Origin of the sequence: Pseudomonas sp. MWU16-30316, from assembly GCF_020515645.1 — a bacterium.
Lineage (GTDB): Bacteria > Pseudomonadota > Gammaproteobacteria > Pseudomonadales > Pseudomonadaceae > Aquipseudomonas > Aquipseudomonas cerasi.
In genome coordinates this window covers 749,730-807,400 of sequence record NZ_JAIZAZ010000003.1, presented here as the reverse complement: position 1 = coordinate 807,400, position 57,671 = coordinate 749,730, and the positions used below count along the sequence as shown (strand labels likewise).

Here is a 57,671-nt window from a genome sequence, read left to right as displayed (position 1 = left end):
CGCGTCTCCCGCCGCATGCCCGTGGGTATCGTTGATGAGCTTGAATTTATCCAGGTCGATCAGAAAAACCGCAGTGTGTGTCGCTGGCTGCCGTAAGCGTGCAACCAGTTGCTCGTGAAACACACGCCGATTGAGCAAGCCGGACAAAGGATCGTGGCGGGCCAGAGATTCGCTGAGCGCCTGTGACTCGAGCAAATCGTTGTAGCTGCTATGGAGCCGTTGCATCAGGCGTTTCAGAAGAATGAACGGTATAACCATCGATAACACTGCAAAGCCTGTCGAGGTCAATACAAAACGCCAACGCTCGGCGTTTTCGAAGTCCTGGTCGTAGGGTAAGCCCATTGCGACCATGGCGACGGATTCAAGTTCGAATTCCCACGCGATGGCCAACAGAAAAATAGAGAACACGTAAAACCACAACAAGGTGTAAAGGTACTTACGAACCATGTGTGGGCTGCGCAGGAAAGTCATAGTAACGATGCTCGAAATGACGGCGGGTGCAACGGTTATAAGCAGGGTATCGGTAGCCGGCTATCAGTCTTGAGGCAGTAGCACAGTGATTCCGATAGTGGGCGCCTTGCGCGAGTGCTGTCCCATCGATTTAATAAAACACACTCATTTAAAACTTTTATACGCAGGTGGCTCTGCACAGATCAGTACACTTCCTTTCCTGTTTAACTGCGCAGTGAGTGACTCAGGGCAGCACACCTTTAGTGTCCCCTGAGTCGACCCGACTGTTCACACTTAACTGGAGCGCTGGTCCACAAACCGGCTGACTGCCCGCACTACCGTGTTGGCGCCTTGCTGGATTTCCTGGATCACACGGTCTGCGTCGTTGGCCAATACCAGCGCCTCGGAAGCCTGTTCGGTGCTGCGCACAATGACGCCTACCGCGTCTGAAGCCAGGCTTTGGTTGGTCTTCACGACGTTTACGATTTCTTCCGCGGCTTTTGTCGTGCGGGAGGCCAGCTGGCGCACCTCATCGGCTACTACGGCAAACCCCCTGCCCTGTTCGCCAGCCCTGGCGGCTTCAATCGCTGCGTTCAGCGCGAGCAAGTTGGTTTGTTCGGCAATGCCGCTGATGGTTTTAATGATTGTCCCAATCACCTGACTTTGCGAATCCAGTGCTTCGATACCTCGTGTAGCCTCTGCCATCGAAATGGTCAGCTGGCCGAGCATATGCAGCGTGTCCTTGATGACTTTTCGGCCTTGCTGCGCGCTGCTGTCAGTATCGATAGATGTTTGATAAGCCATTTCCGATGCTTCGGCGACGGCCTTCTCGCGCTCGACCTGTTCAGTGATGACCGTCGCGAACTTGGCAATTTTATAGAGTTTGCCGTTGGCGTCGGTAATCGGGTTGTAAGACGCCTCCAGCCATACATCACGACCACCTTTGTCAACTCGACGAAAACGATCGACGATAAACTCACCTCGGCGCAGTCTTTCCCAGAACTGGGTATACGCGTCAGAAGCGGATTCTTCAGGCAGGCAGAAAATCTTGTGATGTTTGCCCTTTATCTGATTGAGTTCGTAACCCATCGCCTTCAGAAAATTGTCATTGGCGCCTATGACAATGCCATCGAGGGTGAAATCGATAACGGCGGTGGAGCGCTGCAGTGCGTTGACCAGGGCCTCGTTCTCACGCGAGGCTTCAATGGTTCGCGTCAGAACACTCGAGTACAGGGTGATCTGCTCGACGCCGCCGGTTTCATTTTTATAAGGAACGACAATGGTTCTCAGCCACACCCTCGATCCGGCCTTGCTGACTAGGCGCAACGTGCCGCTGAAATGCTTGCCGTCGCGAATCGCGGTCAACGCGCGTTTCTGGTGAACGTCACCGCTCAGTTCCGGCGGGCTCAGTTCAGACAGGTTGCGTCCGACAAGCTCTGCTTGGGCGTAGCTCATCTCCGTCTCGAACAACGCGTTGACGGTCTGTACCTTGCCCGTGCCATCCAGAACGACGGCGACTGTCTCCAGATTGAGGATTTGCCCTGCTTGCTCAAGCATGGCGAGGCGGCGCTCCAATGCCTTATTGGTATTTTTCAAATGAGAATTGAACATTGCGGCTATCCGGGACAGTTTGGGTTTGCAATCTGCATCGGTCATCGAACCGCAATCTTGAGCAGTGCCGGCGAACTTAATACGTAAATGGCCTGCCTATTGTCTGATTGTTGATATTAGGATCCAAATATTAAACATATTGTCATTGCCGACTTCTGATTTCCGGCTGCTGCCCCTTAAGTCTGTCGAGCAACTCCGCCCGTCTTTTTCTGTCCGCACTCTCCTTGCCAAGCAACTCGGGTAACAGTTCGTTCGCCTGTTGCGGACTCAGGATAAACACCCCGTCATCATCCCCGACTGCGATATCCCCCGGCTTTACATCCACGCCGCCTACATTGATCAGCCCATTGAGCTCGCCGCTTTCCCCGAGACTGCGCGTCGTCATTGCGCTGACTCCCCGGCTGAACACGGGCAGACGATGTTCGCGCAAGGCGGCGACGTCGGTAACCGTACCCGAGATGATGACGCCGGCAAGCCCCTTGATGAGCGCGGCCAGGGTGCGCAGGTCGCCCCAGCAGGCACAATGCTCGTCGCCGACGCATTCAATCACCAGCACATCCCCGGGCAGGCTGTTCAGCAAAGCGTCGCGCAGGATGCTGCCGTCGGGCAGCTGCAGTTTGACCGTGACAACGTTGCCGACCAGTCTGGCACCCTCGAACAGCGGTCTGATCCCACGCAGGTAACCCACGTCGGTCAGATGGCCAATGGTTGACGCGGCAACATCACGGTATTGCTCTATGACCGCGTCGCTGAGCTGTTGCTGGCGGTGGGCGATCTGCTTGTTCATCGACATTTTTTGGGCCTCAGTAACGGGCAGGTCGAGCAATACTCGACAGGGTTGCTGGCGTCATAATAGAAGCAGCAGGTACGCCGAAAACGGACGCTTTTGCCTTCGCCTTCGAGCACAATCGGTGGACGGCGGAAGTGTTTGAGCGGGTTGTAGGTCAGGCCGAACAGTGCCGGATCGGCCTGACGCAGCAGCCAGTCGAAATCGGCTTCACAGCGCTGCCGGATCACCAGGTCCTCAACCGTGTCCATGCGCTTGTCGTACAGCGAATAGACACGTACTGCGGTGTTTTCCCACAAAATGCGTCGGGAAATGCCAGTGACACGGTTGAAGGTTTCCCACAGTGGCTGAAGCAGGTCGCGGAACAGGGTGGCGACGAGCACATCACGCCACGCCTCGCGAGCCCCCGGTGCGTAACCCACAGGCGTTGTATCGAGCAAGGGCATTGAAGAGGTCCAAAGGCCGTTATCGTGCGCGTATTCAACCACGCTATTGTCCAGCGACAGGGCCAGGCCCTTGTCGTAGACCGACATCGCGTACAGACAGGCACCGGTGCTGAGGAAGGAAAAGCGCTTGGCCAGCAATGACGCGGTGATTGCCTGGGTCGGAGAACCGATCACCGGCCCCAGCACGCCGAGCAATTGCTCGCAGACGGCGTCGTCCAGCAGCGCTCGGGCCGGGAGTGAGCGCGGATCGTGTTCACCTGCCGGCCTGAGCCGCAGCGCCCCGGACAGCAACGACCATTCGGACTCGCTGAACGCCTGCGCCAGACTCATTGCGGCAGTTCCCGGCCAAAGGGAATGCACAGCGGCGTACCAAAGAATGGATCGGCGATGATTCGGCAGTTGAGGCCGAAGACCTGCTTGACCAGCGCCTCGCTGAGGATGTCCGCCGGACGTCCCTGGGCAAAGGCGCTGCGTTCGTGGACAGCGACCATGTGATCGGCGTAACGGCAGGCCAGATTCAGGTCATGCAGTACCATCACGATGGTCTTGCCTTCTTGCCGATTCAGGTCGCGCAAGAGGTCCAGCACTTCGATCTGATGAGCCAGATCGAGAAAGGTCGTCGGTTCGTCCAGCAATACAATGTCGGTATCCTGCGCCAGGGTCATGGCGATCCATGCGCGCTGACGCTGACCACCTGACAGGGCATCGACAGGTCTGTCGGCCAGTTCCTGCATGCCGGTCTGCGCCAGAGCCCGTGCGACCATGGCTTCATCCTCGGCGGACCATTGCTGCATCCAGTTCTGATAGGGATAACGCCCCAACGCCACCAATTGCCGTACGCTGATGCCTTCCGGTGCGCTGGGCATCTGCGGCAGAATCGCCAGTTCACGCGCGACAGTCGCAGTGGACTTCTGGTGAATGTCGGCACCGTTGAGTACGACGGTGCCTTGCTGGGGTTTGAGCAGGCGCGCCAGGGATTTGAGCAAGGTGCTTTTGCCGCAACCGTTACTGCCGATCAGCACGGTCACCTGGCCTGCGGGTAGCTGCAGATCAAGGCTGTCGATGATCACCTGCCGCTGGTAACTCAGGGTCAGGTCGTGGGTTGCGATTGACGCCATCCGTAATTCCTTAATGCCGCTGGTTGATCAATAGGTACAGAAAAAACGGTGTGCCCAGCACCGCGACAAAAATCCCTGCGGGCAGATCCAGCGGCAGAAACAGCGTGCGCCCGGCCAGATCGGCAAGCATCACCAGATTGGCACCGATCAGCGCCGCCATCAGCGCCTGACCGACGAACCCCGGCGGCATCAGGCGTTTGGCGATATGAGGCGCTATCAGCCCGACAAAGGCAATCGCCCCGCCCCAGGCGACCGCCAGGCCGGCCAGCGCCACGCTCACCAGCAGCAAACCGGCACGCAACCATTGCACGCGCACGCCGATGCCCTGGGCCAGCGCGTCATCCAGTTGTTGCATGCGCACCTGACGGGCGAGCAGCGCCAGCAGCGGCAACGTCAACAATAGCCAGCCGGCCAGCGCGCGGGGCTCCGGCCAACTGGCACCATACACGCTCCCGGTCAGCCAGACATAAGCCGACAAGGTGGTGGTCAACGGGCTGAACACCAGAATGAACGTGGTGACCGCAGCCAGCAAAGCCGACACCCCTACCCCGATCAATACCATGCGCAAGGGTGAAGCGCCCTGATTCCAGGCCAGCAGATAAATGACCAGTGCCGCGAGGCCTGCGCCAGAGATCGCCGCCAGGGGCAGAAACTGCGCACCCAGTGCAGCCGAGAAGAATGACAGGTACAACACGGCTGCGGCGCTGGCGCCGCTGGTGATGCCTAACAGATCCGGTGAGGCCAGCGGGTTGCGAATGATGCTTTGCAGGATCAGCCCGGACACCGCCAGGGCCGCACCGACCAGTGCGGCCAGGGCGAGCCGGGGCATGCGCAGTTGTTCAACGATGAACACCAGGCTGGCGTCCGCCTGGCCGGTAAAAACACGCAGCAGGGTCGTGGGCGACAGGTTGATCTTGCCCACGGCCAGCGAGATCAAGGCAACCAGCAGCGTCAGCGCCAGACCCGTAAGCAAACGCGTCAACACTGTCAGGCTGAACTGCCGGGAAAAGCTCCGGTAGCGCACGGTGACATGCTTATCCATAGCGCGCCCCCCGCCGAACCAGCGCAATGAAAAACGGCGCACCAAACAGCGCAGTCATTACACCCACCGGCACTTCCTGAGGGACAATCACCACTCGTGCCAGGGTGTCGGCCAGCAACAACAGCGTCGCGCCCAGCAACGCACAGCCGGGCAGCAGCCAGCGATGGTCGATGGACAGCGTCTTGCGCACCATGTGCGGCACCAGCAGACCGATGAAGCCGATACTGCCCGCCAGCGCCACGGCGCTGCCTGCCAGGGCAATGATCACCACGCTCATCATCAGGCGAATCAGCCCCGTACGCTGTCCCAAAGCCGTCGCGATGGATTCCCCGGTGTTGAGCACGTTGACCTGCCCCGCCAGCACCAGTGCGCCGACAAGCCCCATGACCACGCAGAAGAGCAGCGGCGCAGCGGTGCTCAGTTCGCGCTCCGACAAGGAGCCAGCCAACCAGAACAGCACGGTATCCAGACCGTCCTGATTGACCACCAGCAAGGCCTGACTGAATGCGGTAAACAAGGCAGTGATCGCTGCGCCAGCCAATACGATGCGCAATGGATTGAGGCTGCCCTGCCCCCGGTTGCCGATGACCCAGACGATCGTGCCCGCCACCGCAGCGCCGATGAACGCGCACCACAGCCATTGGCTCATGGACGACAGTGAAAGCAGCGACGAACAGGCGATGATGGCAAACGTCGCGCCGGCATTGATGCCGAACAGGCCAGGCGATGCCAGCGGATTGCGCGTCAGCGCCTGCATCAGCGCCCCGGCAACCGCCAGACTAGAGCCCACTGCGACGGCCATCAGGGTGCGTGTCAGCCGTGTGTCGAGCAGCACGTGCTCGATAGCGCTCAGCGCATCGGGCTGCCAGGCACTTCGCACAATGGCAGCGGGCGATATCCAGGTGGCCCCGGTGGCCAGACTCAGCCCCATGCACGCTACCAGTACCAACAGCCCCAGGCCCAGTTTTACCGCAGCCGTCATGAGGCGCTATCCGCCAGCGCCACGCGAGCGATTTCATCAAGCATGCGGTTGGCGCCCAGAATGCCGCCGGACAGACTCCAGGCGACGGCATCCACGCGCCATACCTGAACGTCGCGTACTGCCCGCAACTGTTGCCAGAACGGGTTCTGTACCAGCTTGTCGTAAGTGTGTTGCGCGGCGGTGCTGTCCGCGCGCTGAAAGACGAAGAACAGGTCGGCATCGACCACAGGCAAACTCTCTTTACTGCTGAGTTTAAGGGACACGCCCGTGGCTTGGCGGGCCGCGGGCGTCCAGGCAAAGCCCAGTTCACTGAGCACCGAGCCAGCAAAGCTGGCCGGCAGATAGCTACGGATATGGTCTTCGCGAATGTCGAGCACCGACACGGTGATTGGCCAGCGTCCGGTGAACTTCGCCTGCAACTGGCCACGCAGCGCTGCCACACGCTGTTGCCATTGCCCGAGCAGCGCGATGGCCAGTTGTTGACGCTGCAGGGCCGCACCCATCATCGCCAGGGTGCGCTTGAATTCGAACACCTCTTCAAGCATCAGTACCGTACTGATCTGTTCCAGCAACGGTGCAATGCGCTGATGACGAAAGCGTGAGGCGACGATCAGGTCCGGCTTGAGCAGCACGATATCTTCAAGGCTCGGCTGGGTTTCCAGACCCACATGCGGTACCGCCGCCAGCGCCGGGCGCAGGTAGCGATACATCGGTTTTTCGCTCCACGAATCCACCACGCCGCAAGGCGTCACGCCCAGAGCCACGGCAGTATCGGACGCCCCCTGAAACAGGGTGACAACGCGTAGCGGCGCTGCCCGGGCAATGCCAGGCAGCGCCAGTAACCCCAGCGAAAGGCGCAACACTGTGCGCCGCGAAGGATGCGGGGTTCGGTCAGGTTGCACGGCGCAACCTGTGGAACGGGTTGACCACTTCGCCCTTGCCGAACGGCATGCTGCCCGGACCGCCCGCGCGCTCGATCATGGGTGTTAGCAGAAGTTTCTGCGGCCAGTTGGGGGCTTCGAACAGTTGTTGCCTGATCATGCCACGCGCCTCGTCGTCAAATTCGATGGTTGTGATCAGATTATCCAGAACATCACGCAATACGGTCCACAGCGCAGTGACAGGCACGTCATACACCTGCGCCAGCGTATCCATGATTGCCCGCACGTTTACCTGAATACCCAGTGTCTGCAGCCAGAACAGCAAGTCCTCGGGACGGTCATGATAAAGCGTATTGGCATGACCTTTCTTGATGCGATACTCCGGGTCGTGCATGCCGTTGCGCTCCAGCCAGGGCACGAAAATACGCAACGAGTCGTGGTCACGCAACAGCAGCCCTTGCGCCTGTCCGGCTTTCCAGACCATGACCGCGTTCTGGCCATGCACTTCGCCGAGCATCCCCAGGCGGAACATGCGCAGGTTGATGTCGAAGAAACTGTGGCTCAACTCGCGAAACAGTGTCAGTACCGAAGCCTGATTGCGCGGCAGGTCGCGATAGTCCATCCACTCGTCGAAGAAATGCCGATTGCTCCCCGGTAGCGGTGTGCCCAGTGCCGCCATGGGCAGCAGGCGGCACTCCGGATCATCGAGCAAGGCGGCCGGATAGCCGCGCACCATCGCCGAAAGATGCCGAGGCCCTTCGTCGAACAACGTGGCTTGCGGCGGCATGAATGCCCACCATTTGCGCTCGTCGCACAAGTGCAGCGAACGGCCCAGGGTTTGATCCTTGTCGACCACCTGGCGCAGCAGTTTTTCGCTCAGCCCGCCGTTGATCATTTTGACCGCTGGCAGGTAACGCGAAGCGCCGAGCGAATAAATTGCCATGGGCAGCTTCAGGTAGTCAGCGCTGTTGAAGCACGGTGTCATCGAACGCAGCGACGAAGTGGCGTGGACCTGCGCCTGATTGAAGTCAAGCCGCTGGCAATCGCCCTTGGCGAACGCATCGCCCAGCTGGGCCTGCAGAACATGCTCGAACTGCCACGGGTGAACCGGCAGCGCAACATGGCTGCCGGCAATGCCACGCGTCTGCATCTCCTGGTCAAGCTCCGCTTGCAGGTGCTCGGGCAGCAGATAGCGGGCCGGAAACGATGCGTTCAAGTCCTCTACGCCGTCGCCGCATTGCAGCAAGGTCTTGTCGACCGCCACCCAGTTCAGCGCTACCGGCCGGGCGAACTCGGCCTGATAGTGTAAGTATTCCTGTTCATTCAAGCCTTGTTTGGCCTTGGCCAGCGGGTGATACGGGCGATCACGCAGCGACGCCCACTGCTCCATGGTCCTGAAGAAGGTTGCGCCGTCCTGAGCCATCAGGTTCTGCTCGTCGACCTTGTGGTCCAGCGACAGCGCGGTCTGCCAGACACTGATACGCAATACCTCGAGAAACAGCGCGATACCCTTTTCGTTGTCCTGGCGCTCGCTGTCCTGAAGCAGCGTTGCCTTGCCGGCGAACACCCACTTCATGAAGTCTTCCGGCGACAACTGCGTCCAGCGCTCGTCCTGTCGCCCCAGTACCGGCGTACCGGGTACTTTTTCCCATTGCTGGGTAATACCGGCGCGCAACGCGATGCTGATAAAGCGCTGCTCCGAATCATCGCAGCACCATTCCCAGATTTGCTGCGCACTGCCCTGCTCCACCAGTTGCGGAGCCTGTGGATGGCGCAGTTGCCATTGGCTGCTGTCCTGCAGGCGCAATGGCTCGCGACCAAAGAAATCTTCAGCCAGCAGGCAATCGACCAAATCCTGCATGACCAGGTCAGCGGCGAGTGAAGTGAAGTTCATGGTTTATTTTCCTTCTGCTGAATGTTGAGCCAGGCGGGCCTGAAGCGCGCGAAAGGCAATGCCGCGCTCATCCCCGAGGACAAAGGTGTTGACCCCGCGAGCCTGCCAGCGGGCAGCGTCACCGGGTTGACGAGGGATCGCGCAATAAGCGATGCCCGCCGCGTCGGCGGCTTGCCAGGTTGCAAGCAGCGCGTTTTGTACATCTGGTTGATCGATCTGCCAGGGCATGCCCAGTGACTGCGACAGGTCTGCCGCGCCTTCAAGAATCATGTCCAGCCCCGGCACGCTGGCGATCTCGGCGGCACGTCGCACGCCTTCGGCGCTTTCGATCATCGCCACCACCATGATCTGTTGATTGGCGGCCTCCACGTACTGCGCCAGGCTGTGCTTGCCGAAAGAGCCGGGACGTCCGGCATTGAGGCTGCGACGACCCAGCGGGTAGTACTTGCAGGCGGCAATCGCATCTGCCAATTGCTCAGGGCTCTCGATCATCGGCAAGACGATGCCCTGCGCGCCGCCATCGAGCAGGCGCAGCAGGGTTTTCGGGTTGAAATCGGCGACCCGCACCAATGGTGTAAGGCCGTAGCTCTCTGCCACACGGATCATGTTTTCCACGGTTTCCGGGTTGATCAGGACGTGCTCCATGTCGATGATCACGAAGTCGAACCCGGCTTCAGCGATCAACTCGATGGCGGCCGGGGCCGGAATCGAACTGATCACCCCGTGTGCCGGCTGTCCGTCCGCAACTCTGCTTTTGAGCGCATTGGTCCTCAGCATCATTGCGGCCTGTAGGTATGCAGTGGGTTAGGTACCGAGCGGAAGCGGCGCTCGCCATCTCCCAACAGGCGGCGCTTGGTCAGCTCTTCGACTTCGTACGAGGGCGCAAACACGTCAAACAGCCCGAAACGGTCGCGGTGCTGCGGGTGAGCCTGCTGATAGTCAAGAATGACGTCGGCGGTCATCTGCCAGAACAGTGCTTCGTCCAGCTGGTATTGCTGGCGCAGGAAAATCGCCATTTCGGCCAGGCAGATGAAGAAGAAACAATCGCAGGAAAAGTCGCGCACCGCGTTGACGTCGTCGGTAATGATGAACGAGTTGCGGTTGAGCTTTGCGTGGCTGGCGGGCAGCGGCACTAGCTCCGGGCACAGTTCGGGACGCCCGAGGTGCTCAGGTGAATAACGCACGCCGTCATGGAAGTCCTTGAGGGCGATGCGCTGCGGCCAGCCCTGCTTGACGATCAGCACGATGTTCTGGCCGTGGGACTCCATGCCGATGCCTTCGGCATAGAGCATGTGAATGATCGGCGGCACCGTGACCTGCAGCAGTTGCCGGGTCCATTCCTTGAGCCCGTACTGGCTGACCCATGCGTCTATGAAAGGCGTCTGCTGGCCATCACCGTAACGATTTTCCACATGGCTGAGGCCGTTGAATGGCACCGCCTGCTCGTCGTCCCGGAGGTATTGATGCAGGCTTTCCCGCCAAATCGCACCCAGCGTGCCGTAGGTCTGCGCCGAACGTGATTCCGGCAGATGGCGGTAATCGAAACTCACCCCCGCCACCTCACCGAGAATCACGAAATCCAGCGCGCGAGCGGTGCTGTCGGTTGCGATCAACTGGTGCAGCCAATCGGTGATGATCGGGCCGTTCAACACCGTGTGACGCGCCAGAATCCGCGTGCTGGAGGTATTAGTCATGCTCATCGCCAGCTTGACGTATGGGCGCTGTGGCTGACTGGCGTTGGCCAGCGTGCGAATCGACTGCTGAGCCTTGTAGCGATCGGTCGAGGTGCCCAGATAAATCAGCTCGCCGCTGGCCAGTTCCGGGTAGAAAGTCGACACCGTGACGTTGTCCCACTGCCACGGATGCACCGGCATCAGTTGATAGTCGTCGATGGACTTGCCCTGCGCAGCCAGTTCTCGAGTTATTTCCTGCCAGCGTTGTGTACCCAGCTCCTGACGGATGAACGCCTGAAAATCCATGCTCCGCGAGTGGCCGACCGAGGCGCTGGACTTCGCCACGGCCAGCCAGACCACCGCGAAAGGCGTGGCAAATTCTGGCCCGTAGTGGCGGTTGTCAGCCAGGGAAAAGCCGATCCGCGACTTGTAGCACGGGTGATAGCTGTGGGCATCCATGAAGTGCTGCTCCAGCGCATCGACATCCAGCTGATGCGCAGGCCTGGCGGGCTGATACCCCTGATTACGGGCCTGCAGGTCCTTGAGCTGGGTCTGTTCGATTTCCTGGATGAAGCGCGTCAGGTGCGGGCTGTCCTTGAACGGGCTCAGCAGCTCGGTCAACGCCAGATGCAGATCCGGCACGCTGCGTTCGCCGGTACTGTCCACCCGCTCAAGCGTGGCGTGATCGAGGCGGATCAGCTCGAAGCTGGTGCTCAGCAGACCGTCGCAGTGGTATTCCACACCGCCACTGACGGCCACGGCAAAACGATGCCGATGATCATCCAGCGGCTCACAGCGGTAAGGCAGCGCCGCCTCGTACAGCAGGGTTTGCAGCAACTGGCCGATCACGCGGCGTTGCACTTGCTGATAGCGCTCGGCGCTGACGTGGGCCAGCCAGGCACCCGTACCCGTCGTTGTATTTGTCGTTGTCGAAGCGGCGTTACGTTGCAGCGGTAAAGGGGTAGCCATGTTCATACCTCGAACGAAAAATTATCGGGATTCGACCGCGTCGGGCTGGGCCTCGGCGCGCTCGTCGTTAAGGGGGAAACGCCAGGCACAGGGCAGTGCCAGCAGGATCAGCAGGCCGGTGGCGATGAACACTTCACTGATGGCCGAGGGCGTGGCGGCCGGTCCCGCGGTGTTGAAGCGGAACTCCAGCCACAGCGACGCAATGACGATGGCCAGCGACGCGACCAGACGGCGGGAAATGTTGTTCATCGCGGCGCCCTGAGTGACCATCGGCTCGGGCAAGGCATTGAGCCCCGCCGTGGTCACCGGCATGTAGGAGAGCCCGAGACCGGCGCCACGAATCATCATCAGCACGAACACCACGCCGATTGCGGCATCGGCCTTGAGTATGCCCAGCGCCAAGGTCGAAACGCCGGTCAACAGCAGGCCGACGGCGACGACGGTGCGCGGGCCATGGCGGTCCAGTGCCTTGCCGCCCCACTGCCCGAACAGGCTCGCGAAGCTGGCGGTACACAGCAGCGCCAGGCCGGTCCAGATCGGGTTGTAGCCCAGCACGCTCTGCACCAGCAGCGGCAACAGCACCAGACACTCGAACATGCCGACCGATTGCACCACGGCGATGATCACGCTCAGACGATAACCGCGCAGGTTGAACAGGCGCAGATTCAGCAGCGGTGCCTGGCGACTCAACTCGACGCGGACGAACGCCAGCAGACAAGCCACCGCGACCAGCACCATGGCCTGATTGACTGGGTCGAGCAGCGCCTGAGCATGGTGCATGCGGCTGATGGCGATCATCAGCAAGCCAATGCCCGACGCCACCAGCAGGTAGCCGATCAGGTCGAACGGCTTGCGCTCGGCAGGCTCGGAGTCCGGCAGCACGCCGACGCCCAGCAACAGTGCCAGCAGACCAATGGGCACATTCATCAGGAACAGTGAGCGCCAGCTGAACCACTCCAGCATCAGGCTGCCACACAGCGGACCAAGCGCCGGTGCGAGCATTACTGCTGCGCTCCAGAGCCCGGTCACTCTGCCCCGTTCGTGCTTTTCATACACCGAGAAGATGATCGCCAGCGACAACGGGATCATCAGCCCGCTGGCAATGCCCTGTACCACCCGTGCGGTGATCACCAGTGCGATGGAGTCGGCCAGCGCGCCCAACAGCGAACCGCCGATGAACAGCGCCACACCCCACAGATACAGGCGTTTGCGTCCGATGCGCTGACTGAGGAAGCTGGTCAGCGGCATGGTCATGCCCATGCTGGTCATGAACCCGGCGACAATCCAGGTGGCCAGCAGAGGGCCGATCCTGAACGCATCCATAAAGGTCGGCAGCGCCGGGTTAAGCGAACTGTTGCTCAGGCTGACCGTCAGCGTACCGAGCAGCACGTTGAACACCACCCAGCGGCGTGGGACGTTGAAACTCATTGGCGAACCCGTTCACCGTTGCGCACGAAGTGCTGTGACGGTCGTGGATGGCAGAGAAAGTCGGCGTGGGAGATGTTGTAGCCATAGGCTCCCGCCAGCGGCAGGACCAACAGGTCACCAATGTTCACACCTTTGAGTGGCTGGCGACGGCTCAGCACATCCTTGGGCGTGCACAGCTGCCCGACAATGGTGTAAGCCTGCTCTGACGACTCAGTGCTCTGCGGTGCATTCGGCAGGTGGATCACCGGATGGTCATGGCTTTGCGCGACCGGCAGGCGAAACTGGTGAGTACCGCCTCGACAGACCAGAAAATGCTCGCCGTGGCTGGTTTTGCTGTCCAGCACCTCAATGGCGTAATAGCCGCAATAGGCACTGATGAAGCGTCCCGGCTCGAAGCGCAGGATCGGCGCGTCGTGCTGCTCGCCCAGGCGTTTTTCCAGATAACGGCACAGCCGCTGCCAGTCGAACTGCTGACTGTTGAGGTAATCGACGCCAATACCGCCGCCGACGTTGAAATGGGTGAGCTGGCTCGGATCACGGGCCAGAGCCTTCCATTCCTGCCAGCGCTGCAGGTAGAAATCGAGCAGCTGCTCATGACGTTCAACCGACATCTGATGCGACATGGCGTGTACGTGGAAGCCCTTGAGCGTCAGGTGACTGGCGTTGTCCACGCGTCTGACCGCCTCGGCCAGATCGGCTTCGTCAATCCCGAACGGTGTCGCGGTCCCGGCCATCGCCAGCCTGCTCGATTGCGCAGCGGGCAGTTGCGGGTTGATGCGCAGGAACACCGGCTGCACGCGCCCCGCTTGTTCTGCGAGCTGTTGCAGACGCGCGATTTCGTTGAGACTCTCCAGGTGGATGGCTTCAACCTTGTTCAGCAACGCCGAACGCAGATCGGAATCAAGTTTGCCCGGGCCCGAGAACACGTAGGGCTTGCGTGTCGGACAGGCCATCACCCGCTCGATCTCGCCCCCAGAGGAAATTTCAAAGCCACTGACCAGCGGGGCCAGGGTTTCCAGCATCAGCGCTTCGCTGTTGGCCTTGATCGCGTAATACAGCTCGACACCGGCGGGCAGCGCCGCCATGACTTCACTGACATGCTGCTGCAGCGCGTCCAGATCGTAGACAAAGGCCGCCAGCGGATCGGTTTCCAGCGCCCGAGCCTCCTTGATGGCCGCCAGTACGGTTTCCGGCACCTTATGCATAACGTGCCTCCGTGGCCCACGGCGACGCAAGACGCACATAGTTGGCTTCGCGGTCGGCCTTGGCAGCGAGCCGGACCTTGAGGTTGGTCTTGCAGGCAATCGACTGGCCTGCGATCAGCGCGTCCAGCTCGGGCGCAGGCAGCACCAGTTCGTCACGGATACGCTGCAATTGCCGCTCGACGCGCTGCCACATCAGTGGTGCCAGGTGCGGGCGCTCCCAGCTCAAGGCCAGCACGGCTTCGGACAGGTTGTTGATCAGCAGGCAATAGGTAATGCGGTTCCAGCCCTGTTCGCGGCTGTAGAGCAGCGACTGGCGAATTCTCGGGTGCAACCCCACCTGAATCGCCTTGATGCCCAGCTCTTCGGTCAGCTTGACGCCTTCAAAGTCGCGCAACAGCAGCTGTTGCGGGCGTCCGTTGTCGTGAATCAGCACCGCATTCTGCAAGTGCGGCTCCATCACGATGCCGTGATTGAAGAACAACGCCATGACCGGGTTCAGCAGCAAGGCCTGGTACTCATCGAACCAGTCCAGCAGATGCTGGTCCTCAAGCTCCCCGCCATTGAAACGCTGGAGGAAGTCGTGCACCAGTGGGCGTGAACGCAGATCACGAGCGAACAGTGTGCCCGCCATCACGCTGCTGTCGGCGCCGGAGCGGCGGCAGAAGTTTTCCCGCAGAATGGCGCCGGTCTGCTCGCGGAACCAGTGACCGTCAGCCTCGCTCGCACCTTTGGGCGCCCAGCTCATCGAACCGGGTTCGGCGACTGTGGACAGCCCACCGAGGGTTTCCGGACGAGTCTGCTGCAGGCGCTGAAACAGTTCGTCGATGATCAGCGTGCTCTCCAGTTCATACCATGCGTTTTTCCTCACACAGTTGGTGATGCGCACATTCAGCGAACCCTTGATGAAGTAGTCGTGCCCCTCGATGTACCAAGTGCGCATCGACGCCGTCGGGCTGGCCAGCAGCCCACTGGCACCCAGGTCCGAGATATCCCCCAGCTCAAGCAGCCTTTGCACGCGGCGGTCCTGCATGAACAGTTGCGCCTGTACCGGATGCATGCAGATCAGCGCATGCCCGGGCCGGGCCCGCGATTGGTCCGCGAAGCCTGACATCACCTCGGCTTCGCTCAAGCCATTGGAGGTGATTCGTAGCCCTTCCAGCGGCACTTCGAACAGATGCAGCGCGGTCTGCGCCTGAAACTCCGGGGCGTAGGTCTCCTGCGCCAGATGCTCAGGCCACAGGCGTGCCTTGGGTGCCGGATGGTTGGGGTGGCCGAACCACAAACCCTGCTCACTGGCCAGATAGCCGCTGAGCGGTGCCGGATGCTGACCGGTCATGTTGTGCGCAACGATGGCAGCAGTCAGGTGCTGGCTTTGCAGGACCTGATCCAGCAGTTCGTCATTGCTGGCACGGGTCATGTGCTCACAGGCGGTCAGCAGTTGCCGGGCGAATTCGGCGAACGCCAGGCAGCGCCAGGTGCCCTGCCCCTGACGAGCGTAGACATCGGAAAGGTAGCGATGGCTGCCCAGGTGGTCGCGGCGGTCCACCAGAACAAAGAACTGCTGCTGATTGGGCAGGCTGATGGTGAGCGGAATGCCCTTCCATTGCCCGCCATCGACGAAACTGCCTGGCGCTATGCCTTGCATGCCTTCAGGCCAGGTGTAATGCAGGCACTCTTCCGGCAGTGCGAATTCCTTGATCAGGCAATTGAGTAACGCGCGAGTGGTTGCCAACTCGCTCACCATGTTTGATAAGACGGTGCGATCGGTATTAGTCATGTCTGCTCCACAGTCGCCTTTACGCTGACCGTTCAAATGACGTCGCAACAAACGTTGATTTATCGCTTGCGGCACAACAATCGAGCTGTCGAGGGGCGATAAGTTCGCCCAGCCAAACGTTGTGTGCGGTGTTGTTTCAATCGTGATATCAGTGTCACGATGATGGGCTGTTTATGCCTTGCTTATTACAAACTTTTATTTACGTAGCTGGGACAGTGCCGCCTTGAGCGCTTGTTCAAAACGCTGGATCACCAAGTGGCATTGCTCTTCGGTAATGATCAACGGCGGCAATAAGCGAATGACATTGCCATTGCGACCACCGCGTTCAAGTAACAACCCCTGTTTGAAACAATGCTGCTGAATGGCGACAGCCAGGTCCGGGTCCATCGGCAGGCTGCCGAGGCGGTCAGCCGCTTTGCGCTCATCGACAATCTCGATGCCCAGCATCAGGCCGCGGCCGCGCACATTGCCGATCGCCGGATAGCGTTGTTGCAACAGACCGAGCTGTTCCTTGAGCCAGTCGCCACGTTTTGCGGCCTGGCCAGCGAGGTTCTGTCGCTGCAGCACTTCAAGGGTCGCCAGGCCGGTGGCCATGGCCATCTGGTTGCCACGAAAGGTGCCGGCATGATTGCCCGGAGACCAGGCGTCGAACTCGCGTTTGAAACCCAGCACTGCCAACGGCAGACCGCCGCCGACCGCCTTGGACATGACGATGACGTCGGGTTCGATCCCGGCGTGTTCGAAGGCAAACATCTTGCCGGTACGGCCAAAACCGGCCTGCACTTCATCCAGAATCAGCAGAATGCCATGCTTGCGGGTGACTTCGCGAATCTGGCGCAGCCATGCCGCAGGTGCCGGATTGACACCGCCCTCGCCCTGCACCGCTTCCAGAATTACCGCGGCCGGGAGCGACACACCACTTTCCACGTCTTCGATGAACTGGGTGAAGTAATAACTCAGTGCTTCAGTGCCGGCCTCGCCGCCAATGCCCAGCGGGCAACGGTATTCGTGGGGATACGGCAGGAACTGCACACCGGGCATCAGGTTAGCGACAGCGTTTTTTGGCGCCGTGTTGCCGGTCAGCGCCAGGGCGCCGTGGGTCATGCCATGGTAGGCGCCGGAAAAGCTGATGATGTTATGACGGCCGGTGGCGGTCTTGGCCAGTTTGATTGCGGCTTCGACGGCGTCAGCCCCGGACGGACCACAGAATTGCAGGCAGTAATCACGCCCCTGTCCTGGCAGCAAACTCAGCAGCGTTTCGCTGAAGGCGTCCTTGACCGCAGTGGTCAGGTCAAGGGTGTGCATCGGCATGCCCGAGGTCAGGAAGCTGTCGAGACTGGCCATGATAGCTTCGTGATTGTGTCCCAGTGCCAGTGTTCCGGCGCCGGCCAGGCAGTCCAGATACGTGGTGCCTTCGACATCCGTGACCCATACACCATGTGCCTTGGCTATCGCCAATGGCAACTTGCGCGGGTAACTCCTTACATTCGATTCAAACTTGCTCTGCCTGTCCAGATAGTTGGCATTGGTTTTCTGCGACGTCGTAGAGTGCAATAAGCCATTATTCAACATCTGTAAGTCCTCGCTGGATTTCTGGATGCAAATTATTATCATTTACCCAAAAGTGCAACCCATTATTTCGAAAACAAAGATGAAATTTAAATGAACGCTTCTGCGCGCCTGACAATGAATAAGGCACGCAGTTATACCGACAGAATTAATCGGTATAACTCAATGTGCCACTATTGAAAGTGGCCATTTGTTATTCTGGCATATGACCAAGCAGTCTATTTAAATAACAGACTGTGGTGTCGCCGTGTTGAGGTTTATTATTTAATACTGCACACAGGTTATCCCTCGATGAGGACTGCCGGTCGTTCGCTATACACGTGAGCCCTTCCCTGGGCGTCGCGTATCCACTCAGAAACCGATGGTGGCCGACAACAGATAGGTGCGCGGTGTCGACAGGGTCAGCCCCGGCTCGCTGTCATCCGACGCGCCGGCCGAGCTCCAGTAGTACTTGTTCATCACGTTCTCGACGTTGGCCCGCAGTGTGATGTCCTTCTGATCGACCTTGAAAGCATACCGCGCACCGACGTCGAAACGCTCCGATGAGTCGATGCTTTTGCTGTTGGCCTGATCCAGATACTGCGAACCGGTGTAGATGCCCCGTCCGGTCAGGGTCAGACCGTTTACGCCCGGAACGTCCCACTCGGCCCCCAGATTGACGTTGTACTTGGGGGTGGCCGGTGCGCGGTTGCCGTCGAATGTGCCATTGACGGTGTTGGTCAGTTCGCTGTCGATGTACATCACCCCGCCCAGCAGACGGAAGCCCTTCATCGGCTCACCGAACATGGTCAGCTCGACACCGTCGTTACGGCGCTTGCCGTTCGGGCCGAACACACGGGAGGTGGTATTGGTCTCGTAGGCCGGTTGTTTGATACGGAATACGCTGGCGGTGAAGGCGTATGACCCCAGGTCATATTTGGCGCCGACCTCGACCTGACGACTGACGAACGGCGGGAAGATCTGGTCTTCGTTCACCGAGGTCGACGGAGCGATCTTGCCCTGGCTCAGGCCTTCCATGTAGTTGGCGTACACCGAAAAGTCGTCGGTCACCTTGTACAGGATGCCGCCTGATGGTGAGACCTTTTCCTCATCGTAGGCGGTGTCGCCTTTCACGCCATCGGTCCAGTCATCAACCTTGACACGCTGCCAGCGGGCGCCGAGTGTCAGCAGCAGACGGTCCTCGAAAAACCCTAGTGTGTCAGTCAGCGCCACACCGCTGAAACGGTTCTCGGTGTAAACCTTGGAGTCGGCCCGCGTGGGATTCGAGGGTGTCGGCGTGTCGACCGGGTTGTAAAGATTGCTCGGCGCTGCCGCATAGCGTGCACCACCGTTTTCAAAGTCCATATAGAAATAGCTGGCAGCCAGGTTGACCTCGTGGCTGACCGGCCCGGTAGTGAACCAGCTGCGCGCGCCGGCAGTGGCTGTGCGCACATTTTCGTCACGGGTGAAATCGCGTGGTTGAACGCTGAAGTCGCCTGCATCGTTGGTGACCGATACCGCATGGCGCAGGAAGTCATGGTTACTTTTGCGCGCGCCGACACCGCCGTAGAGCATCACCGAGTCGCTGAGGTCATATTCGGCATTCACTGCGCCGAACGTATCCTTGGTGCGCGCCTTGCTCCAGGACTGCGCATAGTTGTCACGCACATCGTTGGCGTTGGGCACCTTCGCGTTGGCACCGACCTGCACGCGTTCCTGCGGAGCATCGGTGTCGCGTTCGGTGTGCCCGATGTCCGTCGACAGACGCAGGCGATCACCACGGAAATCCAGGCCCAAAACGGCCATGTCGCGATCGACGCTCTGGTGATCCCATTCAGTGTCGCCGGACTGCTTCACGCCGTTGAAACGAATCCCAAACTTGTCGTCTTCGCCAAACCGACGGGCTACATCGACTGCAGCACCCACCTGCCCCTTGGAGGCATAGCTGGTGGTGAGTTCGGTGATCGGTTTATCCGTCGCGCGCTTGGGGACCACGTTGATCCCGCCGCCGACACTGCCTCGCGGCGAAATGCCGTTGATCAACTGGCTCGGTCCCTTGAGGATATCCACCCGTTCGGCCATTTCCATGTCGATCGTGTAAGTGGGCAGAATGCCGTACAGGCCGTTGTAGGAAACGTCGCTGTTGAACAGGCTGAAGCCGCGAATCGTGAACTGCTCGTAACGCCCGCCTGCGGGGTTGGTGGCACGCACTGACGGGTCACTGGCGATCAGGTCGCCCAAGGTTCGAGCCTGCTGGTTTTTCACCGCGTCTTTGGTGTAGGTGGTCATGCTGAACGGCGTTTCCATGAAGTCGCGCGAACCCAGCATGCCTTGCGAGCCTTTGCGTGCCACTTGGCCGCCTGCGTATTCCTGGCCATCGGTAGAGCCGCTGTCACCGACAATCGAGGTGGGTGCAAGTTGCAGGCCTGCGCTGGCGCTGTCAGGTGCCGGGATCAGCGTGTAGGCCTGCTCCCCGACGGGCATCAGTTGCAGGCCGGAACCTTGCAGCAGGCGCGCAAAGCCTTCCTCGACCGCGAATTCGCCGGACAACCCCGAACTGTTCCGCCCATTCACCAGCGCGGGGTCTACCGACAGGTTGACCCCGGCCTGCCCGGCGAAACGGGTGAGCGCAGCGCTCAGGCTGCCGGCCGGCACCTCATAGGCGCGTCTGCCCGATGTGTCGGCCCAACTGGTCGAGACGAATAACGGACTGGAACTCAACGTCAGCAACAGGCTGAAATGCAAAAGTGGACGCAAACGGTAGGAAGACACTGCGGACATAGAGGGAAGCTCTCGTATTTTTTGTGCACTTACCTGGAATGACCAGCGAGACAAAAAAAAGGGACAGCATTACGCACTATTTTTTGTCGAAATGTTTTTTCGAGGCACCAGGGTCACCCAATAACGCGTGCGCATCTGCACGTCCACCGGCAGACTGGCCGCCAGCAACGACAGCACGCGGTCGGTATTGTCGAGCCTGAAACTGCCGGTCACTCGCAGGTTTTCCAGCTCAGGTTCCCAGCGCAGCAGGCCCGGACGGTAACGACTCAGCTCGCGAAGGAAATCGCCCAGTGACTGGTTCTGCGCGCTCAGCACATCGTCGCGCCAGCCAGGCAGCAAGGCGTCGAAGGCACTGACAGGACCGATGCCGCTCTGCTTCAGCGTGACCTGCTGCTGCGCATTCAAGGCCAGCACCGGCCCGCGCAGGGGATAAAGCTGCACCGTGCCGCTGACGACCGAGACCCTGCAATCGCTGGCGTTGAGACGCACACAGACTTCACTCCGGCCAACCACGATGCGCCCGTAAGGACCGTTGATGGTCAGCGGCGCGCTGCCAGGCACCTTGAGGGCTATTTCGCCCCGTACAAGGGTGATTGCCCGGGCGCCCATATCCACGTTCACCGCACTGTCGGTATTCAGTTGCAACATGCTGCCATCGGCCAGCGACAGGCGCTTGTGCTCGCCGACTGCGGTTTGCAGGTCGGCACGCCAGACATCCAGCGGCAATTGACGCCCCAGCAGCCAGACTGCAGGGACCAGTGTCACGGCGCCCAACGCTCTTTTTAGCGTCGCACGCCTGGCCTTGTCAGGACGATCCAGCGTCGCCATGGCGAGGTTGGCAGGCAGACCGAAAAAACGCTGACGCAGCTGTTGGGCCTTTTGCCAGGCGCGTTCGTGACTGGCGGAGCTGTCACGCCAGTGTTGCAGCATGGCGTGATCTTCATCGCTGGCACCACCGGATTCCAGAAGCGCCAGCCACTGCGCCGCTTTGCGTACTACCTCGCGTTCTTCGGTAGAAGGTGCCGGGCGAATCACCAGTCCACCAGCAAACAGTGCTCGTAGGCTTGTGCCATATAGCGTTTGACGGTGCGTTCGGAAACACTCAGGCGTTCAGCGATTTCCCGATAGCCCAGCCCCTCAAGCTGACTCCAGAGAAACGCCCGCCGCACCACTGCCGACAGACCATCGAGCAGCTCATCCAGCGCCTGCAGGGTTTCCAGAAGCAACCAGCGCTGCTCCGGCGACGGCACGCTTTCTTCGGGCAACTGCGCCAGCGCTTCCAGATAAGCCTGTTCAAGGCTGCGACGCGTGTAGAAATTACTCAGCAGGCGCTTGCCCACGGTCAGCAGGTAGGCACGCGGCTCCTGCATATCGGCGATCTGTTGGGAGCTGGAGAGCACGCGCAGGAACGTATCCTGACTCAGGTCAGCCGCATCCCAGGCATTGCCCATGCGTCTGCGCAGCCAGCTTTCCAGCCAGCCATGATGATCGCGGTACAGGGAATGCAAGGTCTGCTGTGATAGCGTCGCTGCTTGAGTCATGTCAAAAGCCTTGAGCGATGGGATACGCCAAATGAGACTGATTCTAATTAGTGTTATATCCCGAGTCCACGCTCTTTTTTTCAAAAAGCCCATCGCCACTGCGTGAAATCGGGGCTGTCAGCCCGCAACACGTTGATCCGCGCTGGATCCGGGCGATTCACCTGCACGACAAATGAGCGCTGAAAAAGCGCCCTTCGTGTCCTGTTTGTATCCTTTTCGACGTAAAGTCGGACTGTGGCCGATAACCAGGCAGCTTGCCGCGGCTCATTCAACAGAGCGTGACCAGGATGTGGTTCCGCATGTTGGTAGCAGAGGACCTCTTAGGACCTTGGCCAAACAATGCGATCAAGCGCAACTCGCTCATGAATGAGCGCCGCAATCACAGCAACGAGCACCCTGGCTCTTTTCATGCTGCTTCGAATTTGATGTAAGGTGTGATGGGTAATGAATATTGAGAAGGCCAGTCATTTGGAAGTTTGAGGTTAGGCGTAATCATTGCGCATAAACAGGACGACTATTAAAAACGGACGAACGCTGTGCACACCCTTCCCTGCTCAAACAAAAAGATACTGTACATATTTGCTTCGGTGGGCGTGCTGATTGCGCTCTCCGAAGCGGTATACGACTTGGCATTTGCCAACCTGGCGTACACGTTGACGGGCTCAACCCTGTCCGTCATGACGACGTATGCAATAGGTTACAGCGCTGAAATACTGGTCACCCTGCTAGGAGCGGGGTTTATTGATCGATTTGATAAATGGAAGCTGTTCATCGCCACGCAGATCATAAATATCATTGTTTTTACGGTGGCTGTTACGACCCTTTCGACGCCAGGCAGTTCTGTCGAACAGGTATGGTTATTTGCTTTCCTGGTTGACCTCGTACATCAGTACGTCCGGCTTATCATGTTTTCCTTTATTCCTTTCCTCTTTTCAAGGGAGGAGATAATACGGGTCAATGGCTTTCTTGCAATTATCAACGGCGTCGCCAGAGCGGTAGGGCCTGCCATTGGTGCGCTGGTGATTTTCCAGGTCGGCTTGTCCATGGCTCTTACTGCCTCAATCGTCTTCATGATGGGCGCTTTGTTTCTTGCGCTCAGTCTGTGGTCAGTGGCCGCAGGCACGAGTGTTACCCGCCCAGATGTCGAGTCTTCATCATTCAAAGCGCGTTTCCAGGAAAGCGTGACCGGCGCTTCGATGGCAACCGTGAACCTTCTAAGGTCCTCGCAGTGGCGTAATTTCCTTGCCTCTTACTCTACCTGCGTTCTGGTGATAAGCGTGCTGGCGCTCTTATGGATTCCTTTTCTCCGAGATTTCCATGCGTTTTCTCCCGAGCAAACAGGTTATCTTTATGCGCTCGGAACCACTGGCGCAGTGCTGGGAGGATTTACGATGTCGTCTTTCCAGGACAAAAGCCTAATCACCACAATACTGTCCGCCCACGCGTTAATGTTCGCCGGTATCGCAATGACCCTGTGGTGCCGAGGAAGTTTCTTATGGGTGGCTGTCGGTATGTTTCTATTCCAGTTTGGTACCACTGTATACTTTCGCAGTACAGCTAGCGCCATTCAGCTTACGTTACCCAAGGAAATCATTGGAAGCTGGTACGGCGCCATTGATTTCATGAGTCGTTTTGCAGGGCTGGTGGGCGTTATCCTGGCCGGTTGGTCATACGATTGGATCGGCGCCTACTGGGTGTATTCCGTGTTGCTGGGGCTCCTTGTCCTAAGCGGACTGGCGTGGAAGGCTGGAAATCAGGTCGCCTGGTTGAGCCCCTCTTGAATGAGGCTCCCGGCTTGTTCGCTCTGTAACCGTACCCAGGCGACCAATCAAACCCCGCCCACAACCCTAACCCTTCTATCAACTGCCCGCCGGTGCAGCAGCGCTATCAGACACAAAGCCGATACCGACAGCCAGACGCTGACCAGCAGCACCGGTTGAGCGTTGTCGCCAGACACCCATTGCGACGCCAGCAGCGGTCCGAATGCGCAGCCCAGCAGTTGCATGCCGGGAATGAGCCCTGCGATGCGTCCCGAGGGGTCTATCTGCAGCGCAATGCGCACCTGAAACGGGGTCAGCATCAGGTAGATCAGGGCAAACAGAGCGCACAGGCCCAGAAATACGTTTACCCCCTGATCGGCTGTGATGTACATGCCCAATGCAATGCCAGCCAGAAGAGACGCGGCGGTAGCCAACATCGAGTAATCAGGCACCCTGCGTACCAGCAGAATGCCCAGGCAGCCGCCCAGAACCTGCATGAATAACATCGCGGACACCAGCAATTGCGCCGCATGAGCGCCCAGCCCTGCGTGGATGCCCAGCGGCTCCAGATACGCCCACAACCCGCCAACAGCCGAGAGCTGCATGAACACCAGCATCAGCAGCAGCACTTGCTTCAAATTCCATCTGAAACCTGATGTATCCAGCTGTCTGTCAGGCTGCTGCGGCAAGCGTTCGGGTAGCCAGACAACGAACAGCACTGAGCTTGCGGTCAGTATTCCCAGAAACACGAACCCTGCATGCACGCTACGATCAGGCAGTATCAGGTACGCAAGCGCTGCGGCCATCAGTGCCTGAGCCAGGGTCTGGACGACCATGAACACGCCTGCCACCCGGTCTGGCGCAGGCCCCTGAACGATAAGGCTGACGGCGCCCCAGAGCAGTAGGCCCTCGGCCAGCCCCGCCAGCGCGCGTGCAGCGGTCAACGGTCCGTCGCCGGTGACATTGGCCGTGACCAGATCCATTCCGGCAGCGCACAGGATGGCGATGACCGTCAGCAGGCGCAGGTTGAGCATCGAACGCAGCAGGTCGCCCAGCACCACACCGAGCCCCAGCGCGACGATTTCACCCATTGCGACCAGCCCGACACCTTCCAGTGATACGTGGTCTTGCGCCAGTAACTCGCCAAGAAGCAATGGTTGCAGCCCTACCATCAGCACCGCGACAGAGCCCAGTGCCAAGGCGGCACTCAGATGCCTGCGAGTTACAGCGGACGACGTTTGCATGGCATGCGCCTCTTCGGAAGTTTCAGTAACCGCGGGTTTCAGGCGGAATATGGCCTTCGGCAAAACACTGCGCCGCCCGCTTCTCGTCTTTCATCAGCCTTCCGTTGGCCACCAGCACCACCCACCAGGGCAGTAACGTAAGGTGCGTGCCACATGCCTTGGCCAGCGTATAGGCCTTGGCGCATTTTTCGAACAACTCTGCATTGAGGACCATTCGCGCCCCTGTAGTACCCATCACCACCGGCGTGCTGTCGATCACCGCAGCATTTCCCCCACGCTTCAATAATCGCGCCAGTGGTTGCTCGGAACTGGCAGGCGTAGCCATATGGCCTATATGGCGTGCCTGCTCATCAAATAGAATCGGCAGGACTCCGCCAAAATCCACCAGGCTTTTGGCAAAGGCACCGCCGCCGAGCAGAACGGCGCCGACGTCAGCTCGGGCGCGGTAGATCGCCGCGTGCGTCTGGCCGTCGCCCGCTGCCGAGTCGTTGCAATCAACCACCTGCGGCGCCAGGTCGTCGAGCTTGCCCAGCCACATGCTCTGTTCGCCCGGCAATCGCAACGACACACTGCTGTGTGAGTCCACCTGCCCCATCAGGCGTTCACGCAGATCAAACCACTGTTTTCGAAGTGAATCGCGCATGCTGCTCACCTCACACCAACTGAAAGACAGCGTCGAAGCGTTCGAGCGCGTCGTCGATGACATCGTCGGTGTCAGCCAGGCTGGTGTACAAGCGGCTCCCGGCCAGCGTGATCAGGCCGTGAGCGGTATACGCGGCACCCATCTCTTCCATCATGTGCTTGCGAGTCTTGGCTTCATTGCGCGCCCTCAGCAGCTTGAGCGGGTTGCCGGTATCGAGCAGCAGGACGCCGGACGTCTGCAGGTGAACGATGGAGCCCATGTTGTACGCCACGTAGGGCAAGCCGCGCCGATTGATGATCTCTTCCAGTCCTGCGCGCATACGGTCGCCCGCCCTTCCCGCCAGCGCCGGCGCGTTCAGGCGGCGGGCTTCGACCAGCGCGTAATAACCAGCGACGCATGACAACGGATTGGCCGACAGCGTGCCGCCGACGAACGCCCGTCGCGAGGATGTGCCGATGCCACCGGCAAGCAGTTGCATCACGTCCCGGCGCCCGCCAATGGCACCCGCCATCGGATAGCCCCCGGTCAGGCATTTGCCCAGTACCGTGATGTCCGGCATGACATTGAAATAAGCCTGTGCGCCGCCCAGACCGGCACGGAATCCGGTGACCACTTCGTCGAAGATCAGCAGGGCATCGAATTCGTTGCACAGCGCACGCAGCTGTCGGTTGAAGTCGGCGTGCACCGGACGCGTGCCACTTTCCGGGCCAAAAGGTTCGACCATAATGGCTGCGGTGCCACCACGCAGACGATTGATTTGCAGCCTGCGACGCAACGCATCGAGATTGTTGGGTGGGCTCTCCTGAGTGTTTGCGGTGGCGCCTCGCGGGATTCCCACTGCCTCCATGCGCCCGGTGCCCGGCAAGCGCATGCCATAGACCAACTGGTCGCTCCAGCCGTGGTAGGCGCCGCCGATCTTGATCACCCATTTCTTGCGGGTATAGGCACGGGCCAGGCGAACCGCGGCCATGACCGCCTCAGTGCCCGAGCCCAGCAAGCGCAGCATGTCGACGCCCGGCATCGATTGGCAGACCAGTTCCGCAAGTTTGACTTCATATTCATGCAGCAAGCCGGTCACCGGCCCGCACTCATCGAGAATCCGGTCAACCTGTTCGCGAATGGCCGGATGGTTGGAGCCCAGCAACGTCGGGCCGCCTGCCTGCAGGAAGTCGGTGTAGCGATTGCCATCGACATCGGTCAGGTGCGCACCGTTAGCCTGGGCGAAGGCCAGTGGAAACGGATAGTTGAACGCCAGGTTATGTTGCACGCCTCCCGGTATGACCTTTTTCGCCGCCTCGGAAAGCCGCTTCGAGCCTTGGCAGCGCTCGTCGAAATAGCCCATGATCTTGTTCATCGCGTCGCGCTTGATCGGGCGAATCGGCTGTTTCACCAGCTCATCGAAGCGGCGATACAGTGAATCGACATCGGGCCATTGCGACACGGCCGATGCGGGAATGTCAGGGATGTTGGCAGGATCGAGAGGTCTGTTCATGATTGAGTCTCTGAAAAAGTCTGAGGGCTGAGGGCGTGCGAGCCGGCACTGGTCAGCGCGTCGATCAGGCGTGCTATTGCAACGCGTGATTCGGGTTTGCCACGGCTGTTGGCTTTGATCTGATTGAGAAGATGGTCACGACAGAATGTTTCCAGGTCCTCCAGGCGCTTCAGGGTGGCTTCTATGTCCGGGCCACAGCACAGAACGCCGTGATTGCGCATCAGGTAGGCGTTTTGGTCAGGCCGGATGGTCTTTTCCAGCTTGCCTGCCAGCCAACCGGAACCGGACGGCGCATAACCCACCAGCTGAATTCGCCGCCCCAGCGATTGCCACAGCGGCGGGTATGGCACTTCCAGCGATTTGCCGAACAATGTGCAGGCGCTGGCCAATGGTTGATGGGTATGAATGCTGCAATTGACGTCCGGGCGACTGCGCAGGACTTTCGCGTGCAGCTCGCTTTCAACCGAGGGCGAACGTTCGCCCGACAGCTGCTTGAGGTCCTTGAGTCGCAATACGCAGACGTCCTCTGGCCGCATGCTGAAGTAGTCGGTGGCCGACGGAGTGACCGCGATGTGCAATGCGTCGATACGCAGCGCAAGGTTGCCGCCGGTTGCGGCAAAGAAGCCGCGGCGTGACAGATGCCGCGACAGGTCGACGATCTGCTGTTGAACATTGCTCATGGTGCCGTCTCCTGCGATGGGTTCAACCTGCGATAGAGCGGCGCCAGACGTTTGCGGACTTCCTTGAACGTGGCGAAGCGGTCGTCATACAGGTTTCGGGTTGATTCGGAGGGTTCGTACAGCCGATGCGGCCGTTGCAGGGCCGGCAGATCGTTGAACTGCAGTTTTTCGAGCGCTACTGCAGCAATGAAGGCCGCACCGCGTGCGTTGGTCTGAATCGGGTTATGCGGTTGCTGAATGACTCGCCCGCAGACATCGGCCATGATCTGGCACCACACATCCGATTGCGCTCCGCCTCCGGTGGCGACGATGACTCCGCGCGACTGGCCGATAAATTGCGAGAACGGTTCCAGCATCCAGCGCGTGTTGTGCGCGACGCCCTCCATGAAGGCCCGGATGATGTCTTCCCGCGAGTGCTCGAGTTTCAGGTTGATCAGGCCGGCACGCAGGCTCGGATCACCTACCGGAGAGCGCTCGCCACACAACCATGGCGTGTAGATCAGCCCCCTCGAACCCGGTGGCACTCGGGCGGCGATACGGTCCAGCAAGGCGTACACGTCCGGCTGCTGCTCATCGCTCAGCAACTCGTCCGGGTGATACAGCACCTTGTCGCGCAGAAACGACAGATTGGAGCCCGCCGCCGATTGCATGGCCATTGCCAGATACCGGCCCTTGACCGCACTGGGTACCGCAGCAATGTGGTGGCGAACACTGGATTTCTTGAACGGCACGTGAGCGCCGACCCACGACGAGGTGCCCAGATAAAGATGCGGAGCGAAGTCGCGCACGGTGGCGCCAACGGCCACCGCCGAGGTGTCCACAGCACCCGCCACCACAGGTGTGGATCGAAGCAGCCCCAAAGCATCGGCGAGCTCGGGCTTCAAGGTGCCGATGACTTCCGTCGAGCCCACCAGCTCAGGCAGTTTGCCTGCGTCGATACCCAGAGCCCTGATCAGGCTGGCGTCGTAACGGATGTGATGAGGATCGCGATTGTCGGTTACCCAAGCGGTCAGCATCGAGTCACCTGTGGCGCAGAAACGCCCAGACAAGCGCATGTTCATGTAGTCGAGCACATTCAGAAACTTGTGCGTCTGGTCATACCTTGCCGGATCGTGGTCAAGGATATAGGCCATGTGCCCGGCCGAATCCATGCCCGACAGCGACGCTACCCCGCCGGTCAGTCGCAGCGATTTCCAGAGTTTGAGCGGCCCGTAGCCGCCCAGATTGCACCAGCCTCCGCCCATGCGTTTTTTGATCGAGTCGGCGCCGCGTTTGTCCAGCCACAGCAGCGCCCGGCCAATCGCGGTCCCGTCGCGATCGACACAGACCGTGCCTTCGCTTTGCGTCGAGCAACACACGGCCACCACCTGACGACGCCTGAGCGGGTCGGCTGCCAGCAATTCGTGGGCACCAAGCAGAAACGCGTTCCACCAGTCCTCGGGTTCCTGCTCGGCACTCAGGCCACTGACGTGCAGCGGTACACCGTGAAACGCCCAGGCGCGGATGTCTCCCTCCATGGAGACCAGCGCGCACTTGCAGCCGGACGTTCCCAGGTCGATCGCGAGGACGAGTTGCTCCAGGCCGGTAGCCGCCTCAGGCGTCCGGGAAATGAAAAGCGAAGTCATAAAGGTCTACTCAGAATGTGCGGGAAATCGACGCTACCCAGCGACTGCCGTCCGTGGTGCGCACATGTCCGTCGTCCTCGGCCATATACAGCTCGCGCGCCCTGGTCTTGGTCGTCACCCAGTCAAGCCCCCAGTCGAAGCCCCACCAGTGGTGGACCAGACCTGCGCCATAATCGGCAAAGTCGGCTTCCGAGAAGTTTTCGATCTGTTGATAGCCGGCGTGCAGCTTCAGGTTGGTGTTGATGCCCAGCGCGTATTTGTAATCGAGGTCATAGAGCATGCTGCCCCGGGAGTTGCGGTCACCCTTGGCATAGCAATCGAGGCCTTTGGTCGGGTCATCGCGGAACTGCAATTGCGCGCCGCATACCCCGCCACTGTTGGCACCCCGGTAGTTTTTCGAGAGCACCCGGGCGATTCGCCCTTCGAGCGCGCCGTAACCGATTTCAAGCACGGCGAACTGGCTGTTGTAATTGGTCGAGTGCTCTTCACCTGGCGTGAACGTTTCGAAATCGAACCGGTTGGGTGCCTTGAACTGAGCCCCTGGAAACATCTCGGCCGCCAGCCCGACGCCATAGTGCCAGGCATCCGGATCGCCGAAGCGATAACCGCCCGCCAGCAATACACCTGCACCGTCGCCGTCGAGGAACTGTTTCTTGCTGACCGTGGTAAATTCGGCAAGCGCCACCAGGCCTGTTTCATGGGCGACCTGGAGGGTCACCTTGGCCCCGGGCCGATTCAGAGAATCGGAAATCCCGCGGGTACGAATGTCCGAGCTGACCTTGGCGGTAACATCCACTGCGTAGCTCGACATTTCATCGGCGATGGCAAGAGTCGGGCCTGCTGCGCAGCACAGGGCTGCAGCTATTACATAACGGGTTGTATACGTGCGCATGATTCTCTCCCACGCTAAAGGGCCGGATTTACGATTTGCAAACCGGGGCAGGAGGCAGTGTTGCGATTCGCTCGAATTGCTCTGTCTTGCCGAGAACTTCGGTGCCAACAAAAGCCCTTACATTGAGGCGTCCATCCTTGACTCGAACGGCGCCCTTATATTTTTTCTGATCACGGGGGTCATACACCCAGCCATCACGCCAGGCGTCCTGGTCGTAGCGGGTCAGCTGCAGAATCTGTACGCCGCAGTCGCTCGACGTGGAAGCAGCATCCTTGACCCAGACAATCTGGCCGCAGATAGCGCCGGTCTTGTCTGCGCAGTCGTCAAGCCTGACTACCGCGTCCTTTTCCGCCGTCAGCCAAAGGCCCTTGGCCTCAAGCGGACCGGCAGCAGCATGAATGCTGGTGGAGCACATCAGAACCGAAGAGAGGAAAAGCCACTGCCGTGCGTTCATAGCGTCACCTTTTTTATTTTTTGTTTTGACAGACCGTCACAATAACGACGCTTCAGTTATGATAGTCATCGCTACACGATAGTTATAACTATCATTTTATCGTGCAGCAACTGTTTTTTTGATCGTCATGCTGGCGCCCCATTCTTCTTGACAGGTACTTATGGCCAGGCTGAAAACCGAAACCCTTCCCGAGCAGATCGCCGGGAAAAGCGTTGAACGCAAGAAGTTGCCCGCGCAGCAGCGTGCTACCGAAACCTACGAACGCATTCTGGTCGCCACGGCAAACACCCTGTGCGAGGTCGGCATAGAGCGTTTGTCGACCAATCTGGTATGCGAACGGGCCGGCCTTACGCCGCCCGCGTTGTATCGCTATTTCCCCAATAAATACGCGCTGTTGACGGTGCTGGGCGAACGTCTGCTCGAGAAACAGAACGAGCGGATCGATCACTGGATCACCCCCGAGCTGATCGCAGGTACGCCTCAGGCGCTTGAGCAGGCGCTCGCCGAGCTTATTCTGGATACGTACCGGGTCACCGATGCCACGCTGGGCGGCATGTGGACGCTCAAGGCACTGAGGGCGGTTCCCGCGCTGGAGCATGTGCGGCTCGACTCCCACCGCAGGGTTTCCAAGGCTCAGGCCGCCATCATCGGCAGTGCTTTTCCAGACGCGGCGTCCGAGGACATCGCCATGGTTGCCCGCGTTGCGGTGGAAATGATTCACGCGACCATTGAGTTGTTGTTCGATGAACCGCTGGAGCCCGCGAAAACCTGCGCGATGGTGGCAGCGATGATTGTCAGTCATCTGGATCGCCTGGCGCCCGAACCTGTGCATGGCGAGCAATGATTGCAATACAGGTTGGCCGTTCCAGCCACTTTAACCGGCCGGATCGCCCCTCCATTGGCTTTGCAGTGTCCTATACGGTTAGGTGAGCCAGGACATCGACACATTACCGCTGACACGCCTGCACTTGCGGCAGGTTCGGTCGCAGTGACTATAAAAAACACGCAGCCACAGGAGCAGCGTCATGAATCAACTCGCCAGGGTTCCGCCAGGTACCACGTTCCACGCTGCCGGGCTAACCGAGCTGTTCGAGGCACAGCAGGCTGCATTCCGTGCTCAGGGCGCACCTTCCTACGATCAACGAATCGCAGACCTCAACGCCGTCCTGCGTATGGTCAGCGATAATCAGGACAGGTTGCTCGAGGCGGTCAGCGCAGACTTCGGCAACCGTTCGTTCGACGAAACCCGGCTCGGTGAATTGATGCCGGTGGTCAACGGCATCAAGCACATCCGCTCGCACCTCAAAGCGTGGATGCGTCCGTCCCGGCGCAAGGCGGGTATTGTCTTCAGGCCCGCCGCAGCACGGGTGGTTTATCAGCCGCTGGGCGTCGTCGGCATTCTCGCTCCGTGGAACTACCCGCTGACGCTGACGCTGGTGCCCTTGATAGAGGCGCTGGCTGCAGGTAACCGGGCGATGATCAAACCTTCGGAACTGACACCCCGAACCTCCGAGCTGCTCAGGCAGTTGCTCGGCGAAACGTTTCCCGCCGAGCAGGTTGTCGTGGTCACTGGCGACGCCACGCTGGCGGGCCAGTTCAGTGAGCTGCCTTTTGACCATCTGCTGTTTACCGGCTCGACCCACGTGGGCCGCCAGGTCATGGCGGCGGCGGCACGCCATCTGACACCGGTCACACTGGAGCTGGGCGGCAAGTCGCCAGTCGTGGTCTGCGACGACTTTTCGATCACGAAAGCCGCTCGGATGATCGCTATCGGCAAACTGTTCAACGCCGGTCAGACCTGCGTAGCACCTGACTATGTCCTCGTCCCGCGCGAACAGGTGGACAGCTTTGCCAGCGAGTGGCTGGCTGCGGCAAAAAAACTTTACCCGACCCTCGATGGCAATCCGGACTACACCTCAATCATCTCCCAGCGCCACTACGACCGGCTTATGGCGATGGCCAGTCAGGCCGTCGCGACGGGGGCCAAGGCGTGGCAACACAATGCGCCTGCAACGGCGGGCGAACGCAAGATTGCACCAATGGCACTCACTCAGGTGTCCCTGAACGCAGATGTCATGGGCGAAGAGATTTTCGGCCCGCTGCTGCCGGTGCTCGCGTATGACTCTCTGGATGAAGCCATCGCCTTTATCAATGCTCGTCCGGCACCGCTGGCCCTTTATTGCTTTTCCAACGTTCAAACGTCTGTGGACAGGGTGCTGAACCGCACGCAGTCCGGCGGCGTGACCATCAATGGCACCATGCTGCACGCAACCCAGGATGACCTGCCCTTTGGCGGTGTCGGCGACAGTGGCACCGGGGCCTATCACGGCTACGAAGGCTTCGTTCGCCTGTCCCATGCCCGGGGCGTTCTCAAGCTCGGTCGTTTCAACATGTCCGACAAGGTCTCGGCACCTTACGGACGGCTTACGCGTCTGGTCACCCGACTCATGATCGGAAAGTAGGCGCCTGCCGAACGATGTTACCCCGCCATATCAGGACGTTTACATGCATATGCGCGGGGGTTTATTCACTTTCTACTTCCCGTCACAACATCAGGCAGCATGAGCTAACGCCGGCCAGCCCCCCCACTTTTGCGACGCCATTGTCCGCCGTCCGACCGATGACCATCACTCTTTCTGATAGTGAAGTATTTAGGTAACCTCAGGACGATACTCTTTGCTGTACTCCACTAGAGATGCTCTAGCGGGCATCTAACGCTGATCTCGCGCCGAAAACGCCAGCGACTAAGTTGATGTGACTGCGCCATGCTTACAGCGTCTATAACATTGTCAGCAGTTCTAAACTCATGGATGACTAAATGCCTCACACACTACTTCCGCAGATTGGCAGGGCCATCGCCAGCATCGGTAGCGGGAATTTTTCCAGCATGTTCCACAAGCTGATCGATACTCAGCTTGCCGTAGATGCCACGCACCTCTCATCACTGCCGCAGCCCTGGCAAACGCCGCCTGCCTCTGCACCAACGGTCTTTAACGAGACCGTCACATCATCGCGGGGCACGCTGTTGCTCAGTGACTCCATTCATCTTTACCCTGATCAGGCCTCGGAAAGCTTTAGTTGTAAAATAACGGTATTTCGGGCGCTTCCCGCGCACGAATTCTCAGAAAAGGAACGCCGGCAGCTGGGCGACATTTCCCCTCTGCTGTTTTCGATACTTGAAAAACATGTCAATGCTCTGCAATCGGCAATGCCCGGCATCGAGCATAAAAAGCCCGAAAGCATTGAGAAGCGCTTCCAGGAACGACTGCGCGAAACGGGTCTGACGTTGTCCGAACGCGAAACCCAGGTGTGCCTTGGGCTGCTCGCCGGTCATACCGCGCTTGAGCAGGCCGAGCGGCTCGCACTCAAGGTCAATACCGTGGGCAGTTACCAGCGCCGTGCGGCGATCAAACTGGGCATCAGCGGTCGTAATTCACTGATGCGCTGGATGTATGGCTCATCAGCGGGCGTTTTTTCAACCTGCTGACCGCCAGTCGATGCAACGGACGGGGCGATACCGATCGCCCCTCCCGGATCCACCCTCACCGCCTCCGATGCAAGACCTCCCTGCGCCTGCAATCACGCTTTATCAATACCCACCAAGTCATTGCGTTTCCCCCACACCGACTGTCAATCCGTCATACCACCAGGCCGCCAGGCTGTAGACGTCCGGAGCTTTCAGGACGCTGAAGTGGTTACCCGGCCCCTCCCAGAGCGAAAGTTGCGGCAGCAAATGCTGCCATTGGCTTGCGCAAGCGGCATGTTCGAGTTGATTGTCCAGCGCATCCAGATGCGGGTCATTCACCAGTACCAGACTTGCCCTGCCGCTGTAGCCTCCCGGCTCAGGTCGATAGACCGTGCGCAAGGCGCTGGCAAACGTGCGGACGATCCCTTGCAGGGCCTGTGCCGCCAGACGTGGCGGCAATAACCCGACGCGCACCATGGCCTGCTGAAGCAGGTGCATTTGCGCGACCGTGTCGCTGTCGGCAAACGCCAGTGGGTCGAGCTCCAGGCTTCTTCCACTGGACAGCTGCAGCGCCTCGATCAGGCGTTCCAGCACGGCGGTGGCGGTATAAGGCTTGCTGCTCAGACCCTCGCCGCCAGGCGCCTCGCTGTCGATCAAGGTCAACGAGACAACCTCGCGGCCTCGGGCCTGAAGCTTGACCGCCATGGCGTGCGCCGCCCAGCCTCCGAACGAATGCCCAACCAGATGCAGCGGGCCTTTCGGATACAGCGCTTCGATGGCTTGCACATGGCTCTGCGCTGCCGCTTCCACCCTGCTGTGCGGAACACTGCGACCGTCCAGGCCGCGCGGTTGCAGGCCGTGGATCGGCCAGTCCGGCCCCAGCGCCTCTGCCAGGCCAATGAAGCTGGTGACGCTGTCACCGGCGCCCGGTACACAAAACACTGGCGCATGCCCGTCACGCCCGCTCTGGATCGCCAGCAGCGACTGATGAGCCGGTGCCGGCGGTGGCGTGGCGGGCACGCTGTGCAACGCCTGAACGATGCTCCGACCGAGCACGGCCACGTGCGGTGCCTGCATCATCGTCATGTGGTCCCCCGGGACATCGACGCACTGCAGTTGATTTCTGGAGAGAATCTCACCCCAGCCCAGGGTCGAACTGCTTCCGATCGGCGCCATTGGACGCTGTTCGGCGCGGAACAAATGGATCGGCAGGCTGAGCGGTTCCAGCTGGTAATGCGCCAGGGCCTGACCATGCGCCACTTCCCGGTCCAGGTAATGGTGCAACTGCTGATCGCTCGCCAGCGCCAGCTCCTCGTACAACAGACCTTCGTCGCGGCACAGTTGCAACAGCGTCGCGAAGTCCGGCAGCGGTGCTTGCTCGCTCAATGAGGTGAGGCGCGCCAACCTGGCGGCACCCTCACCCGCCTGGGCTTGCCAGTGCGCAGTGCAGTGCGAGAGCAATTGCCGCTCAAGCAAGTCAGGTCCCTGCCAGCGTGCCTTGCCCTGATCGGTCAGGCGTGGCACATAGCTGTCGATCAGGCCGAGGAATGTGACGGCCTCGTCCATGCCCAGCAGTTGAGTAGCCACTTCGTAGGCCATAACCCCACCAAACGACCAGCCGGCCAACCGATACGGACCGCGCGGCTGGACCTGACGAATGCGCTCCACCATCCGCGCAGCCAGGCACTCCATGGTGCGTAATTGCTGCTGCCCAAGGCCAATGCCCGGCAAGCCGTAAATCGGAAAGTCGCCCTGAAGATGTTGCCCAAGCACAGGGAAATAAGCATCCAGCCCTGTGAAATCGTGGAGCAGAAACAACGGTGACTCGCTGCCACCGGCACGCACTGTGATCACCTCACGAGCTTCGTCCGGTGATCCTGGACGCTGGTCGAGCAACCCTGCCAGTGCTGCGACGCTAGGGTGCTGAAACAGCTCGGCCAGCGTCAGTGACACGCCTGCTTTTTGCAGCAGGCTGACCAGACGGATGGCCGATAGCGAATGGCCGCCCAATTCGAAGAAGCTGTCGTGCCTGCCTATTTTTCCGACTTCAAGAACCTCGGCCCACACCTCCGCCAGACGCTCTTCCAGCGCTGTCAAAGGCGCTTGGTAGGCGAGGTTCGCAAGAGCGGCCAGGTCCGGCGCAGGCAACGCCTTGCGGTCGACCTTGCCGTTCTGGGTCAATGGCAGCGTATCAAGACCTACAAATACCGCAGGCACCATGTATTCCGGGAGCTGCCCCAACAGATGCGCACGCAAGGCGGCACTGTCGAGCGATGCATCGCGACGGGTGAAGTAGCCCACCAGACGCAACGAACCATCGTCCAGACGCTGGGTGGTCACCACCGCTTCGCCGACGCCCGGGCATTGCGCCAGGTGCTGTTCGATCTCTCCCGGCTCGATACGCACGCCACGGATCTTCACCTGATCATCGTTGCGGCCCAGGTATTCAAGCGTCCCGTCGGACAGCCAGCGCACCAGATCGCCGGAGCGATACATTCGGGCGCCGGGGCTGTCGCTGAACGGATCGTCGAGGAAGCGTTCTGCGGTCAGGTCCGCACGGTTCAGATAGCCGCGAGCCACGCCTGTGCCGCCGATGTACAACTCGCCGGGCACCCCGAGTGGCACTGGCTGTCCACGCGAATCCAGTACGTACAGTCGGGCATGAAAAACCGGCTTGCCAATGTGCAGCACCTTGCCCGGCTGCATCCGGCCAGAGCTGGCCACCACCGTGGTCTCTGTCGGGCCATAGTTGTTGACCACGGCGAAACCCGGATCACGGTTGAAATGGCGTAAACGATCACCGCCAATCAACAAAGTCTGCAGCGTCGGATGGTGTAATTCACGGCTGAAGGCGTATTCGGCCACCGGGGTCGGCAGAAACGCCACCTGCAGCGGCTGAGCCAGCCACCAGTCGAGCAGCACATCGAGCTGTTCGTTGCCAATCTCAGCTGGCGGCAGGTGCAGCACCGCACCGGCACACAGCGCAGGCCAGACTTCCCAGGCCATGGCGTCGAAACCAAACCCGGCAACGCTGGCGGTATGACTGCCGGCACGCAGGTTGAACGCTTCACAGTGCCAATCCACCAGATTGTTCAGCGTGCGGTGCTCGACCATCACGCCCTTGGGCAGCCCGGTGGACCCCGAGGTGTAAATCACGTAAGCCAGATGGTGCGTGGTCATTTCCGGCACGGACGGGTTGTCGGTGCGCTGTGACCAGTCCGGGCGATCAAGCGCGATCACCGGCACCTGCAGTTCGGGCAGACGCGTCAGCAGGTCGAATTGAGCCAACACCACCACGGGCGCGCTGTTCTCCAGCAGATAGCTGATGCGTTCATCCGGGTGGGCCGGATCGACCGGTACGTAGCTCGCCCCGGCTTTCAGCACTGCCAGCAGCCCCGTCAGCGTCTCCAGACCGCGCCGCGCGACCACCGCCACCCGGTCGTCAGGACGTACGCCCAGTCCGATCAGATGATGGGCCAATGCGTTGGCACGGGCATTCAACTCGCCGTAGCTCAAATGCTGGTCGCCCGCCTGAGCAGCCAGTGCGTTCGGCTGGTCAAGCGCCTGCTGTTCGATACGTAGGTGAACGGGCAGCGGGTACTCCGCCGTAAGGCGATCGGCATTGAAGCCATTGAGCAGTTCGGTTCGCTCGGTGCCGGGCAGAATATTCAGGGTTTGAATCGGTTCCGCCGGTGACTGCTCGAGGGCATCGACCAGCCCGTTCACGGCACTGGAAAGGTACGCACAAATACGTCGGGCATCGATACCTGTCGAGGTCAGCGCAGTCAGGTCGAACGCTTCGCCCAGATCATCGATGCTGAGCGTCAACGGATAGCTGCTGCGCTCGCCGGACTGCAACAGCTCGATACCCTGCCAGGCCTCGCCGGCAGCCTCGTTTACCTCACTGGGCACCGCGCTGTGGCGGTAATTCAACAGCGCACTGAACAGCGGTACGCCCGCAGGCAAGGCGCTGCAACGCTGAGCGATTGCCAGAGAAGCCTGTTCGTGGGCAAGCAATCCGGTCAGGCGGCGGTGAGTCTGGGACAGAGCATCGCGTGCACTCTGATCGGCCAGGTCGATGCGCAGCGGCAAGGTGTTGATGAACACCCCGAGTGTACGTTCTGCACCCTCGCTGCCATTCAAGCGACCCAGCAGTACGGTGCCGAACACCACGCTGTCACGCCCGGACAATCGGCCCAGTACCTGCGCCCACGCCAGGTGCATCAGGCTGGCAGGACTGACACCCAGCTGCCGCACCTGATGGCGTAGCCGCCTGCTCAGGTCCGCATCCAGACGCACTCGGGCCTCGCCTGCAACCTCCGGCCCTGGCAACCAGGTCTGAGCGTACGCCAGGGTCGGCTCATCCAGATCGCCCAATTGCTCGCGGAAGAACGCTTCGTGCGTGTCGTCCCCCGCCCCCAGCAAGGTCTGCGCGATGTAGTTGCGGTAAGGCACTGGCGCAGGCAGTTGCGCTGCCTGATCGAGCAGTACCGCCTGCAATTCCTGGCTCAGCAGGTCCAGGGCAACGTGGTCCATGATCAGGTGATGGAACAGCAGGACCGCGACGATACGCCCGTTTTCCGGGTCATCGGCATGAACCAGACGCAACAGCGGTGCACGCACGAGCTCCAGCGGCTCGGGCGCATCCAGCGCCGCCAGCGGCACCTCGATCACCGGCAGATCGGCATGCCGCCAGACCACTTGCACAGGCGTTTCCAGACCTTCCCAGCACAGCGAAGTCCGCAACACGTCGTTGCGGGCGATGACCTGTTGCAGCGCCTGGCTGAAGGCATCCAGTCGCGAGCGGTCGGCAAAGGCGAAGCGTGCCTGCAAGCGATAGGGATCATCCTCAGCGGCGGACAGGTAGTGATAGAAAATGCCCGCCTGCAGAGGCCCCAGCGGGTAGATGTCCTGAATATTGCTCGCCCCCCCGGTAACGCTCGCGACAATGCGATCAATCCCTGCCTGATCCAGTTTCACCAGCGGCAACAGGTCCGGGGTGATTGATGTGCAATCCACACCGATCAGGTTGGCCGGAATCTTCACCTGAGCGCCGCTGCCGACGGCACGCGCCAGGGCGGCCAGGGTCGGCTGGGCAAACAACACGCGAATATCGGCATCCATGCCACGGCGACGCATGCGCGCGATCAGGGTAACGGCGAGCAGTGAATGGCCGCCGAGTTCGAAGAAATGATCGTTGCGCCCTATTTGCTCGACTTGCAGCAGCTCGCTCCAGATGTCGGCCAGGGCCATTTCCAGCTCGCCTTGCGGCGGCTCGTATTCGCGCCCTGGCATGGCGTCGCGATCCGGCACCGGCAAAGCACGTCGATCGACCTTGCCGTTGGCGGTCAGTGGCCAGGCATCAAGGCGCACGAATGCACTCGGCACCATGTAGCCCGGCAGGCGGTCCAGCATGTCGGCACGCAGCCTGGCGATATCAAGCGCCGGGTGCGGGCCTTGTTCAATGAAATACGCCACCAGACGTGACTGTCCAGGTTCGTCCTCGCGCGCGACCACCAGCGATTCCTCGATACCCGGCAACGAGGTCAGTTGCGCCTCGATTTCGCCCAGTTCGATGCGCATACCGCGGATTTTCACCTGATCGTCGTTACGCCCCAGATAGTCCAGCGTGCCGTCGGCATTCCAGCGTGCCAGATCACCGGTGCGGTACATGCGCGCCTGCGGGTGCTCACAGAACGGATCGCTGAGGAAGCGCTCGGCAGTGAGTTGCGGCTGATTCAGATAACCGCGCGCTACGCCTTCTCCGCCGATGTACAACTCGCCAGCAACACCGGTCGGCACCAGTTGCTGGTGCTCATCCAGCAGGTACACGCGGGTGTTGGCGATCGGCTTGCCGATGTCGAGGCTGCCGTCAGGCAACAGACGACCGGAAGTGGCGACCACCGTGGTTTCGGTCGGGCCATAGTTGTTGATCACTGCGAAACCTGGCTCGCAGTGGAACTGCCGCAGGCGGTCGCCACCGATCAGCAGCGTGTGCAGCGTTGGGTGATAGAGCTCGCGGCTGAACGCATATTCAGCCACCGGTGTCGGCAGAAACGCCACGTGCAGCGGCTGCGTGAGCCACCAGTCGAGCAGCAGATCGAGCTGTTCATTGCTGATCTCGGCGGGCGGGATATGCAGCGTTGCCCCTGCACACAGCGCCGGCCAGACTTCCCAGGCCATGGCATCAAAGCCGAAACCGGCCACCGTGGCCGTGTGACTGCCGGCGTGCAAAGCGAACGCCTGGCAATGCCAGTGGACGAGATTGGCCAGCGTGCGGTGTTCGACCATCACGCCTTTCGGTTGCCCGGTCGAGCCGGAGGTGTAAATCACATACGCCAGATCGCCGGGCGTCAGCCCCGACACCAGCGGATTTGCCGGTTGCTCAGGCCATTGAGGTCGATCAATCGCGAGCAGCGGCACTGTCAGTGCAGGCAGGCGCGCCATGAACGCCTGTTCCGCGAGCACCACTGCTGGCGCGCTGTCGGTCAGCAGGTAGCTTATGCGCTCATCGGGGTGCGCCGGATCCACCGGCACATAGCAGGCACCGGACTTGAGCACGGCCAGCAGGCTCACCAGCGTGTCCAGCCCACGACGCGCCACCACCGCGACGCGATCATCCGGACGCACGCCCAGGCTGATCAGATGATGGGCAAGGCTGTTGGCCTGATGGTTCATCTGCGCGTAGCTCAGTGACTGCTCGCCGACCCTGGCGGCAACGGCTTCGGGCGTGCCTTCGGCGCGTGCTTCTATCAGGGCATGAATGGTCTGACCTTGCGGCAGATTCACCGCGCTGGCGTTGAGGCTTTCGAGCAGATACTCGCGTTCCTGCTGGCCCACCAGCGGGATATCAGCAAGCACCACCTGCTGGTTATTCACTAGCGTGCGCAGCAACTGTTCGAAATAACCGCAGTAACGCTGCACTGTTGCCTCGTCGAACAGCGCAGTGGCGTAGTCCAGCGTGCCGAACAAGGCATCACCCTGCTCGCCGAGGTTAAGCGACAGATCGAACTTGGAGACCTGACTCTGCTGCTCAACCGTTGCCAGCAACAGCCCGTCCATCTCCGGTAACGTCGTTTCCCCGGCCAGCCAGTTCAGCGTCGTCTGGAACAATGGACCGTGGGCCAGACTGCGTGTCGGGCGGACGATTTCCACGACCTGCTCAAACGGCAGGTCCTGATGGTCCTGAGCCTCCAGTACTCGCGTCCTGACCTGTGCCAGCAGCGCCTCACCGGTGGGTGCCGATGCCGTGTCGATGCGTATGGCCAGCGTATTGACGAACAGACCGATCAGCCCTTCCAGCTCGGCCCGACCACGGCCCGCGATCGGGCTGCCGATCACCACCTCGGCCTGACCGGAAAGACGCGACAGCAGTGCGCCCCACGCAGTCAGCAAGGTCATGTACAGCGTGACACCTTGCCGCTGTGCCAGCGCACGCAGACTTGCGGTCAGTTGCCCATCCAGCCGCACGTTGAGGCTGGCACCGGCGAAATCCTGCTGCGCCGGACGCGGCCGGTCTGCAGGCAGGGTCAGCAGTGTCGGTGCGCCTTCCAGCGCCTGCCGCCAATAGGCAGCCTGATGTTGCAGACGTTCGCCGCTCATCCAGCCCTGCTGCCAGACCGCATAGTCGGCGTACTGGATGCTCAGCGCTGGCAGTGGATCGGCCTCGCCGCGACGCAGCGCCGGGTACAACGCCAGTAATTCGCGGGTCAGAACTCCCATCGACCAACCATCGGAGACGATGTGGTGCACGGTCAGCAACAACACGTGCCGCTCGTCCTCCACCTGTAGCAGGCAGCCACGGATCAGCGGCCCACGCGTCAGATCGAACGCTGCGGTGGCCTCTGTTACGACGCGTTCGGTCAGGGTGTGCGGGTGTTGACGCAGGTCTTCGATAGGCAGGAACGACATGGCCGTCGCAGGTGTAAACACCACTTCGGCACCCTCCTCGCGGGCGATGAAGCGGCTGCGCAGGGTTTCGTGGCGCTCGACGATCCGCCCAAGCGCGGCCGTCAACGCTGCCACATCCAGCGATCCTTGCAGACTGAGGGCCAGCGGGATGTTGTAGGCCTGATTGCCGCCCTCCATTTGTGCCAGAAACCACAAACGCTGCTGAGCAAACGACAGCGGTAGCGACTGATCACGCGGCGCAGGCAGGATCAGTGACAGTTCGCTGCGTCCCGTACCAGCCAGCGCACTGGCCACGGCTGCCAGTTCGCCCAGCGCGAAGAGTTCGCCCAATGGCAATTCCATCCCCATCTGCTGACGCACCTGCGACACCATGCGCATGGCCAGCAGGGAGTGCCCGCCCAGATCGAAAAAGTGATCATGGCGACCGACCCGCTCGAGCTGCAGAACTTCAGCCCAGATCTGCGCCAGGGCGATTTCAATCTCTCCCTGCGGTGGCTCGTAGGCCAGCCCCAACAGCGACGAATGATCCGGTTTGGGCAGTGCACGGCTGTCCAGCTTGCCGTTGGCCGTCAGCGGCAGAGCGGTCAGCTCGACAAAGGCTCCAGGCACCATGTATTCCGGCAGGTTGGCCTGCAAGTGAGCCCGCATTTGCTCTGGTGCAGGCGCTTCGGTGTCCAGTCGGCTGGTGAAATAGGCAACCAGACGCACATTGCCCGGCTCATCCTCGCGCGCCAGAACCACAGCCTCCCTGATGCCCGGCAACTGGTGCAGGCAGTTGACGATCTCGCCCAGCTCGATACGGAAACCGCGGATTTTCACTTGATCGTCGTTGCGTCCCAGACATTCCAGCTGGCCGTCCTCCAGCCAGCGGCCCAGATCGCCGGTGCGGTACATCACCGCGCCGGGCTGATCGCTGAACGGGTCGGCGATAAACTTCTCTGCGGTCAGGTCCGGACGATTCAGATAGCCCAGCGCTACACCGTCACCACCAATATAAAGCTCGCCAATCGCGCCCAACGGCGTCAGGTGCTGATGAGCATCGAGTACGTAGACCGTCGTGTTACCGATAGGCCTGCCGATCGGTATTGATTCGGCATTATCGCCCAGCGTTCGTACATCGCTGGCGGTCGCGAAGGTAGTCGTTTCTGTGGGGCCATACACATTCAACAAGTGCAGGCCCGGAGCCTGGGCAAGCAGCGTGCGGAAGCTCGCCGTGTCGGCACGCTCACCGCCGGAAAGCAACAGCCGAAGGCCGCCGAGTGCCTCGGGGATCAGTTGCACGTACTGGTTGAACAGCGCGCTGGTCAAAAACAGCACGCTGACATTGCCCTGACGCAGGGCTGCACTGAAACGCGTCGGGTCGATCAGCGTGGTGTGTTCGATCACCAACAGTTGCCCGCCGTTGAGTAAGGCACCCCAGACTTCCATGGTGCTGGCATCGAATGCCGGGTTGGAGGCAAAGGCGATGCTGTCCTGCTCGTTGAAGTCGGCATAACCGTTGTTCAATACCAGCCTGGCAATGCCGCGATGGGCCACGCGGACGCCTTTCGGGGCGCCCGTCGAACCGGAGGTATACATGACGTAAGCCGCTGTGTCGGACGCCTGTGGCAGGCCCGGGTCATGCGCAGGCTGGTCATCAAGGTTCAACCGGTCCAGATCGATGCGCTGCACCGTCGAGCCCATCGAGGTGGCGCTCTGTGTCAGCACACATTTCGCCTGGCAATCATCGAGCATGTAATGCTGGCGCTCGGCAGGCGCGTTGACGTCCAGCGGCACGTAGGTCGCTGCGCACTTGCAGATCGCCAACTGGCTGATGAGCAGCTCCAGCGAGCGCGGCAGCAGGATTGCCACGTGTTCGTTCGGCCGCACACCTTGTCCCAGCAGGTAGTGAGCCAAGTGGTTGGCGCGTTCGTTCAACTCACCGTAAGTGAGTGAACGACGGCCATGTACGGCAGCCACTGCATGCGGGTGAAGCGCAGCGCGGCGTTCGAACAGAAGATGCATGGGCTGTTCGCGGGGGTAGTCACGCCGGGTATCGTTGAACGTTGCCGACAGACGCTCGCGTTCTGCCTCCGGCACCACTGACGATTCGATCAGGGCTGCTGCCGATTGCTGCTCCAGGGCCTGCACCAGGTGGACAAGGGCTTGTTGTACGTAGGCGCAAATCCGTTGCGGATCAATGCCCGGCGCAGCCTGGGCTGTCAGGCTGAAACCATCGCCGAAGTCATCGATACTCAAGGTCAGCGGGTAGTTGCTGCGCTCCTCTGCATGCACCACCTCAATCCCCTGCCATGCCGTGTTGTTCGCCTGGTCATCGACCTCAGGCACAGCACTGTGGCGGTAATTGAGCAGCGTATTGAACAGTGGCGCGCCAGCCGGCAAGGCACTGCAGCGCTGGGTCAGAGCCAACTGAGCGTGCTCATGGGCAAGCATCCCGACCAGACGACCATGAAGGTCGAGCACCGCACTGCGCGCGCAATGCCCGCCCAGATCCATGCGCAATGGCAAGGTATTGATGAACACACCCAGGGCGCGCTCACCGCCTTCACCGCCGCGTAACCGTCCAAGCAGCACGGTGCCGAATACCACGCTGTCACGCCCGGACAACTGGCCCAGTACCTTCGCCCAGGCAAGGTGCATCAACGTGGCAGCGCTGACCCCCAACTGCCTTGCCTGGTCGCGAACCTGACGGCACAGGCCGCCGTCCAGCGTGAGACGGGCTTCGCCAGGAATCTGCTCTGCGGATGCCGTTAACAGGCCGTAAGGCAAGGTCGGCTCATCGATATCGCCTAACTGCTCGCGGAAGAACGCTTCATGAGCGTCGTCGCCAGGCCCTTGCACAACGTGGGCGATGTAGTTCCGGTAAGGCACGGGCGCTGCGAGCTGAGCTTCGTTGTCCAGCAGTATGGCCTGCAACTCATGGCTCAATATATCGAGGCCGATATGGTCCATGATCACATGGTGGTAGCGCAGCACTGCTGCGATCCTTTTGTTGGCTGTATCATGGGCATAAACCAGCTGCAACAGCGGCGCCTGCGTCAGGTCCACGCGTGGTGCATTGAAAAGGTCCTGCAAGGCGGTCTCTTCAACCCGCAATGGCGCCTGACGCCAGACCACCTGCACCGGCGCTTGCAAACCCTCCCAGAACAACCCGGTGCGCAGGATATCGTTGCGCTCGATCACGCGCTGCAAGGCATGGCAAAAAGCGTCGAGACGCGAGGCGTCGGCAAAGGCGAACTGCGGCTGCAGCAGATAAGGATCGCGGTCCCCGGCTGTCAGGTGGTGATAAAGAATACCGGTCTGCAACGGGCCAAGCGGGTAGATATCTTGCACATTCGCAGCACCGCCCGGCACCCGCGCCACGATACGGTCGATAGCGGGCTGATCCAGCGCCACCAGCGGCAGCAGTTCAGGAGTGATGCGCTGACAGTGCGCATCGATCAGGTTGGCTGGCACATTGATTTCAGTGTCGCAACCTACGGCCGCAGCCAGCGCCGCCAGCGTAGGCTGGACAAACAGAACGCGAATGTCCGCACGCATGTCCAGACGACGCATGCGCGCAATCAGGGTCACGGCCAGCAACGAGTGGCCGCCCAGTTCAAAGAAATTATCCTGACGACCGACCTGCTCCACATGCAGCAGCTCGGCCCAGAGGCTCGCCAGGGCGGTTTCGATCGCCCCTTGCGGCGCTTCATAGGCGCGGCTGGCAATGCTGTCGCGATCCGGTGCCGGCAGGCTCTTGCGGTCCAGTTTGCCGTTCGCCGTCACCGGCAGGCTGGCCAGCCGTACATAGGCCGCAGGCACCATGTAATCGGGGAGCAGGCCCGACAGCCAGGCACGCAACTGTTCGATATCCAGCCCGGGTTTACCTTCACCCGAGGTGTAATAGCCAACCAGTCGTTTGTCACCCGGCACATCCTCGCGCGCCACCACCACAGCGTCGAGAACATCTGGATGATCGTTCAGGCGAGCGGCGATCTCACCCAGTTCGATACGGAAACCACGAATCTTGACCTGTTCGTCATTACGGCCCATGTATTCCAGGCTGCCATCGGCCAGCCAGCGGGCCAGGTCACCGGTACGGTACATACGCGCATCAGGGGCGTGGCTGAACGGGTTGTCGAGGAAACGTTCGGCCGTCAGTGCTTCACGGTTCAGGTAGCCGCGTGCCACACCGGCGCCGCCGACATACAGCTCGCCAACCACGCCCATCGGCACCGGCTCGCCGCGGGCATCGAGGACATACAGCTGCAAGTCGGGAATGCGCCTGCCAATCGGGCTGGCGCCAAGGCGCTGAGCGTCTTCGGGCTGCAACGGGTAATAGGTCACATGCACGGTGGTTTCAGTGATGCCGTACATGTTCACCAGTTGTGTGCCGGCATTCACGTTGCGGGCATACCACGGCTTGAGTATGACTGTGTCCAGCGCTTCACCGCCAAAGATCACCTTGCGCAACGCATGCGCCTGGCCGTTCTCGCCCTGTGCAGCAATCAGCTGACGGAACGCACTCGGCGTCTGGTTGAGCACCGTCACCCCGGCGCGGCACAGCAACGTATAGAAGTCTTCGGGCGAGCGGCTGACCAGTTGCGGCACGATCACCAAATGCCCGCCATGCAGCAACGCGCCCCAGATTTCCCAGACCGAAAAGTCGAAGGCGAACGAATGGAACAGCGCCCAGACATCCTGCTGGTTGAAACCGAACCAAGCTTCGGTGGCCGAGAACAGCCGCGCAACGTTGCGGTGTTCGATCATCACGCCTTTGGGCTTACCGGTAGAGCCGGAGGTGTAGATCACATAAGCCAGGTTGCCGGGCTTTACCAGCACCTGCGGATTGCAGACGGATTCGTCCTGCAAGTCGTCGTCGAGACTGATTACCGGCACTTCCGAGACCGGCAAGGTGCCCTGCACTGAACGCTGACTCAACAACGCCACCGGTGCGCTGTCCTCGAGGGTATAAGCCAGACGTTCAAGCGGATAAGCCGGGTCCAGTGGCACGTAGGCGGCACCGGCTTTGAGGATCCCCAGCAGGCCGGCGATCATCTGCAGGCCGCGAGGCGTGCAGATGGCGACTCGGTCGTCCGCACCAATGCCCATGCCAATCAGGCGATGCGCGATCCTGTTGGCCTGGGCGTTAAGTGTCGCGTAGCTCCAAGACTCCTCTTCATAGCTGACGGCAATCGCATCCGGCGTGCGCTGCGCTTGCGCTTCAAACTGACTGTGCAGCGTCTGCTCTTGCGGATAAACCGCATCGGGTGCATTGAAACCTTCGGTCAATTGCAGACGCTCGGCCTCCGACAGCAGCGGAATTCGGCTCACAACCGTCTGGCTGTCAGCCACCATGGCGCGCAGTATCGCCTCCAGATACCCCAGATAGCGTTCGATGGTGCCGTGGTCAAACAAAGCCGTGGCATATTCCACGATGCAGCGGAAATGGTCGGGGCCATCGCTGACGCTCAGCGCCAGGTCGAATTTCGCAAAAGCGGCCTGTTCATCCAGCGGTTCGAGCTGCATATCGCCCAGTTGCAATTCCAGCCCCTGGCTGCCGTCCCAGGTCAGCGATGCCTGGAATAACGGGCTGTGCGCGAGGCTGCGCGGCGGCCGCAGGCGCTCCACCACTTGTTCGAAAGGCAGGTCCTGATGGTCCTGCGCTTCCACCACGCGGGCCTTGATGCGCTCCAGCAGCGTCACCACATCCGGCTCGCCCGACGTGTCGACACGCACGGCCAGGGTGTTGACGAACAGACCGATCAAGCCTTCGATTTCAGCACGACGGCGGTTGGCAACCGGCATGCCGACGACGACCTCTTCCTGCCCGGACAGCCGCGCCAGCAATACGGCCCATGCGCCCATGAACAGCATGAACGGTGTCATCGACTGTGCCTGGCAGAAGGCTCTGAGGTCGTTGCTCAGACGCGGATCGAGATCCAGCGCGACGCTGGCCCCGGTGTAGTCCTGATGCGCAGGACGTGGACGGTCGGTGGGCAGGGTCAGCAATACCGGCGCCCCCGTCAGGGTCTGCTGCCAGTGATCGGCCTGATGACTCAACCGCTCGTCGTCCAGCCAGTTGCGTTGCCACACGGCGTAATCGCCATATTGCAGCGCCAGCGCGGGCAGTGGGTCGTCCTGCCCTTGACTGAACGCCTGGTAGAGCGCGGTCAGCTCGCGGGTCAGTACGCCCAGCGACCAGCCGTCAGCAACGATGTGATGCACGGTCAGCAACAAGACGTGACGGTCTTTAGCCAGACACAGCAAACGGCCACGGATCGGCAGGTCGTGTTGCAGGTCGAAGGGCTGCGCGGCCTCTTCCCTGATCACTGCCTGCAGCGCTTGCGGGTCCTGATCGCGTAAATCCTGCCAGCAGATGCGCGGCACTTCAGTCACCGGCGCTGCCTGTACCCAGGCATTGTCGTCTTCCTGGCTGAAGCGGCTGCGCAGGCTGTCGTGGCGGGCCACAATACGTTCCAGCGCACGCGTCAATGCTCGACTGTCCAGCGGACCGCTCAGTTTCAGGCCCAGCGAGATGTTGTAGGCGCTGTTGGCATCTTCCATTTGCGCCATGAACCAGATGCGCTGTTGAGCAGAAGACAAAGGTACAGGACCATTGCGTGGCTGCACTTCGATGACCGGCAACTGACTGCGCGCGGCAGCGGTCAGGCAGTGTGCGACCGCGATCAGCGAACTGTCGGCAAACAGGTCGCCAAGGGCCAGTTCCAGTGACAGGCGCTGACGTACCTGAGAAACCATGCGCATGGCCAGCAGCGAATGACCGCCCAGCTCGAAGAAACGGTCATGACGCCCTACTCGCTCGACCTGCAGCAATTCGCTCCAGATCAGGGCCAGTGCACCCTCCAGATCGCCTTGCGGGGCATGGTATTCGCCGGTCGACAGCGCGGCGCGGTCGGGTACCGGCAAGGCACGGCGGTCAACCTTGCCATTGGCCGTCAACGGCCAGCTGTCCAGGCGCACCAATGCGCCGGGCACCATATAACCCGGTAGACGGGCCAGCAGCGCGGTACGCAATTGCTCCACGCTGCTGGCGACAGCGCCTGCACGCTCGGTGAAATAGCCCACCAGCCGTGGTTGCCCCGGTTCGTCTTCACGAGCCAGTACCAGTGCTTCCTCGATACCCGGCAATTGGCTGAACTGGTTTTCGATTTCTCCCAGCTCGATGCGCACCCCGCGAATTTTCACCTGATCGTCATTACGACCCAGATATTCCAGGGTGCCATCAGCATTCCAGCGCGCCAGATCCCCGGTGCGGTACATGCGCGCCTGTGGTTGCCCGGCGAACGGGTCATGCATAAAGCGTTCTGCTGTCAGTTGCGGTTGATTCAGATACCCGCGGGCGACACTGTCGCCGCCGATATACAGCTCGCCCGGTACCCCGAGCGGGACCAACTGTTGGCGTTCATCAAGCAGGTAAATCGAGGTGTTGGCGACCGGTTTGCCGATGTCCAGGCTGCCGTCGGGTAGTAAGCGACCGGAGGTGGCGACCACCGTGGTTTCGGTGGGGCCATAATTGTTGATCACCGCAAAACCGGGATCGCGATGGAACTGGCGTAGCCGGTCACCGCCGATCAGCAGCGTGCGCAGGGTTGGATGACGCAGATTGCGACTGAAAGCGTATTCGGCCACCGGAGTGGGCAGAAAAGCGACCTGCAGTGGCTGGGCGATCCACCAGTCAAGCAGCGCATCGAGCTGCTCATTGCCAATTTCGGCCGGTGGCAGGTGCAGCGTCGCCCCGGCGCACAAGGCCGGCCAGATTTCCCAGGCCATGGCGTCGAAACCGAAGCCCGCCACACTGGCGGTATGACTGCCCGCGTGCAGATCGAAGGCCTCACGGTGCCAGTCGATCAGATTGTTCAGCGAGCGGTGTTCGACCATCACGCCCTTGGGTTGGCCGGTCGAGCCCGAGGTGTAGATCACGTAGGCGAGATGGGTCGCATCGAGCGTGGCGATATGAGGATTGTCTTGCTGCTCCGGCCAGTTTGCCAGGTCCAGCTCGATCAGCGGGGTGTTCAATCCCGCCAGGCCCAACCCTTGCAGGCGTTCGACAAACGCCGGTTGAGCCAATACCGCAACCGGCGCGCTGTCGCCGAGCAGATAGGCAATGCGCTCATCCGGGTGCGCCGGATAGACCGGCACATAGCCCGCACCGGCCTTGAGCACTGCCAGCAAGCCGACCAGCGTCTCCAGGCTGCGCCGCGCTACCACCGCCACACGGTCATCGGGTTGTACGCCAAGACTGAGCAAATGATCGGCGAGCGCATTGGCCCGCGCGTTCAGCTCGCGGTAGCTCAGGTGTTGTGCACCTACCTGTGCGGCAATGGCGTCAGGCTGCTGCTCTGCCAGCTGTTCGATACGCTGATGAATCGTCAGCCTGCGTTCGTAGTCGGCACGTCGGTCATTGAAGTCCAGCAACAACCGCGCACGCTCGCTGGCAGGCACGATATCAAGCTGTTCGACCGGCATCTGCGGCGTCTGCTCCAGCGCATCGACCACGCTTTCCATGGTCCATTGCATATAGGCGCAAATGCTTTGCGGGTCGATGCCTGCGGTGGCTTGTGCCGTCAAGCCAAAGGCTTCACCCAGATCATCGACGCTCAGTACCAGCGGATAATTGCTGCGCTCCTGAGCCTGTAGCACTTCAATGCCTTGCCATGTTTCACCGGACGCCTGCGCCGGCGCACTGTGGCGGTAGTTGAGCAACGCGTTGAACAACGGCGTCGGCGCCTTTACCCCACTGCAGCGCTGCGCCAGTGCCAGCGGTGCGTGTTCGTGGCGCATCAGCGCGGTCAGGCGCTGATGGGTGGCGCGCACTGCGGCTTGCACGCCCTGCTCAGCCAGATCGAGGCGCAGCGGCAATGTGTTGATGAAGATGCCCAGCGCCCGCTCTGTGGCTTCGGCACCCAGCAGGCGTCCCATCAGCACGGTGCCGAATACCACCCGCGACTGTCCGGCGAGGCCCGCCAGCACCCGTGCCCAGCCCAGATGGAACAGGCTGGCGACACTGATGCCCAGGGTTCGCGACTGAGCGCGCAGGCGCTGACACAACTGCTGATCGAGCGTGACGCTGTGCTCTTCGATGGCATCTCCCTCACCGCTCAAATCCTGCAGGCCGTAGGCCAGTGTCGGTTCGTCGAGGTCACCCAGCATTTCGCGAAAAAACGCTTCATGCTGAGCTTCGCTGACGCCCAGCAGCGCCTGTCCGACATAGTTGCGAAACGGTACTGGTACGCCCAGCATTTCGGCTTGCCCTGACAGGCAGGCCTGTATTTCATGGCGCACCACCTCAAGGGCACTGTGGTCCATGGCAATGTGGTGGAACAGCAGCGTAGCTTCGACCCGTTGCCCTGCCGCAGGGGCATGGCAGACCAGGCGCATCAGCGGCGCCTGGCCCAGGTCCATCGTCAGGTCTGCCGCGAGCGGCGAGCGGTCGACCTTCAGTTCAGCGTGGCGCCAGACCACCTGCACCGGGGTTTCCAGCCCCTTCCAGTGCACCGACGTACGCAGAATGTCATGCCGGGTAATGACGGTTTGCAACGCCTCGGCGAACGCGTTCAGACGTGCCTGATCGGAAAAGGCGAATTGCACCTGCATGACATAGGGATCGCCCTGGGTGGCGGTGACGTGGTGGTAAAGAATGCCCTGCTGCAGCGGCGCCAGCGGGTAGATGTCCTGGACATTCGCGGCACCTCCCGGTATCGCGTCCATCAACAGGTCGATAGCCGCCTGATCAAGGTCCACCAGCGTCACCATTGCGGGGGTGATTAGCTCGCAACCCTGTTCGATGCCGTTGGCTGGCAATGCCGGTGCGCCGCGCTTGCCGTTCTGATAATCGCCCTGTTCGATGAGCTCGATCAGCGCCGGCTTATGCTCACGCAGATGTTCAAGTAGCCCGTTCTCGGTCAAGGCACGGCGATTGCCCTGTACCACCAATTGACCGTCCTTGACCGTCAGGTGGATTTCGTGAGCTTTGAGTGTCGCCAAGAGTTCGTTGATGCTCACAGGGTAATCTCCATGTTCTCTGTGATGGCTGCGTAGCCCGCCAGCGTAGGTTGTTCGAAAAGCGCCCGTACATCGGCCTCGATGCCTTCCTGGCGCAGGCGCGCAGTCAGACTCACCGCCAGCAGCGAATGACCGCCCAGCTCGAAAAAGTTGTCATGACGGCCGACCTGCCCAACCCCGAGCAGTTCGCTCCAGAGCCTGGCCAGCAAGGCTTCGGTTTCGCCTTGCGGTGCTTCATAAGGGCGGGTCAGGAGCGCATCCTGCCCGGGCGCAGGCAGCGCCTTGCGATCCAGCTTGCCGTTGGGGCTCAGGGGCATGGCATCCAGATGCACGAACAGTGCTGGCACCATGTAATCCGGCAACTGCGCGCGCAGCACCTCACGCAAGGTCTCGACCGGCAGCTGTGTGCCGGTGTAATAGGCCACCAGCCGCTGCCCGCCCGGTTGCTCGTCGCGCACCAGAACGATTGCCTGTTCGATACGCGGATGGTTGATCAGGCAGGCCTGAATGTCGCCCGGTTCGATACGCAATCCGTGGATCTTCACCTGATCGTCGTTGCGGCCAAGGAACTCGAGGTTACCGTCTGCCCGCTGGCGTACCAGATCGCCACTGCGGTACAGGCGATCACCCGTCACGAAGGGGCTGTCGATAAAACGCTCGGCGTCGGTCTTTGGCAGGTTCAGGTAGCCACGCGTCACCCCGGCACCGCCGATATGCAGCTGGCCGATAACCCCCTGCGGTACGGGCTGGTCATGGGCATCGAGCACGTAAAGCCGCGTGTTGCTGATCGGACGCCCGATAGGCAAGGCGCTGTCCGGCACAGCTTCGTTGGGTCGCAGCGTCCAGACACTGCAATCGACGGTGGTTTCGGTCGGGCCGTACACGTTGTGCAGGCGTACCTCTGGCAAACGTTTGCGTAGCTGCGCGGCCATCTCCACGGTCAGCTCACCGCCCCCGCAGACCACGTCGGTCAGGCTGCTGCACGCGCTGCTCTGCGGCAGATCGAGGAACTGCTGTAACAGCGCAGGAACGAACTGCACCACGCTGACCTGGCGTTCCTGAATCACTTGCGCCAGGTAGGCAGGATCGCGCTGGCCGTCAGGACGCGCGAGCACCAGCGCAATACCGCTGCTCAGTGGCCAGAAGATCTCCCAGACCGAGGCGTCGAAGCTGATCGGGGTCTTTTGCAGCAAGACGGTGTCCGAGCTGGGTGGGCACAACACCGAGCTCCACTGCACCAGGTTGCTGACGTTGCGGTGCTCGACCATCACCCCTTTCGGCGTGCCGGTGGAGCCCGAGGTGTAGATCACATACGCCAGATGCTCCGCGGTCAGGCCGGTAACGCGCGGATTCTGATTACGCTGTGCGTCCCAGGTCACGCTGTCCAGATCGATCCGCAGGGCGTGCTCGTCGTCGAGCAGATCGCGGGTGCCGGCCTGTACCAGCAAGGCGACCGGCGTGCTGTCCTTGACCATGTACTGCAAACGCTCGCGCGGGTAGCTGGGGTCCAGTGGTACGTAAGCGCCACCGGCCTTGAGGATCGCCAGCAGACCGATCACCATCGACAGGCCGCGCTCGACGCAGATCGCGACCCGTTGATCGGGCCGCACGCCCAGATCGATCAGGTGATGAGCCAGGCTGTTGGCCTGTTCATTGAGCTGGCGATAGCTCAATTGTGCACGTCCGGCGCGCAGGGCTATCGCCTGCGGCGTACGCACCGCCTGGGCTTCGAACAGCCCGTGCAGGGTTTGCTGAAGATCGTGGTGGATCGCCGTGGCGTTGAAGTCGACCAGCGAACGCTGCCGCTCTTCAGCGCCGAGTACCGACAGGTGCTGCACCGGCAGATCCGGCTGGCCTTCAAGGGCGTCAAGCATGGTCACCAGCGTCTGCTGCACATAAGCACAGATACGTTGCGCCCCTACCCGGGGTGGCACGGTAACGCTCAGACGCAGGCTGTCGCCCAGATCGTCGACGTTGAGGCTCAACGGGTAGTTGGTGTGCTTCTCGCTGGTCAGAATCTCCAGGCCTTGCCATGCATCGAGCTGCGCATCCTGGCGCGCCTGGCCAGCTGCGTGTCGATAGTTGAGGATCGCACTGAACAACGGTAATGGCGCTGCCACCCCGCTCCAGCGCTGTGCCTGAGCCAGGGATGCGTGCTCATGGCCAAGCAGTGCCGCCAGTCGGGCATGTGTGGCACGTGCGCCGTCGCGCACACTGAGGTTGCCCAGATCGACCCGCAACGGCAGCGTATTGATGAACATGCCCATACCACGGTCGGCACCCGCACCGCCCTGCAAACGACCCAGCAGCACAGTGCCGAATACCACGCGGTCATTGCCGGTGGCCGCGCCCAGAACCCGCGCCCAGGCCAGATGCAACAGGCTGGCGACGCTGACACCCAGTTGCCGTGCCTGACTGCGAAGGCGCTGTAGCAACGCATCGGGCAGCACCTGCTGGGCTTCCTCGATGCAACAGCCGTCACCCTGCACATCGCGCAGATCGAATGGCAACGTCGGCTCGTCTATATCGCCCAGTTGTTCGCGGAAATACGCCTCATGCTCCGCCTCGCTGACACCCAGGCGTGCCTGAGCCACATAGTTGCGATACGGCACAGCGGGCTGAGTCGGGCCCGGCTCGCCGCGCAGATGGGCGAGCATTTCTTCGCGCATGACTTCGAGTGCAGTGGCGTCCACCACAATGTGATGGAAGCGCAGCGTTGCCGACAGGCCTGGGCCTTCCGCGTCCGGGCAGTAGGCCAGGCGGATCAGCGGCGCACAGCTCAAGTCCATACGCGCCGCGCCCGCCGGGGTGTCGATTTGCGCCATTGTCACACGCTCGACAAGCAGATCCGCCTGGCGCCAGACCACCTGTTGCGGCGTTTCCAGGCCTTCCCAGACGATCGCCGTGCGCAGACTGTCGTGCCGCGCGATGACCTTGCACAAGGCGGCGACCACTGCCTCCAGACGCTCCGGGCTGTCGACGTTCATGCGCAATTGCAGCAAGTACGGGTCGCCCTGCTCGGCAGTCAGGTGGTGATAGAGGATGCCTTCCTGCAGGGGAGCCAGAGGGTAGATTTCCTGAACATTGGCCGCACCGCCTGGCACCGTGGCGACAATGCGCTCGATGGTCGTCTGGTCGAGCTGTGACAGGCTCAGCAGCTCTGGCGTGATGTGGGTGCAACCGGCCGGAACGCGATTGAGCGGCGTCGGGACTTCACGCCCTTTACCCACGGATGCGGCCAGCGCGGCGACGGTCGGCTGGCCGAGCAGGACACGTACATCGACGCTGAGTCCGGCGTTGCGCAGGCGCTCGACCAGACTGACCGCTAGCAGCGAGTGGCCGCCCAGTTCAAAGAAGTTGTCATGCCTGCCGACTTTTTCCAGGCCAAGCACGTGCGCCCAGAGATCAGCCATAAGGGTCTCCGTTGCACCCACGGGTGCCTCGTAGGCCTGACTGGTCAGCGCTTCCAGCTCTGGGTCCGGCAAGGCACGGCGGTCAAGCTTGCCATGGCTGGTCAGCGGCAGCGCGTCCAGGCGTGTGAAGGCCAGCGGCACCATGTGCGCGGGAAGACGTGCACGCAACGCTTCGCGCAGCGCTTCGGGTTCGACAGGAGCGTTTTCGGTGAACCAGGCCAGCAAACGTTCACCGCGCACCAGCACCACAGCGTCCTGCACCTCGGCCTGACTGGCCAGCGCCGACTCGATTTCGCCCAGCTCGATGCGCATGCCGCGAATTTTCACCTGGTCGTCGTTACGCCCCAGGTAGTCGAGGCTGCCATCGGCATTCCAGCGTACCAGATCGCCGCTGCGATACAGGCGCGCCTGCGTTGCGGCACTGAACGGGTCGGCAATAAAACGCTCTTCGGTCATTTGCGGACGATTCAGATAGCCACGGGCAACCCCCGCGCCACCGATATACAGCTCGCCGACGACACCCACCGGCACCGGCTGCAACTGCTCGTCCAGCACATACACGCGAGTGTTGGTGATCGGACCACCGATATGCAACGGGCCGCCCGGCTGCATGGCACCAGAGGTCGCCACCACAGTGGCTTCAGTCGGGCCGTAATTGTTGATCACAGTGAAGCCAGGGTCGCTGTCGAACTGGCGAAGACGGTCGCCGCCGATCAGCAACGTGCGCAGCGTCGGGTGCTGGCGCGGGCGTCTGAAGGCCTGCTCGGCCACCGGGGTGGGCAGGAAACCGACCTGAAGTGGCTGTTCCAGCCACCAGTCGAGCAGTTCATCGACGTGCTCGTTGCCGACTTCGGCCGGTGGCAGATGCAGCACTGCACCGGCACACAGCGCCGGCCACACTTCCCAGGCCATGGCGTCGAAGCCGAAACCAGCCACGCTCGCCGTATGACTGCCAGCCTGCAGAGCGAACGCCTGACAGTGCCAGTGCACCAGGTTGACCAGCGTGCAGTGCTCGACCATGACGCCCTTGGGCTGACCGGTGGAGCCGGAGGTGTAGATGACGTACGCCAGTTTTTGCGCATCAAGGTCCGCAACGCAGGGGTTATTGCCGGAAGAACCAGGCCAGTCAGCCTGCTCGATGTTCACCCGGGCAGTATCGCCGGCCAGATCATGAGTCAAGTTTTCAGTCAGAACCACGCGGGGCGCGCTGTCCTGCAGCAGGTAGGCAATACGCTCAGCCGGATAGACCGGGTCGACCGGCACGTAGGCCGCACCGGCCTTGAGCACCGCCAACATGGCAACCAGGCGTTCGGGACCACGGTGCAGGCACAGGGCAACGCGTTCATCGGTTTTGACGCCCAGACCCATCAGATGGTGGGCCAGGCGATTGGCGCGCTGGTTGAGCTGAGCGTAGGTCAGGACATGGCCGCCCTGAATCACCGCTGGGCTGTCTGGCTGGCTGGCAGCCTGCGCTTCGATCAACGCATTCACGGTGCAGTCCCGCGGGAACGGCTGCTCGCTGCCATTGAAATCGAGCAACAAATGATTGCGCTCTGCCGCGTCGAGAATCGCTACGTTCTCGAGCCGCAGCGGCAGCGCCTGTTCTAGAGTGTCCAGCAGATGCTCCAGCGTGTTGAGCACCCAGCCAGCGATACGCTCGGCTCCCATACCCTGCTGCGCCAGCATATGCAGGTCGAAACCTTCGCCCAGATCGTCCACGCAGAGGGTCAGCGGGTAGTTGCTGCGTACATCGCCACCGAGGACCCGCACGCCTTGCCAGAGCCCTTCGCCGTCCTGCGGTTTTACCTCCCCGCTGTGGCGATAATTGAGCAAGGCACTGAACAGCGGGGAACCTGATGCCACCGCACTGCAGCCCTGGGCGAGTACCAGTGAAGCCTGCTCGTGAGCGATCAGCGCAGACAGCTTCGTGTGAACCGCTTTGACGGCTGA

At 61.0% G+C, this 57,671-nt stretch carries 31 protein-coding genes (2 of these 31 cut by a window edge); 4 read left to right on the top strand and 27 right to left on the bottom strand.

Features of this window, described 5'->3' with window-relative positions; genetic code table 11:
• From LCH65_RS14545 to LCH65_RS14455, 18 genes are all read right to left on the bottom strand, one after another.
• Positions 1 to 471: the 5' portion of an EAL domain-containing protein gene (locus LCH65_RS14545; protein WP_226439578.1), read on the bottom strand. The gene continues 1,134 nt to the left of window position 1, outside the view; 471 of the gene's 1,605 nt are visible here — the first part of the coding sequence; the start codon lies at positions 469 to 471; its stop codon lies off the left edge, out of view.
• 273 nt (positions 472 to 744) lie between these two features.
• Entirely contained in the window at positions 745 to 2,106 is a 1,362-nt protein-coding gene (locus LCH65_RS26285) for a PAS domain-containing methyl-accepting chemotaxis protein (protein WP_072366624.1), read from the bottom strand.
• Positions 2,107 to 2,203: 97 nt separating this feature from the next.
• Positions 2,204 to 2,854 (bottom strand): RraA family protein, encoded by a 651-nt coding sequence (locus tag LCH65_RS14530; protein ID WP_003372873.1) that lies wholly within the window; start codon positions 2,852 to 2,854, stop codon positions 2,204 to 2,206.
• Positions 2,845 to 3,624 (bottom strand): IucA/IucC family C-terminal-domain containing protein, encoded by a 780-nt coding sequence (locus tag LCH65_RS14525; RefSeq protein ID WP_226439577.1) that lies wholly within the window; start codon positions 3,622 to 3,624, stop codon positions 2,845 to 2,847. Before LCH65_RS14525 ends, LCH65_RS14530 begins: the two co-directional genes overlap by 10 nt.
• Positions 3,621 to 4,412: an ABC transporter ATP-binding protein gene (locus LCH65_RS14520; protein ID WP_003372869.1), complete on the bottom strand. Its 792-nt coding sequence runs from the start codon at positions 4,410 to 4,412 to the stop codon at positions 3,621 to 3,623. Before LCH65_RS14520 ends, LCH65_RS14525 begins: the two co-directional genes overlap by 4 nt.
• Before the next feature lie 10 nt (positions 4,413 to 4,422).
• Positions 4,423 to 5,454, bottom strand: coding sequence for an iron ABC transporter permease (locus LCH65_RS14515; protein WP_054081416.1), 1,032 nt, complete (start codon positions 5,452 to 5,454; stop codon positions 4,423 to 4,425).
• Positions 5,447 to 6,436, bottom strand: coding sequence for an iron ABC transporter permease (locus LCH65_RS14510; RefSeq protein ID WP_054081417.1), 990 nt, complete (start codon positions 6,434 to 6,436; stop codon positions 5,447 to 5,449). The genes LCH65_RS14515 and LCH65_RS14510 overlap by 8 nt, the downstream gene beginning before the upstream one ends.
• Entirely contained in the window at positions 6,433 to 7,338 is a 906-nt protein-coding gene (locus LCH65_RS14505) for an iron-siderophore ABC transporter substrate-binding protein (RefSeq protein WP_032609577.1), read from the bottom strand. The genes LCH65_RS14510 and LCH65_RS14505 overlap by 4 nt, the downstream gene beginning before the upstream one ends.
• Positions 7,328 to 9,211 (bottom strand): IucA/IucC family protein, encoded by a 1,884-nt coding sequence (locus LCH65_RS14500; protein ID WP_003433969.1) that lies wholly within the window; start codon positions 9,209 to 9,211, stop codon positions 7,328 to 7,330. Before LCH65_RS14500 ends, LCH65_RS14505 begins: the two co-directional genes overlap by 11 nt.
• A gap of 3 nt (positions 9,212 to 9,214) precedes the next feature.
• Complete coding sequence (locus tag LCH65_RS14495; RefSeq protein WP_226439576.1) at positions 9,215 to 9,988, bottom strand: aldolase/citrate lyase family protein; 774 nt, start codon at positions 9,986 to 9,988, stop codon at positions 9,215 to 9,217.
• A complete protein-coding gene (locus LCH65_RS14490; RefSeq protein ID WP_103736302.1) occupies positions 9,988 to 11,853 on the bottom strand; it encodes an IucA/IucC family protein in 1,866 nt (621 codons plus the stop codon). The genes LCH65_RS14495 and LCH65_RS14490 overlap by 1 nt, the downstream gene beginning before the upstream one ends.
• 21 nt (positions 11,854 to 11,874) lie before the next feature.
• Entirely contained in the window at positions 11,875 to 13,281 is a 1,407-nt protein-coding gene (locus LCH65_RS14485) for a DHA2 family efflux MFS transporter permease subunit (RefSeq protein ID WP_072366618.1), read from the bottom strand.
• Positions 13,278 to 14,486: a type III PLP-dependent enzyme gene (locus LCH65_RS14480; RefSeq protein WP_060707758.1), complete on the bottom strand. Its 1,209-nt coding sequence runs from the start codon at positions 14,484 to 14,486 to the stop codon at positions 13,278 to 13,280. Before LCH65_RS14480 ends, LCH65_RS14485 begins: the two co-directional genes overlap by 4 nt.
• On the bottom strand, positions 14,479 to 16,263 hold the full coding sequence (locus LCH65_RS14475) for an IucA/IucC family protein (protein ID WP_044308133.1): 1,785 nt from the start codon (positions 16,261 to 16,263) through the stop codon (positions 14,479 to 14,481). Before LCH65_RS14475 ends, LCH65_RS14480 begins: the two co-directional genes overlap by 8 nt.
• 195 nt (positions 16,264 to 16,458) lie before the next feature.
• On the bottom strand, positions 16,459 to 17,835 hold the full coding sequence (locus tag LCH65_RS14470) for a diaminobutyrate--2-oxoglutarate transaminase (protein WP_003372849.1): 1,377 nt from the start codon (positions 17,833 to 17,835) through the stop codon (positions 16,459 to 16,461).
• 348 nt (positions 17,836 to 18,183) lie between these two features.
• Positions 18,184 to 20,592: a TonB-dependent receptor gene (locus LCH65_RS14465; RefSeq protein ID WP_226439575.1), complete on the bottom strand. Its 2,409-nt coding sequence runs from the start codon at positions 20,590 to 20,592 to the stop codon at positions 18,184 to 18,186.
• Between the two features lie 69 nt (positions 20,593 to 20,661).
• Positions 20,662 to 21,627 (bottom strand): FecR domain-containing protein, encoded by a 966-nt coding sequence (locus tag LCH65_RS14460; RefSeq protein WP_058396923.1) that lies wholly within the window; start codon positions 21,625 to 21,627, stop codon positions 20,662 to 20,664.
• Positions 21,624 to 22,133 (bottom strand): sigma-70 family RNA polymerase sigma factor, encoded by a 510-nt coding sequence (locus tag LCH65_RS14455; protein WP_003318943.1) that lies wholly within the window; start codon positions 22,131 to 22,133, stop codon positions 21,624 to 21,626. The genes LCH65_RS14460 and LCH65_RS14455 overlap by 4 nt, the downstream gene beginning before the upstream one ends.
• 536 nt (positions 22,134 to 22,669) lie before the next feature.
• Between LCH65_RS14455 and LCH65_RS14450 the strand changes: the two genes are divergently transcribed.
• Complete coding sequence (locus tag LCH65_RS14450; RefSeq protein ID WP_226439574.1) at positions 22,670 to 23,914, top strand: MFS transporter; 1,245 nt, start codon at positions 22,670 to 22,672, stop codon at positions 23,912 to 23,914.
• A gap of 47 nt (positions 23,915 to 23,961) precedes the next feature.
• Here LCH65_RS14450 and LCH65_RS14445 read toward each other — a convergent pair whose 3' ends face one another.
• From LCH65_RS14445 to LCH65_RS14415, 7 genes are read right to left on the bottom strand one after another with little or no spacing between them, the layout of a single operon-like run.
• Positions 23,962 to 25,137: an MFS transporter gene (locus LCH65_RS14445; RefSeq protein WP_226439573.1), complete on the bottom strand. Its 1,176-nt coding sequence runs from the start codon at positions 25,135 to 25,137 to the stop codon at positions 23,962 to 23,964.
• Positions 25,138 to 25,159: 22 nt separating this feature from the next.
• Entirely contained in the window at positions 25,160 to 25,780 is a 621-nt protein-coding gene (locus LCH65_RS14440; protein WP_226439572.1) for a hypothetical protein, read from the bottom strand.
• 10 nt (positions 25,781 to 25,790) lie between these two features.
• A complete protein-coding gene (locus tag LCH65_RS14435; RefSeq protein ID WP_003433991.1) occupies positions 25,791 to 27,272 on the bottom strand; it encodes an aminotransferase class III-fold pyridoxal phosphate-dependent enzyme in 1,482 nt (493 codons plus the stop codon).
• Positions 27,269 to 27,952, bottom strand: coding sequence for a class II aldolase/adducin family protein (locus LCH65_RS14430; protein ID WP_003372838.1), 684 nt, complete (start codon positions 27,950 to 27,952; stop codon positions 27,269 to 27,271). Before LCH65_RS14430 ends, LCH65_RS14435 begins: the two co-directional genes overlap by 4 nt.
• A complete protein-coding gene (locus LCH65_RS14425) occupies positions 27,949 to 29,577 on the bottom strand; it encodes an FGGY-family carbohydrate kinase (protein ID WP_003372836.1) in 1,629 nt (542 codons plus the stop codon). The genes LCH65_RS14430 and LCH65_RS14425 overlap by 4 nt, the downstream gene beginning before the upstream one ends.
• Before the next feature lie 10 nt (positions 29,578 to 29,587).
• Positions 29,588 to 30,469 carry a TorF family putative porin gene (locus LCH65_RS14420; protein ID WP_099266647.1) on the bottom strand — a complete coding sequence of 294 codons (882 nt, stop codon included), beginning with the start codon at positions 30,467 to 30,469 and terminating at the stop codon, positions 29,588 to 29,590.
• Positions 30,470 to 30,497: 28 nt separating this feature from the next.
• Positions 30,498 to 30,923 (bottom strand): DUF2147 domain-containing protein, encoded by a 426-nt coding sequence (locus LCH65_RS14415; protein WP_226439571.1) that lies wholly within the window; start codon positions 30,921 to 30,923, stop codon positions 30,498 to 30,500.
• Between the two features lie 160 nt (positions 30,924 to 31,083).
• Here LCH65_RS14415 and LCH65_RS14410 point away from each other — a divergent pair, with 160 nt between their 5' ends.
• The 3 genes from LCH65_RS14410 (at position 31,084) to LCH65_RS14400 (ending at position 34,410) form a co-directional block, all read left to right on the top strand.
• A complete protein-coding gene (locus tag LCH65_RS14410; protein ID WP_054081428.1) occupies positions 31,084 to 31,767 on the top strand; it encodes a TetR/AcrR family transcriptional regulator in 684 nt (227 codons plus the stop codon).
• 181 nt (positions 31,768 to 31,948) lie between these two features.
• Positions 31,949 to 33,385, top strand: a complete 1,437-nt coding sequence (locus tag LCH65_RS14405) for a coniferyl aldehyde dehydrogenase (RefSeq protein WP_226439570.1) — start codon at positions 31,949 to 31,951, stop codon at positions 33,383 to 33,385.
• 356 nt (positions 33,386 to 33,741) lie between these two features.
• Positions 33,742 to 34,410: a LuxR C-terminal-related transcriptional regulator gene (locus LCH65_RS14400; RefSeq protein WP_003434001.1), complete on the top strand. Its 669-nt coding sequence runs from the start codon at positions 33,742 to 33,744 to the stop codon at positions 34,408 to 34,410.
• A gap of 117 nt (positions 34,411 to 34,527) precedes the next feature.
• On the opposite strand, the gene LCH65_RS14395 is transcribed toward LCH65_RS14400, so the two are convergent.
• Positions 34,528 to 52,308 carry a non-ribosomal peptide synthetase gene (locus LCH65_RS14395; RefSeq protein WP_226439569.1) on the bottom strand — a complete coding sequence of 5,927 codons (17,781 nt, stop codon included), beginning with the start codon at positions 52,306 to 52,308 and terminating at the stop codon, positions 34,528 to 34,530.
• Positions 52,305 to 57,671, bottom strand: the 3' portion of a protein-coding gene (locus LCH65_RS14390) for a non-ribosomal peptide synthetase (RefSeq protein WP_226439568.1). The gene runs 4,131 nt beyond the window's last position; only the last 5,367 of its 9,498 coding nucleotides appear in the window; the start codon falls outside the window, past its right edge; its stop codon occupies positions 52,305 to 52,307. The genes LCH65_RS14395 and LCH65_RS14390 overlap by 4 nt, the downstream gene beginning before the upstream one ends.

What these genes read in the sequence shown, in the direction of transcription:
- LCH65_RS14490 (WP_103736302.1), bottom strand. Translation starts at nt 11,853, where the DNA reads ATGGCTACCCCTTTACCGCTGCAACGTAACGCCGCTTCGACAACGACA.
- LCH65_RS14420 (WP_099266647.1), bottom strand. Translation starts at nt 30,469, where the DNA reads ATGCGCACGTATACAACCCGTTATGTAATAGCTGCAGCCCTGTGCTGC.
- LCH65_RS14495 (WP_226439576.1), bottom strand. Translation starts at nt 9,988, where the DNA reads ATGCTGAGGACCAATGCGCTCAAAAGCAGAGTTGCGGACGGACAGCCG.
- LCH65_RS14435 (WP_003433991.1), bottom strand. Translation starts at nt 27,272, where the DNA reads ATGAACAGACCTCTCGATCCTGCCAACATCCCTGACATTCCCGCATCG.
- LCH65_RS14445 (WP_226439573.1), bottom strand. Translation starts at nt 25,137, where the DNA reads ATGCAAACGTCGTCCGCTGTAACTCGCAGGCATCTGAGTGCCGCCTTG.
- LCH65_RS14470 (WP_003372849.1), bottom strand. Translation starts at nt 17,835, where the DNA reads ATGTTGAATAATGGCTTATTGCACTCTACGACGTCGCAGAAAACCAAT.
- LCH65_RS14525 (WP_226439577.1), bottom strand. Translation starts at nt 3,624, where the DNA reads ATGAGTCTGGCGCAGGCGTTCAGCGAGTCCGAATGGTCGTTGCTGTCC.
- LCH65_RS14530 (WP_003372873.1), bottom strand. Translation starts at nt 2,854, where the DNA reads ATGTCGATGAACAAGCAGATCGCCCACCGCCAGCAACAGCTCAGCGAC.
- LCH65_RS14500 (WP_003433969.1), bottom strand. Translation starts at nt 9,211, where the DNA reads ATGAACTTCACTTCACTCGCCGCTGACCTGGTCATGCAGGATTTGGTC.
- LCH65_RS14455 (WP_003318943.1), bottom strand. Translation starts at nt 22,133, where the DNA reads ATGACTCAAGCAGCGACGCTATCACAGCAGACCTTGCATTCCCTGTAC.
- LCH65_RS14515 (WP_054081416.1), bottom strand. Translation starts at nt 5,454, where the DNA reads ATGGATAAGCATGTCACCGTGCGCTACCGGAGCTTTTCCCGGCAGTTC.
- LCH65_RS14510 (WP_054081417.1), bottom strand. Translation starts at nt 6,436, where the DNA reads ATGACGGCTGCGGTAAAACTGGGCCTGGGGCTGTTGGTACTGGTAGCG.
- LCH65_RS14465 (WP_226439575.1), bottom strand. Translation starts at nt 20,592, where the DNA reads ATGTCCGCAGTGTCTTCCTACCGTTTGCGTCCACTTTTGCATTTCAGC.
- LCH65_RS14425 (WP_003372836.1), bottom strand. Translation starts at nt 29,577, where the DNA reads ATGACTTCGCTTTTCATTTCCCGGACGCCTGAGGCGGCTACCGGCCTG.
- LCH65_RS14410 (WP_054081428.1), top strand. Translation starts at nt 31,084, where the DNA reads ATGGCCAGGCTGAAAACCGAAACCCTTCCCGAGCAGATCGCCGGGAAA.
- LCH65_RS14440 (WP_226439572.1), bottom strand. Translation starts at nt 25,780, where the DNA reads ATGCGCGATTCACTTCGAAAACAGTGGTTTGATCTGCGTGAACGCCTG.
- LCH65_RS14415 (WP_226439571.1), bottom strand. Translation starts at nt 30,923, where the DNA reads ATGAACGCACGGCAGTGGCTTTTCCTCTCTTCGGTTCTGATGTGCTCC.
- LCH65_RS14520 (WP_003372869.1), bottom strand. Translation starts at nt 4,412, where the DNA reads ATGGCGTCAATCGCAACCCACGACCTGACCCTGAGTTACCAGCGGCAG.
- LCH65_RS14400 (WP_003434001.1), top strand. Translation starts at nt 33,742, where the DNA reads ATGCCTCACACACTACTTCCGCAGATTGGCAGGGCCATCGCCAGCATC.
- LCH65_RS26285 (WP_072366624.1), bottom strand. Translation starts at nt 2,106, where the DNA reads ATGACCGATGCAGATTGCAAACCCAAACTGTCCCGGATAGCCGCAATG.
- LCH65_RS14430 (WP_003372838.1), bottom strand. Translation starts at nt 27,952, where the DNA reads ATGAGCAATGTTCAACAGCAGATCGTCGACCTGTCGCGGCATCTGTCA.
- LCH65_RS14485 (WP_072366618.1), bottom strand. Translation starts at nt 13,281, where the DNA reads ATGAGTTTCAACGTCCCACGCCGCTGGGTGGTGTTCAACGTGCTGCTC.
- LCH65_RS14475 (WP_044308133.1), bottom strand. Translation starts at nt 16,263, where the DNA reads ATGACTAATACCGATCGCACCGTCTTATCAAACATGGTGAGCGAGTTG.
- LCH65_RS14480 (WP_060707758.1), bottom strand. Translation starts at nt 14,486, where the DNA reads ATGCATAAGGTGCCGGAAACCGTACTGGCGGCCATCAAGGAGGCTCGG.
- LCH65_RS14405 (WP_226439570.1), top strand. Translation starts at nt 31,949, where the DNA reads ATGAATCAACTCGCCAGGGTTCCGCCAGGTACCACGTTCCACGCTGCC.